Origin of the sequence: Ensifer sp. 2TAB8 (assembly GCF_052115125.1) — a bacterium.
Lineage (GTDB): Bacteria > Pseudomonadota > Alphaproteobacteria > Rhizobiales > Rhizobiaceae > Ensifer.
In genome coordinates, this window is record NZ_JBFRGB010000006.1 from 226570 (window position 1) to 282372 (window position 55803).

Genomic DNA, 55803 nt, shown 5'->3' on the forward strand with positions numbered 1-55803 from the left:
TTTCCGACCTTGGATTGTCGCTGGTCACCAAGATCTCATGGGCGCATTTTTCAAGTTGTTGTCGGAACACCTTGGTCCTCCAGAGAGCAAAGCAAAGCGCGCGTGGAGGAAAGCGGTAAGAACCGTTTCCGATACCACCGATCAACTCGTCGACGCCGCAGCTACGCTTGCGCTAACGGTCGATTTGAGCGGAGGCGCCGTTACGGGACTGGCTGGAGGCTTGGCGAAGAAATCACTCAACAGTTACTTGAGCAGTTATCTTGAGACGCCGTCACTTCAAAAGGCATATGAAAATTTGAAAAAACAGCTCGCCGGCAGCGGTCGGCGCTTCCTGGTAACCATCGACGATATTGATCGCCTAGACGACGAAGAGATCAAATCGATTATGCAGATGGTAAAGACGATCGGTCGACTGCCGAATGTTCTGTATCTGCTTGTCTATGACCGCGAAATCGTGTGGCAAGCCCTCGACCAGCGGAGAGATCGCATAGGGCCTAAGTTCGCTGAGAAGATTGTACAGCAGGAAGTTGAATTGCCGGTTCCGGGCAAAAATTCGCTTCTCGGCATTCTCGACCAGGAGATCAAGTTCCTGACGGGCAATAGTGAAGAATCAATGCGGTGGCACCACATCGTTCGTGATGGAGTGCATCGCTGGATAAATAACCCCCGCGACGTGCTACGCTTATCAAACGCACTTAAGTTCGCTTGGCCAGCACTTGAAGGAGAGTTCGACCCTCAAGATCTTGTCGCGATCGAAGGACTGCGGCTCTTTGATCCGGAGGCATTTGACTGGATCAGGAACAATAGAGATTTCCTATTCAGTGACGGCCGATACTTCATGGGCAGTGACGACGAGCGCAAGGCTAATGTCGAAGCGCTGAAAATCTCGCTGCCGGTCGATAAGGCGGGCATGGTGCTCAACCTCTTAGCTGTCCTGTTTCCGCAACAAAGCAAATGGATTGAAGGGGCGGGCTTCGGTTCGAGCGAGAGCCACGTGGCTGCTCAAAATCGGCGTGGCCTCGCCAGTGAAGCTGGTTACGACTCTTACTTCGCGCTGCACCCAACTGCAGATGCTATCCCCAAGACAACACTAGACTCAATCTTTGAGAACCTCGGTGACGAAGCGAAAATTGCGCCTATTTTGAAAGCGTATCTTGGCAAGCACAGCAGTCGAGGAAGATCGATGACAGGGCTCCTCCTCCAGGATCTTCGCTTACGGTTCGCTGCCAACTCCAGACCCGTGCCCACGAAGTCCTTTCTCCGTGCTCTGTTGGGAATAGGTGAAGATGTTTTTCAAATCCCTTGGCGGGGCGAGTTCTTCGCGCTTGAGGCAAGCGGAACATGGCGCTTTCTGGTGAAGGACCTTCTGGAAATCTGGGGAGAGGAGAAGGCGGGCAAAGAACTCCGCGACGCGTTCGAGAAATCCAGCTCGCCGTTCGTGATGGCCGAACTGTACGTTGACAGAGGACGGGAACTGAGCGTCTTTCCTAGCGATGGCTCATCGCGTCCGGTCATTACCAAGGACGAATTTGACCAACTGGGGCCGATCCTGCTGCCAAAAATCCTTTCGGCAGTTGATGATGGCTCACTACTGGGAGTGCCCTTCTATTGGGACATTCTGCGATCGTGGGCATACCTAGGTGACAGTACCGCGGCCCAAACTTGGCTCAGACAGGGTGTCCAGCAAAGCGGCCATTTCGCCGCCAAAATAGCCAAGGGACTGGTATCACAGAGTTCGTCTGGAAACGGCATAACCTATTCTTATCGAAGCGTTCCGGACGATACGCTCTATGAGATCGATTTCATTTACGATTGTGCGAAGCACCATCTCGCCAACGCACCTGATCTCAATGAAGATGAACGATCGCTGCTCACGGCCATAGTGCAAGGCGTTGACCGTCTGCAGGCAGGCGAAACGGACGACTTCTGAATACTTTGCCGGGCGGGCTCGCGTAGCGCGAATAAACATGCAAGACATCCTCTATATTCAGTCAGAGCTTGCAGGTTCATGACAGCCTGTCGTTGTCCGTAAGCCTCTGATTAGTAGAGGAAAAATTCTGAGTTTTGTTAACCTGCAATTCGCTTGGATGTTCAAATTGGAAGGCTGGCCGGTTTCAGTGGGCAAATCGCCCCGGCGCGCCGTGATCAATGGGGATTCAAAAGCGGATTTCCGGGGTTTCGAAGACTTCTCAAAGGCAGCGGGCGATTTTTGAAGCCCGCCCTGCGGGATTGCCCGATTTTGTCAGCCGAGGCGATTTTCGCCGGTTTTTGTCAGGCCAGGCTGTCAAAGCCGTTCCCCGCGAAGAACCGCTCCTCCCCACGTCCAACCCGTTGATTTTCAACCATTCCCCGCCCGGTTTTTGGTCTCCCCCGATCTCCCCGGATAATTCCGGATAACCGTGACAGACAACACTGGTATTCTTGAGTGCGGCCGGCGTGGAGACGATGCGCTTGGTACCTGCTCCAAGCGCAATAGCCTTCACCCTCAACGATGCGTCGGTTTCAGCGGCAAGGTCAGCGCCGGGCCGCTTTTGACCCCGAACTGCCGTCTGAACTGCCGCGACGCGCTGCCGTCAAACAGCGATTGTGGCAGCGGTGCGCCGATGGCCCATTTGTATTTGGCGTCCGGATCGTTGCTCAGCTCCTGGTGCGCGACGGCGCTCAAGGGCAGGACATATTCCGGCTTGCGCAGGCCGCGCTCGGAGTTGCCGAGCCAAGTGAGAACGACCAGAATTTCGCCGCCGAGTTCCAACGCGTCGAGTGCGAGTGGTTTGCCGCCGACGGATGTGCGGACTGCCTGTTCGTGGAACTTGAAGGCGCTGAGTTTCAGTTCGTCTTGCGGGTCCGTCATTTCTCGCCTTCCTGCGTGTGCTGCCAGTGCTGCCCTGAGCAGCGATTCGCTCAAACGGCGTTCCGTATGATAATCCCTCTGCCATACATGCAGCCGCTGAAGGATGCAAAAGGCGCCGCCAATCATCGATGGCAGCGCCTGCGGATGCTTTCGTTTGAGATCGTGTGCGTGCGAGCGGGCCAGCTCGGCCCACCGCCTGAACATTGCTGGCGGAGCAGGGGCCTTAACGATGGATCGACGAGGTGATCGTCGAGTAGTCGGGCAGGCTGATGTCGGCGATTTCGGCCGCCCGATATTGGGACAGGGCGAAGTGCATGATCGCGATCACGGTGATCGAGAAGACCAGTACTGTGACGTTGACGCCGAAAGCGGTTTTGATCATGTCCTTGTCCTCCGAGCCTGCGTTTGTTGGCGTGTGTCGGTAGAAACCGTGACATGCAGACTATCGTGTGGCGTCAATTGCGCTGTTCCCCGGGGAACATGAGATATGGTTACCGGAAACTTAATCGACGTTGCATGAAAAGCGCACCTGGCCAAACGGCTTGCGATCGGCGCGTTGCTCGCTAAGGTGCGCGCTTCTTACCGAACCGGATTCGGGACCGAACATCTTTACCATCTGGCGTCTTGCGCACTGCTTCGGCCCGAGCCGGAAGTGCCGCAATCCCATCGGCGCTCGTTTTTCAAAGTGATTGTGGCATGACCATTTCCATTCGCCCCTCCCTTCCTTCCGATTTTCCGCGCACCTTCGAGATCTGGCGCAGCGCCGTCATCGCTACGCACGACTTCCTGAGCGCGGAGGATTTTGCCGCGATCGAGGCGCTGGTGCGCGACCAGTATCTGCCCGCCGCCGAGTTCTGGATTGCGGTTGATGAGAACGATCAGGCGCTCGCCTTCATGGGCATGATCGATGCACAGATCGACTCCCTCTTTGTTCACGCGGAGGCGCGTGGCGCCGGTGTCGGCCGGCGGCTTGTCGAGCATGCGATGAGCCTGCATCCGGTGCTGACGGTCGACGTCAACGAGCAGAATGCATCGGGCGCGGGATTTTATGAGCGCATGGGCTTCGAGACAGTCGGCCGTTCACCGGTCGATGATGCAGGGCGGCCCTATCCGCTCCTGCATTTGCGGCGCGGATGATCGGCACAAGCCGGCGGCGATCAGGCGGCCGGCTTGTCGATTGTGATCAGGAACAGGACGGCAGAGGCCGCCGGCTCGATCGTGATGTCGGCAGCGCCTTTGAGGATTGCCGTGTCGCCCGTTGCGAGATCGGCGGTGGCTTCTACTGCGGACAAGCGCACCGCGCCGCCGTGGCAAAGGACGAGCGTCGTCCCCGCCGAGCCTTCCACTGTCTGCAGATGGTCGATCGCCAGACGCTGAACCGTGTGCGCCAGCCGGCCGCGCCTTGTCATGACGTTGAGATCGACGATCGGACCGTCCACCAGCGTCGCCGAGGTCGCGACGTCGGCGGGGAAGGGGAGCGGCGGCGCTTCTCCGGTCATGACGACAGGCTCGCGCCCGTCGATCATCAGCCGCATGCCCTTGCCCTGAAGGATCGAGAGCGTGCGGTCGATGCCGGGGAAGCTGGAGAAGGGGCCGTCGCTGGCAACGGTCGCCATGCTCACGCGCCAGTCGAAGTCGGCAAGCGACGCTTTGCTTGGGAAGACGGCGATCTCCACCGTCTCGCCGCCACCGTTCTTCCACGGCATGCGCTTGTAGTTTTTCGCGCGCAGGATCTTCATGGCGCGCTCTCTTCGATGATCGTGCGCATCTTGGCGAAGTCGCCGTTCAGTGGCCGGTTGTCGGCATAGGTCGGGATAGCAGCGCGGATGCGCTGATAAAGCTGGCCGGTGCGCACAGCACGGCCTCTTGGCTGGAGGTCGTAGGCTTGAGAGGCTGCCAGCAGTTCGATCGCCAGAATGGTTTCGAGATTGTCGGCAATCGACAGCGCCTTCCAGGCGGCCGGCGTCGCGTGGGTGAGGATATCCTCCTGCAGTGCCGAGGTGATGCCGCCGTCGAGGCTCGCGGGGGCTGCCAGACGCCGGTTTTCGGCGGCAAGCGAGGCTGCCGTATATTGCGCGATCATGAAGCCGGAGGAGACGCCGCTGTCACCGGCAAGGAAGGCCGGCAGACCGCTGACCAGCGGATTGACCAACCGGTCGATGCGGCGTTCGGAAATGGCAGCGACCTCGGCAACGGCGACCGCCAGGCTGTCCATGGCAAGGCCGAGGGCAGCACCCACCGCATGGGCCTGGGAGTGCACTTCCGGTGCTTCGGGCGTGCCTGAAACGGCGGGGTTGTCGGTAAGGCTCGCAAGTTCGCGGTCGACGACTTCGGCGACCTGGGCCAGTGCGTCGCGCGCAGCGCCATGCACATGCGGCACGGCGCGAAGGCTCAAGGGATCTTGCGTGCGCGTACCGGCGGTCTCGCCGAGCATCGGGCTGCCGGCGAGATAGGCGCGCAGCGAGGCTCCGACCTCTTCGAGCCCCATGGAGCGGCGGAGCGCCAGGGGGACGGCGGCAAAGGCGTTGGCCTGGCTGCCGAGGTTTTCGTAGGTCATGGCCGCCGCCGCATCCGCCCAGTCGAACAGATGATGGGCGCGTGAGAGCGCGAGTGCCGCGAGACCGGTGGCGCAGGGGGTGCCGTTGACGAGGCTCAGGCCCTCCTTGGCTTCGAGCGTGAGCGGCTTGAGCCCGACGCGGGCAAGCGCCTCGGCGCCGCTGATCTTGCCCTTGCCGTCGTCGACCGTTCCGTGACCAATCAGAACGAGGCCGATTGCGGCCGCATGGGTCAGATAGCCGACGGAGCCGCGCGAGGGGATGTCGGGGATGAGATTGGCATTGAGGAGCGAGAGAAGCGTCTCGACCGTCTCGATGCGCACGCCAGAGTAGCCGTGGGCGAAGTTGGCGATCTGGGCGGCCATCACCGCGCGGGCCTCGGGCCGGGCGAGCGGTTCGCCGACGCCGCAGGCGTGGCTGAGGAGGATGTTGCGCGACAGCGCCTGCTGGTTCTCGCGGTCGATGACGACGTCGCAAAGCGCGCCGACGCCGGTGTTGATGCCGTAGCCGCGGATGCCGCGCGCAACGAGCGCATCGACGATCTGGCGGGCATGGACGATGCGCTGCCTTGCTGCGTCGGAAAGCGCGAGCGGTGCGCCGTTGGCGACCGCCGCGATTTGCCTCCAGGTCAACGGTGCATCGAGGGTTACATTCTCATTCATGGGCTTCCGGTCGTCCCTGTCGGCGTTGCACGAAGCGGGCAACATAATCGTTGGCCGGCCGTTGCAGAATATCGTCCGGCGTGCCGACCTGCACCACCTGGCCGTCCTTGAGGATGGCGATTTCCGAACCGATGCGCAGCGCCTCGTCGAGATCGTGGGTGATGAAGACGATCGTCTTTGAAAGGTTCTGTTGCAATTGCAGCAACTGGTCCTGCATGTCGGCGCGGATCAAGGGGTCGAGGGCCGAGAAGGCCTCGTCCATCAGGATCACGTCGGTATCGGCGGCAAGCGCACGGGCAAGGCCGACGCGCTGCTTCATGCCGCCAGAGAGCTGGTGCGGGAACTTGGCGTCGTAGCCGGCAAGACCGACCGTCTCGATCCATTTCATGCCGATGTCGCGGGCCTCGGCCTTGGGCAGGCCGCGCACGCGCTGGCCGTAAACGACGTTCTGCAGCACGGTGCGATGCGGCATCAGCGCGAAACTCTGGAACACCATGCTGACGCGGTGCATGCGGAAGGTGCGCAGCGCCTTGGCATCCAGCGTCAGGATGTTGCTGCCGTCGAACATGACCTCGCCGCTGGTCGGCTCGATCAGCCGGTTGATGTGGCGCACCAGGGTCGACTTGCCGGAGCCGGAAAGGCCCATGATCACGAAGATCTTGCCGGCGCCGATGGTCAGACTGACTTTGTTCAGGCCAATGCTGCAGCCGGAGCGGGCGAGAATCTCGGACTTGTTCAGCCCTTCTTTTGCCATGGCGAGTGCGGCTTTCGCGTCCTGCCCGAAGATCTTGTAGACGTTGCGGATCTCGATATCAGCCATTGCGGGGATCCTCCGTCCGGCTCTTGCCGAAGCCTTGCGTGATGCGGTCGAGTACGATCGCGAGAATGACGATGCCGATGCCGGCTTCCAGCCCCTTGCCGACATCGAGCGTCTGGATGCCGTTCAGCACCTGCTCGCCGAGGCCGCGGGCGCCGATCATCGACGCGACGACCACCATCGAGAGTGCCATCATGATCGTCTGGTTGAGGCCGGCCATGATTGTCGGCGTGGCGAGTGGCAGCTCGACGCCGAAGAGGATCTGGTTGGGACTGCCGCCAAAGGCGGTCGCCGCTTCCACCACCTCATGGTCGACCTGGCGGATGCCGAGATCGGTGAGGCGGATGAGTGGCGGCACGGCGTAGATGATGGTGGCGAGGATCGCCGGCACCTTGCCGAGGCCGAAGAGCATCAGCGCCGGGATCAGGTAGACGAAGCTCGGCATCGTCTGCATGACGTCGAGCACCGGTAGCGTGATGCTGCGCGCGGTCCGGCTCTTGGCGACGAAGATGCCCATGGGCACGCCGATGACGACCGAGACGATCGTTGCCATCAGCATTAGCGCCAGCGTCTGCATCGTCAGGTCCCAGAGGCCGAGAACGCCGACGAAGAACAGCAGTACGCCGACGGCGACCGTCAGGCCCCAGCGCTTGGAGCTCTGCCAGGCGAGTGCCATGAAAATGAGGATGACGACCCACCAGGGCAGGCCGCGCAGGATCCATTCGATGAACAGAACGGCTTTCAGAATGACGGCGCTGATCGCCTTGAAGACCCAGCCATAGCCGCTGACCAGTGCCTGGATGAAATCGTTCACCGGCCCGCGAATGGAGAGATTGAGAGAATCCGGAAACATCGGACGCGTTCCTTGCTCGGGCTGCCAGCGGACATGGTGAGCCACCGACGGCGCTTGCCTCGGGTATTGTGGCCAACCGCCAGCTCAGGCTCACGCGTCGCTTGGACGCGATGACGAGGCCCGAGCCGGCGATGTGTCGCGATTATTTAAGGCTGGCTTCGATCTTGCCGCGGGCTTCGTCCGAAACCCACTTGCCCCAGACGTCGGCCTTGGTCTTCAGGAACTCGGCGGCGGCTGCCGGCGCATCGACCTTGTTGTCGGCCATGTAGGCGAGGCTGCCGTTGACGGCTTCGAGCGGGAAGGTCGCCTTTTCGAGGATGGCGATGATTTCAGGGGCTTCCTCAGCGAAGGTGCTGTTGACGCCGTAGGAAACGTCGACCGACGGGAAGGCGCAGCCCTGTTCGCGCTTGCCGTTGGCGCTCGAAAGCTCCTTCCAGCATTCTTCGCTATAGGCCGGCTCTTCGAGCTGCACGAGCTTGAACTTGCCCATGATCGCGGTCGGCGACCAATAGTAGAAGAGGATCGGCTCGCCCTGGAGATAGGCCGATGTGATGGCGGAATCGAGCGCCGTGCCGGTGCCCGGACGGAAGTTCACATAGGTTTCGCCGAGCTTGTAGGCTTCGAGCTTGGCGGAGCTCACGCCCTCGCAGGTCCAGCCCGATGGGCAGTTGAGGAAGCGGCCCTTGCTCGGCTCTTCCGGATCGGCGAAGAGCTCGACGATCTTCGGATCGGAAAGCTGTGAGACGTTCTTCAGGTCCGGCGCCTTGGCCTCGAGATTGCGGGCGGCGTCTCCCTTGATGACGTATTCCGGTACGAACCAGCCTTCGCTGGCGCCGACGAAGGTTTTGCCGACCGCGACCACCTTCTTTTCCTCGACCGCCTTGTTCCAGACGTCGGAGCGGCCAAGCCATTCCTCGGCGAAGATCTGCACGTCGTTGTTGGCGGTTGCCTGTTCCAGCGTCACCGAGTTGCCGGGGATCGAATCCACCTGGCAATCATAGCCCTTGGAAAGAATGGTCTTCATCACTTCGGTGATGAACGCACCGCTTTCCCAATCGATGCCGGCGAACATGACGGTTTTGCCGTCGCCGCAATAGGACGCGCTGGCGTTGCCGGTGGAGGCCGCGAGCACGAGGCCGGTTGCGGCTAGCGTGAGTTTCAGTTTGTTGATCGACATTAAGCTGTTCCCTGATTTGATTTTTGGCTTTGACGATTACTTCAGTTTCATCAGCACCCGCGCAAAGGCGCGGTCGATATCGTCCTCCCGGTCGTGGCGTCCGTTCCGGATCTTCCACGCGCCCGCGACCATGACGTCGCGGACAGTCTCGCCGCCGAGCGCAAAGAGCCAGCGGTCGAGGATCTGGTTGTCGGTGGCGGCGGCGATGTAGGGATTGCTGCCGTCAAGCACGACGAAATCGGCGCGCGCGCCGACGGTGATGCCGGCAGCCTTCTGACCGGCCGCCTGGGCGCCGCCCTTGAGCGCCGCGTCAAACACGGTTCGGCCGATAGAGGCGCCTGGCCCGGTGGCAAGCCGATTGCGGCGGCGGTCGCGCAGGCGCTGGCCGTATTCGAGCAGGCGCAACTCCTCGGCGACGCTGGTCGCCACATGGCTGTCGGTGCCGACGCCGATAACCCCGCCTTCGGCCATGAAATCGACCGCCGGGAAAATGCCGTCACCGAGATTGGCTTCGGTTGCGGGGCAGAGGCCGGCAACCGCGCCGGAACGGGCCAGGCGCTGCCGTTCGGTTTCCGTCAGATGCGTTGCGTGGATCGCGCACCAGCGTTCGTCGACGGGCATTTCATCAAGCAGCCACTCGACCGGGCGCCGGCCGCTCCAGGCGAGGCTGTCGTCGACTTCCTTGGTCTGTTCGGCCACATGGATATGGATCGGGCCGGCAACGGGTGCCGCATCGAGGATGATGCGCATTTCCTCGGGCGTCGCTGCGCGCAGCGAATGGATGGCGTAGCCGAGCGTGTTGTCGGCTTCGCGGCAGAGCGGATCGAGGCGCTCAAGCAGCGCCAGGAAGCGATCGGGATCATGCAGGAACGGCCGCTGGCCGGCATTTGGCGCCACGCCGCCGAAATTGGCGTGGGCGTAGAAAACCGGCAGGTGAGTGAGACCGATGCCGGTCGTGCGGGCGGCAGCGAGAATGCGCAGCGACATCTCGGCCGGGTCGGCATAGGGGGTGCCATCTGCCTGGTGGTGCAGGTAGTGGAATTCGGCAACGTGGCCGAAACCGCCCTTCAGCATTTCCATGTAGAGCTTGGCGGCGATCGCCTCGACGTCGTCAGGATTGACCAGCCCGACGGTGCGATACATTTCCTCACGCCAGGTCCAGAAGCTGTCGTCGCCGCTTCCCGCCACTTCGGCAAGGCCGGCCATCGCGCGCTGGAAGGCGTGGGAATGAAGGTTGGAGATTGCCGGGATCAGCGGCCCGGCCGCACGCTCGTCGCCATTGGCGGCGGTGCTGCCGGTCTCGACCGTCGCAATCCGGCCCGATGGGTCGAGCGAGATCGCGACATTTTGGGCCCAGCCGCCGGGCAGGAGCGCCCGTTCTGCAAAGATCCGGTTGACGGGAAAACTAGCCATGTGCATTTTCCTGTACGTAGTTGTATATGGAACTATAGATATTTTGCGCTGGCGCGCAAGCGTGAAATGAACGAAAAGATTCTTGGGCGAATGCGCATGATTTGTTCGGCATTCTGGAAAGGCGGGGCTTGAACCGATGGCGGCACTGGGAAAACGGAACGATATGGCCGCCTTCGAGGATGGTCCGGTGCCGCGCTACGAGGCGGTCAAACAGTTCATCCGCAGCCGTATCGAGAGCGGCGAGTGGCCCGCCCATCACCGCATCCCCTCGGAAAACGAGATCGTCGCCGACCTCGGCGTCAGCCGCATGACCGCCAATCGGGCGCTCAGGGAACTGGCAACCGAGGGCGCGATTACGCGGGTGCAGGGCGTTGGTTCCTTCGTCGCGGCCCACAAGGGCAGCACCGCGCTTCTGGAAGTTCGCAACATCGCCGACGAAATTCATGAGCGCGGCCATACCCACACGTCGCTGATGACGCTCCTTCAGGAAGAGGTAGTGACGCCGGAGATCGGTTATGCGCTCGGCCTTGCCACCGGCGCCCGCGTTTTCCATTCGATCATGGTGCATTCGGAAAACGGCCTGCCGATCCAGATCGAGGATCGTTTCGTCAATCCGGCGGCCTGCCCGCGTTATCTGGAGCAGGATTTCCGAACGATGACGCCGAACGCCTATCTCACCGCGGTCGCGCCGATCACGCGCACCGAACAGATCGTCGAAGCGGTGTCGCCGCAGCTGTGGGAATGCAAGCTGCTCGGCATCGACCGCAACGAACCCTGTCTGATGATCCGGCGCCGTACCTGGTCGGAAGCGGCCAATGTGACGACGGCACGTCTGCTCTATCCCGGCACCCGCTATCGCCTTGAGGGCATGTCGCAGTAGATCGGGATCGGGCTTCCGCAGAAAAACCGCACATCTTTTCCTCATCCCGCTCTAATCTCGACATTATTCCAGTCGATTCGGGGGATCGACCGCCGAATGGGAGGATGACGAGATCATGGTTGAGGATGCGCTGAAGCTTCGCACCGAGCTGCCCAGGCCCGATGTCAGTGCCGAAGAGGCGCGGGCGTTGCTGGCCGAGCACTACGGTCTGTCAGGCACGATCAGCGAACTCGGCAGCCAGCAGGACCGCAACTATCGCATCGATACCGGCGAGCAGCGCTATGTGCTGAAAATCTGCCGCGCGGAATATGGACCGCTCGAACTGGAAGCGCAGAATGCGGCCTTGCAGCATCTTTCCGATCGCTTGACGTCGGCGCGCGTTGCGGAAGTCGTGTCTTCGCTCAAGGGCGAGGCGATCGAGAGCGTGACCGTCCGCGAGCAGGACTACCGGATCCGCCTGTTAAGTTTTCTCGATGGCGAACCGCTGACCCGGCGCAAGCATCTTTCGCGTGAAGCCGTGTCCGCGCTCGGTGCGCTCGCCKGGCGGCTGGCCGCCGCGCTGCAGGACTTCGAGCATCCCGGGCTTGAACGCGAACTGCAATGGGACCTGCGCCGAGCCGGTCCCGTCGTCCTTCACCTCTTGGCCGACATGCCGGACCAGCAGCGCAAGAAGCGCATCGCCGAAATCATGGTCGGCGCGATGCGGCGTCTGCAGCCACTCACGGCGGAACTGCGCATACAGGCGATCCATCACGATGTGACCGACGACAATGTGGTGAGCCAGCCTGATGCATCCGGCCGGGCGATCCCGGACGGGGTGATCGATTTCGGCGATATCCTCAAGGGGTGGCTGGTTGCCGAACTTGCCGTGACCTGCGCCTCGCTGCTGCATCACGCCGACGGCGATCCGTGGTTCATCCTGCCGGCGGTCAAGGCGTTTCATGCCGCGTGTCCGCTGACCGAAGTGGAACTGAGGGCGCTCTGGCCGCTGATCGTCGCCCGCGCCGCCGTATTGGTCGCGAGCTCCGAACATCAGCTCTCCCGCGAGCCTGACAACGCTTATGTCGAGGGCAACGCCGCGCATGAGCGGGAGATCTTCGACGTTGCGACTTCGGTTCCGTCGGCACTGATGGAGCACGCGATCCTGGCCTCGGCGGGGCTTGCTCCGGCATCAGCGCCTGTCACGGGGGAGAGCCTGATCCCGGGGCTTGGGCCGACCGATGTGCGCCAGATCGACCTGTCGATCCTCAGCCCGCTATTGCCTGAGGAACGCTGGCAGCACCAGGGACTGCCGATCTCGCTGCTGCAGCACGCCGCCCATGCGATCGGTGTCGCGACCACCCGCTACGGCGAATATCGGATGACCGAAACGCAACTGAGGTCGCCGAAGCCCGACGCGACGCTGGCGCTGCATGTCGACATCTGCCTGGAGGCGGGCCGCGAGATCGTTGCCCCGTTTGCGGGGCGGGTCATCCGGCAGGATGGACTGTTGGTTCTGGAAGGGGCCGAGGCGAGCCTGTTCCTCGAAGGCGTCGAAGCCGGTGGCGACATTGAGGAAACCGCCGCAGCCGGTGCAGTGCTCGGCGTCGTATCGGGCGAGCAGCAGACTTATGGTCTGATCCGCGTCCAGCTTTGCCGCGAGCATGGTCTCGTTCCGCCGCTTTTTGTGATGCCGCGCCAGGCGGAGGCCTGGAAGGCCCTGTGCCCGTCGCCGGCCGGCGTCCTCGGGTTTGAATGCGATGCGCCGGAACTGCACAGCGAAGCGCTGCTGAGCCGTCGGCAGCAGCACTTCGCCAAGCCGCAGAAGAACTACTACCTGAAACCACCGCAGATCGAACGCGGCTGGAGGGAATATCTCTTCGACGTCGAGGGCCGCAGCTATCTCGACATGGTCAACAACGTGACGATCCTCGGCCACGGACATCCGCGCCTGGCCTCTGCCGTGGGTCGGCAATGGTCGCTGCTCAACACCAATTCGCGCTTCCACTACGCGTCCGTCGCCGAGTTCTCGACGCGGCTCGCGGCGCTCGCGCCCGAGGGGCTCGATACCGTGTTCCTGGTCAACAGCGGCTCGGAGGCAAACGACCTGGCACTCCGGCTTGCCTGGGCCTATTCCGGCGCCCGCAATGTCGTGAGCCTGCTCGAGGCCTATCACGGTTGGACGGTCGCCAGCGATGCGGTGTCGACCTCGATCGCAGACAATCCGCAGGCGCTGGAGACGCGTCCGGCCTGGGTGCATCCGGTGACCGCGCCCAACACCTATCGCGGCGAGTTCCGCGGTGCCGATACGACGGACAGCTATGTCCGCTCCGTCGTCACCAAGCTGACCGAACTGGACGCTGAGGATGAGAGGCTCGCCGGCTTCATCTGCGAGCCGGTCTACGGCAATGCCGGCGGCATCCCCCTGCCGAAAGGTTATCTCGATGCGGTCTATGCCATGGTGCGGGCACGTGGCGGCGTTTGCATCGCCGACGAGGTGCAGGTCGGCTACGGCCGTCTCGGCGATTATTTCTGGGGCTTCGAAGAGCAGGGCGTCGTGCCCGATATCATCACGGTCGCCAAGGGCATGGGCAACGGCCATCCGCTCGGCGCCGTCATCACTCGCCGCGAGATCGCCGACGCGCTGGAGAAGGAGGGGTACTTCTTCTCGTCCTCGGGCGGCAGCCCCGTCAGCTCCGTCGTCGGCCAGGCCGTGCTCGATATCCTGACGGAGGAGCGGCTTCCGGAGAATGCCCGTGTCGTCGGCGGTCACCTCAAGGCCCGGCTTGAAGCGCTGGGGCAGCGCTTCCCGCTGATTGGCGCCGTACACGGCATGGGGCTTTATCTCGGCGTCGAATTCGTGCGCGACCGGGAAACGCTGTTGCCGGCGACGGAGGAGACGGCGGCGATCTGCGATCGCCTGCTCGATCTCGGCGTCATCATGCAGCCGACCGGTGACCACCTGAATGTGCTGAAGATCAAGCCGCCGCTCTGCCTCAGCCTGGAGAGCGCCGACTTCTTCGCCGACATGCTGGCGCGGGTGCTGGAGGAGGGCTGGTAAAACATCGTCGGCCGCATTGCTGCCACCGACGAGGGCTTACCAGCCGGCGAAGTCCGCCAGCACCGTGTCCGCGACGCGACCGGCGGTGACGTCGTCGAAGGCTTGCTCCAGGATCTCCAGCGCCGCGTCGATGTCCCGATCGGTGATCGTCAGCGGCGGCGTCATCTCCAAGACATTGGAGCTCATTCCGACATAGTAGACAACGAGGCCGAGTTCATAGGCGCGGTAGACGAGCTTGGCCGTCTCGCGCGAAGCCGGTGTCCGGCCCTGCCGATCGGTGATCAACTCTACCCCGCAGGCAAGCCCGCGTCCGCGAACGTCGCCGATCAGAGGGTGGCGCTCGGCAAGACGCTGCAGGCCCTGACGCAGCCGTTGCCCCTTCCGCTCCGCTTCCTGCGCAAGTCCCTCGCGCTCGATGGTTTCGAGAACCGCGAGGCCGGCGGCGGCTGAGATCGGGTTGCCGTGCAGCGTCTGCATGGCGAAGGCGTTTGCGCAATCGAGCACCTTGGCCGGACCGATGGCGGCCGAGAGCGGCAGGCCGCCGCCGAGCCCCTTGCCGATGGTCAGGATGTCGGGAACGAAATCCTCATGCTCGAAGCAATGCAGCCGGCCGCTGCGGCCAAGCCCGACCTTCACTTCGTCGCAGACGACGAGCACGCCGTATTCACGACAGATCTCGGCAAAGGCTCTGAAGAATCCGGCTGGCGGCACGATCAGGCCGCCGTCGGACTGGATCGGCTCGATGAAGGCGGCCGCGAACTGTTCGGGCGCCAATTCCAGGTGTTGGCGCAGTTCGGTGAGGATTGCGCCACCCGTCGGGTCTTCGCGGTAGGGCCGGTACGGATCGGGGTAGGGGAGTAACAGCAGACCGTCGGCCTTGGCGGCACCTGCCTGGACACTATGGCCGGAAAAGGCCATCGAGCCGGTAGTGCAACCGTGATAGGCGCCGACGAATGCGATKACACCTGACCGACCCGTTGCCTTGGTGACAGCGCGGAAGACGGCCTCGTTGGCGTCAGATCCGGAATGACCGAACCAGATCTTGTTGTCGCCCGCCCCGGGAAAGGCCGCGAGCAGTTTTTCCGCGAGCGCCGTTGCCGGACCGTTGGCGGCAGAAAGAACGCTGGCGCCGGCGGGATTTGCAGCCGCACGGGAGATTGCCTCGACCAGCGCCGGGTGGCCATAGCCGAGGCTCGCCGCACCCCAGGCGCCGGAGAGGTCGATCAGCTCACGGCCGTTTTCCTGCATGAGCTTCGCGCCCCGGCCGCCGGTCACGGCAAGCGGGAAGAAGCGCAGCTTCTGCAGGTTGGCGATTGCCGCTTGGTCTCTGTCGTAGAGTGGGGTCACCGGGCTTCCCCTATGCTGGCTTTCAGACAGCGGGTCAGGCGCTCGCCCCAGGTTGCGACGCCTGCATCGGTGTCGATCAGATCGTGGCGCACCTCGACCAGAACGCCCGGCAGCCCGCGCGCGTCGGCATGAACCGGCACGGTATAATCCTCGTCGGGATGGATGTTGTAGGGCTCGTTGTCGCCGATCGTCAGCTGGCTTTCGCTGGCCAACTCGCCGATCAGTGAACCGGCAAAATCGACCGCGTCACGATAGAGGATGCCGGCCTGCCAGGGGCGCGGCTTGCCGAAATAGACCGGCGTGAAGCTGTGGATGCCGACGACGAAGGGCCGCTTGCCTTCGCCCTCGAGCCGGTCGAGACGGCGGCTGACCGCTTCAGCGAACGGCGTGAACAGCGTATCGATCCGCTGCTGCCGCTCTTCGTCGCTTAAGCTTCGGTTGGCGGGGATCTCCGTCGTCTCGCTGATCTCGGGGATCATCGAGGGGGCGGAAAGCGGCCGGTTGCAGTCGATCACCAGCCTTGAGTAGTTGGTGAAGAACAATGGTGCATCGAGGCTGAGGCTTAAGCGCTGAGCCAGCGCCATGGCGCCGATATCCCAGGCGATGTGGCGCTGGCGCTCGTGCAGCGGCAGCCCCATATCGCCGAGCGCGCGTGGCATCCGGTTTGTTGCGTGTTCGCACAGAAGCAGGATCGGCGAGGTGCCGTCCGGGTTGAAGACCGCATAAGGCGGCAGTTCGTCGATCGCCAGCAGCGGTGCGCTCGGGTCGTGTCGCGCGCCGGGCTCTAGGCTCTTGATGGCCGTTGTCGAGGTCATGGGCTGCCCATCCGTCAATCAGTAGACCGCCGCATAGCGGGCGCAGAGTTCGTCTGGCGAGAGCCCGTCGACGATCTCGATCTCCTTGCGCTTCATCGCCTCGTAGCAGGCAAGGAAATCTCGTGAGAACCAACCGGTGACGACCGGATCGGCGGCAAGCGTGTCCAGCGCTTCCGGCAGGCTTGCGGGCAGGCGACGGATGCCGAGTTTCTCCTGTTCTGCCGCCGAGAAATCGGACGGGTCGGAATTGATCAGGGGCGGCTGTTCGAGCTCGGCCCTGATGCCTTCGAGGCCGGCCTTCAAGAGAACAGCCAGCGACAGATGCGGGCTGGCGCAGGCGTCGGCGGCCCGATATTCCATGTTGAACTGCCTGGCCGGATTGCTGCCGGGCAGGTCCAGCGTCGGGCAAATGCGCAGCGTCGCTTCGCGGTTCTTTTCACCGAGGCAGGTGTAGGCGGCGCTCCAATGGTGTGGCACGAGCCGCATGTAGGAAAGCACCGACGGAGCGGTAAACGCGGTCAGCGCTGGCAGATGCTTGATGACGCCGGCGGCAAAGGAGCCGGAGACCTTGGAAAGCCTGCCGGGACGCGAGGCGTCGAATGTCACCGGATTGCCGTCGAGATCGGTGAAGCTCACATGCAGATGCACGCCGTTGCCGACGCCATTCGACGCCGTCTTCGGGGCGAAGCTCGCATTCCAGCCGAAGAGGGCGGCGACTTCCTTGGTGATCGCGCGGATGGTGGCGCCGCGGTCGGCGGCGGTCAGCGCGTCGGCAGGACGGCAGGTGATTTCGAACTGGTCCTTGCCGTATTCCGGCAGGAACATTTCCGGCTCGGCGCCGGCTTCCTGCAAGGCGGTCATCAGCAGCGAGCCGAAGGGTTCGGCGCGGCGCTGGGCGCGCAGGCCGAAGGAGGGGGCGTCCGGCCAGTCGACGCCGAGCAACTGGAATTCCTGCTCGACGGCCGATATGACCTTGAGGCCGATCTCTTCATATTCCTTCAGTGTCTGTTTCAGGAAGCTGCGCACGCAGCAATCCCAGGCATTGCCCTGTAGGTCGGTGATGTCGGAGTGGTAGAAATGCAGCGGCGTCTCGTCGGGCAGGCAAGTGACGCGCGCCTTGCTGCTTGGATCCGCCATCAGTCGCAGGTCGCCGGACGAGCCCCAGGGGTTGTTTTCGGCAATCTGGTCGAAGGGCGTCAGCGCCAGGTTGGCCGGCACCCAGCCGACGCCCTTGCGCAGGTAGCTGTCGATCTCGGTCGCGGCGAAGCTGCGGCCGCGGGTGATGCCGGCGATGTCTGTCGTGACGAAGGTGGCGAGTTCCGTCAGTGCGGCGGCCGCCTTGCCGTTGTTGGTATCGGTCATGGAATCCCCTCCAATCTGTTTTTTGCGGCGGTCTAGGCCTGGCGCAGGCCGTTCAGGCGGCTGACGACGGTGTCCGTGTCGGTCGTCCAGCAGTAGCCCGAGTAGGCACGAAGGGCCGCGTCATGGCGCTGCTCGCTGTAGGTGGCGCAGGCGTCGTTGACGACGGTGACGAGGTAGCCACGGTCGGCGGCGTCACGCACGGCCATGTCGACGCACTGGTCGGTGATGACGCCGGCGATGATCAGATAGCGCGTGTTGAGATTGCGCAGGATGTAGTCGATGTTGGTCGAGTTGAAGACGCCCGACGACGTCTTCGGCAGCACGATCTCGTTGTCGATGGGGGCAAGCTCCGGAATGACCTGGCCCTCGGGCGAGCCCTTCGGCACGTGCATGTCGGAAAGCTTGTGGTCGAGCGAGCGGTCGCGGCCGTCGAGCGTCAGGCTTTCGATGATCGTGTGCAGCACCTCGCAACCTGCCTTTCGCGCCGCTTCCAGAATGCGCACCTGGTTGGGGATGACGGTCTGGCGCAGACGCCTGTGGTAATAGCTGTCGGCGTCCTGCGGGTGGGTCGGGTCGAGGTTCGGCTCGCACCAGATGCGCTGCATGTCGACGAACAACAAAGAGGTGCGGCCAGCCTCATAGGCGCTGTCGCGCCTCAAGAGATCGTCCCCAACCTTTACAGTGACTGCACTCATTCGAATTCTCCTCGGGTTGTCTGGTTCGCCAGGGCGGCGGAAAGGGTCAGCGGTCGTCTTCAACGGCTGGGTTGAAGGCATCCTCGGTGATGGCATAGCCGCGGCGCAGTTCCTCCATGCGCTCGATGCGGCCACGTGACTGCGTGGCTAGGCGGGCGGTCAGTGCCGCGATCACCGCCTCCGTCTGGGCGATCGCCGGCACCATCGTGTCGTAGGGCGAGACCGTGTCGACGGGCGCCGTCAGCGTCACGGTCGCGAAATCGGCGATCGGCGACAGCCAGCGGTCGGTGAACAGCACGATGCGCGCGCCCTGCGTCGCCGCCTGGCGGGCAAAGCGGATCGTGTCGTTCTGGTAGCGGCGATAGTCGTAGACGAAGAGCACGTCGCGCTTGCCGAGATCGACGAGCTGGTCGACCTGGTCGGCCTGGCTGCCGTTGATCCAGCGCGTATCGCCGCGCAGTTGCTTCATGTGCGACCAGAGCAGGCCGGCGAGAAAGCCGCTGAAGCGGCCGCCAAGGCAGTGGATGCGGGCGCTCATGTCGGCGGCGGCGTCGACCGCGGCCTCGAAATCCTCCGAAGGCAGCATCTGCATCGAGGATTCCAGCGCATGGATGCTGGCGCGCAGGAAGTACTGGTAAAAATTCTCCTGCTCCAGCGACGGGCGCCGCTCGTCGAGCATGGAGAGCGGCGAACTCATGCGCTCCTGCACTTCGCTGAGAAGCGCCTTCTGGAACTCTGGATAGCCCTCGAAGCCCAGCGTGTTGGCGAAGCGCACGACGGTCGGATTGCTGACGCCGGCGGCGGCGGCGAGATGCGCGACCGTGTTCAGCCCGGCTGCCGGATAGTTCGACAACAGCTGCCGCACGATCTTCAGTTCCGAGCGCGTGAAGGTGATCGCGCCGTCTGTCAGTCGGTCCCGGATTGCCACGATTTCTGCCTCCCAAAAATGATGGCGTGAACCCCAATTTCTACTTTTTGTTACAGAATTGCTAGCAGAGAATGTTTTTTGAAACAAGATTGACATTTGATCGATCTGCGATAACGTTCATTTCGGGAACGGGCCCGAGCCAAAAACACGAGGCGGGCCGAAAATTTGGGGGAATGCGGATGGTGCGCGTCAGGCGAGAAACCGTCTTTGGTATCCTTGTAACGTCGCTGCCGCTTTTGGCCGCCGCCGTCATCGCCTCGCTGTTCTTTCCGGGCAGCGGCGAGCGCCTGGTGACGCTGTTCATGATCAACGTCATCGCCGTGCTCGGCATCGGCATCTACGCCGGCAATTCCGGCATCGTTTCCTTCGGTCACGTCGGCTTCATGGCGATCGGCGCCTATGCGTCTGGTCTGTTGACGCTCAACCCGATCATCCAGAAGACGGCGCTGCCGCATCTGCCGGGATGGCTGGCGGGCATCGGCATGCCTTTCCTGCCGGCGCTTGCCATCGCCCTCGTCGTCGTTGCTCTGGTCGCGGTGCTGATCGGCATTCCGGTTGCGCGCCTTGGCGGCTCGTCAGCCTCGATCGCGACGCTCGGCTTCCTCGTCATCGTGCATGTCGTGCTTGTCGCCTCGACGGATTTCACCCGCGGCAGCCAGACGTTTTTCGGGATCCCGCGCGCGGTCAATCTCTGGGTGGCGCTGCCCTTTGCCATTGCGGCCATCGCGGTCGCGCGCCTCTATCGGGATTCGAGCGCCGGCCTGAAGCTTCGGGCGTCGCGTGAAGACGAGATCGCCTCGACCGCCGTTGGCGTCAACGTCAAGATGCACCGCTTCTTCGCCTGGGTTCTGGGCGCAATACTCGCTGGTGCCGCCGGCGCCTTGCTGGCGCATTTCCTCGGCGCCTTTTCGCCCAAGGACTTCTACTTCAATCTGACCTTCATGCTCTTGGCGATGTTGATCCTCGGCGGCATCACCACGGTCTCGGGTGCCGTCGGCGGCGCCGCCGTGATCATGCTGATCGTCGAACTCCTGCGGAAGCTCGAAGGCGGCGTCGATCTCGGCTTCCTGAAACTGCCGACCGTCTTCGGCCTCACCGATATCGGCATCGGCGTCGCGATCCTCGTCGTCATGTACCGCCTGCAGGACGGCCTTTTCGGCGTGCGCGAACTCGACGAGCGCTTCGGCTGGTTCAAGCGCGCCGCTTCGAAAGGCGAAGCCGGAACCCCAGTGCCGGCAGATGCCAGTGCAGCAACCGGTCAAGGCACGCTCCGGGTCGAAAATCTCGGCAAGCGGTTTGCGGGTCTCGTCGCGCTCGAGAACGCTAACTTCGAGATCAAGCCCGGTCTCGTCACCGGTCTGATCGGACCGAACGGCGCCGGCAAGTCGACGCTGATCAACAGCGTTTCCGGCGTTGTTCCGCCGTCGAGCGGTCGCGTGCTGATCGACGGTCAGGATGTTGCGTCGCTTGCGGTTCATGCCGTTCCCGTCGCGGGTCTCGCTCGCACCTTCCAGAACATTCGTCTTTTCAAGAACCTGACCGTCCTTGAAAACGTCACGGTTGCGGCAAGCGCCTTGAAGGCCGATGGCGAAGACCCGGCCGCCCGCGCCCTGACGGTGCTCGCGGAAGTGGGCCTCGGGGAATTTGCCGACAGGCTGGCCGGCACGCTTTCCTATGGAGCGCAGCGACGGCTGGAGATCGCCCGCGCGCTGGCACTGAAGCCGCGTTATCTGCTGCTCGACGAGCCGGCCGCCGGCATGAACCCGGCCGAGACCGAGGAGCTGATGCATGTCCTCGATCGTATCCGCACGAAGTATCGCCTCGGCCTGCTCGTCGTCGAGCACGACCTGAAGCTGATCATGCGGCTCTGCGACGTCGTCGTCGTGCTCAACAAGGGCCAGCAGATCGCCATCGGTACGCCGGCGGAAATCCAGGCCAATCAGGCCGTCATCGAGGCCTATATCGGCCGCCGCCGCTCATCGGCGCAGGCGCGAAGCGGCGAGGGGGAAGTTCAAGGCCTGCCGTCCGGCGCGCCGGGCCTGCACAATCCTGCATAATCAAGAGAGGGAACTTTTCAGATGAAGAACAACGTAACGGCCCTGTGCCTCACCACCATGCTCGGTGGCCTCACGCTGTCGGCTCTGCCGGCGTTTGCGGAAGACCTGGTGATCGGTCTTGCGACCGCGCAGACCGGTGGCCTTGCCCCCTATGACCAGCCGTCGCTGAAGGGCCTGGAAATGGCTGTCGAGGAAATCAACGCGGCCGGCGGTGCTGCCGGCAAGTTCCCGATCAAGCTCGTTGCCAAGGATACCCGCTCGGATGCGGCGCAGACAGCGCTGGTGGCGCAGGAGTTGGTCGACCAGGGCGTCAAGATCGTCATCACGCCCTGCGACGCCGATCCGTCGATCGCCGCCGGCCAGGTGACCCAAGCCGCCCAGATCCCGGCCTTCTCCTTCTGCGCGACAACGCCCACCATGCCGCTCGCCGTCGGCGATTACATGTTCGGCAACTATCCGGCCGACAACGTCCAGGCCTCTGTGCTTGCCACCTACGCCACCGAGAAGGGCTACAAGAAGGCCTACATCCTGAAGTCGCCCGACAGCGCCTATACGCTGAAGCTGCCTGAGTATTTCGCTGCAGCCTTCACCGCCAAGGGCGGCGAGCTGCTCGGCGAGGGCACGTTCAGCATGGGCCAGCAGGACTTCGGCGCCGAGGTCACCAAGATCAAGGCGATGAACCCGGCGCCGGACGTCATCATGACGGCGGCTTACGAGCCGGACTTCCCGGCCTTCATCCGCCAGCTGCGCGGCGCCGGCGTGACGATCCCGATTCTGGGCAGCGACGGCATCGACTCGCCGACGACGTTCGGCCTCGGAGCGACCGTCGATGGCGTCGTCTTCACCACCGCCGGCTTTGCCAGCGAAGGCAGCCCGCTCGCCGACTTCAACGTGAAGTACAAGGAGAAATTCGGCCAGGTGCCGGACACGGTCTACATCGCCAATGGCTATGACCTCGGCAAGGTAATCGACGCGGCGGTGACGGAAGCCAACAGCATCGATCCGGTCGCGATCCGCAATGCCATCGCTTCGCTCGAAAACGTCCAGGGCGTGACCGGCCCGATCACCTATGCCGGCACGCAAGGGATGCCGCTTCGCTCCGTGTCACTGGTACGCATCGAAGGCGGCAACCGCGAACTGATCAGCCAGGGCGTTCCGGCGGCCGCCGATATTCCGGCACCGTGATCGAACGGAGAGGGCAATCCCCGGTCTTGCCGGGGCTTGCCTCTGCTGTCGCCGCCACAGGCGCTTCGCAATCCATGGCAAGGACTTTGCCCCGATGATGATGAGTGAAATTCCCGTTTCGAAGCCGCTGCTGGAAGTCAGCGGTCTCAAGGTCGCCTATGGCGCGGTCGAGGCACTGAAGGGTGTCGATCTCACCGTCGGCAAGGGGCAGATCGTCACGCTGCTCGGCGCCAACGGCGCCGGCAAGAGTTCGACGCTGAATTCGCTCGTCGGCCTGGCGGGCAAGAAGGCGGGACGCGTGTCGTTCAACGGCCAGAATATTTCGGGCCTTGCGCCGGAACAGATCGTCCGGCTCGGCATGACGCTGACGCCCGAGGGGCGGCGCATCTTTCCGAGCCTGACGGTCGACGAACACCTGCTCCTCGGTGGCGCCATGCACAAGGCGCGCGGGGCGATCGCTGAGGTGCGCGAAGACATGCTGTCGCGCTTTCCGATCCTGAAGGAGCGGCTCACCCAGAAGGCCGGATCGCTCTCTGGCGGCGAACAGCAGATGCTGGCGATCGCGCGTTCGATGATGTCGTCTCCGGACCTCCTGCTGCTCGACGAACCCTCGCTCGGCCTTGCGCCGCAGGTGGTGGACCTGATCTTCGACCTGATCGCCGGTCTCCGGCAGAAGGGCCTGACGATCCTGCTCGTCGAGCAGAACGTGTCGCTCTCGCTCGAGATCGCCGATACCGGCTACGTCATGGCCAACGGCCGGATCGTGCTTTCGGGCACGGCTGCCGAGCTTCGCAATTCAACCGAAATCCAGGGCGCCTATCTCGGCGCCTGAGCCGAGTGCGTGGAGGGTCAATTCATGGACATGTTCCTGCAGCAGCTCGTCAATGCGCTCAGCCTCGGTGGCACCTATGCGCTTCTGGCGCTCGGTCTTGCGGTCGTCTTCTCGATCATGGGGCTCATCAACTTCGCTCACGGCGAGTTGATGACGGCTGCCGGCTACGGCCTCTGCTTCGCGCTGTTGTTGGGGCTACCGTTTCCGCTTGCGGTCTGCGCCGCGCTGATGATCGCAATCATGCTTGCGATGCTGATGGAGCGGATCGCCTTCCGGCCGGTGCGCGGCGCCAGCGGCACGACGCTGCTCCTGACGAGCTTCGCCGTCAGCGCCATCCTGCGTGTTCTCTTCCAGAACTTCATCTCCGCTCGCCCGAAGCCGGTGCCGATGCCCGAGAGCTTTTCCGGCACGATCGAGATCGGCGGCCTGCATCTCGGCCTGATCCAGGGCACGTCGATCCTCGTCACGATCATCATGCTCGCCGGCCTCAACCTTTTCCTGCGCACGACTGTGCTCGGCCGCGCCATGCGCGCGGCTTCGGAAGATTTCGCCATCGTGCGGCTGATGGGCATCCGCGCCAATGCGGTGGTCGCCACCGCCTTTGCGATCTCCGGCCTGCTCGCTGGCGTTGCCGGCATCCTCTGGGTGGCGCAGCGCGGCAGCGTCGATCCGCTGATGGGTTTCCTGCCGGTGCTCAAAGCCTTCATCGCCGCGATCATCGGGGGACTCGGCAGCCTGTCGGGTGCCGTTGCCGGCGGCTTCCTGCTCGGATTCATCGAGGTGTTCCTGCAGGCCTATCTGCCGGAAGGGCTGCTCAGCTACCGCGATGCCTTCACCATCCTGCTTGTCATCGGCGTGTTGCTCTTTGCACCCCAGGGCCTGCTTGCCCGCAAGACGATCGTCAAGCTCTAAGCACACAGCGGCCAGGAGATCGACCGCCTTCATGCCGACAGAAACGCCGCGATGGAAGCCCGCCGCGGCGTTTGTCATTGTGACGCGGATAGAGGAGCCGATCGTGTGAGTATTTCAGTCACCAAAAATCGCGCGATGCACCTGCCTGCTTCCAAGGTGACCCAAAAACGAAAAGACGCCGCGGGGAGGGCCGCGGCGTCTCGTTGGCGCTTATCTCTCGCGCAATTCCTGACGGAAATTGCTCGGGATCAGCGTGCCGGTGGGGCGTACATCAGGCCGCCCTGGCTCCAGAGTTTGTTGAGGCCGCGCTCGATTTTGAGCGGGCTATCCTTGCCGAGGTGGCGCTCGAAGATCTCGCCATAGTTGCCGACGGCGGAAACCGCCTGGTAGGCCCATTTCGGATCGAGACCGAGCGACTTACCCGCTTCGTTTTCGATGCCGAGGAAACGCTTCTGGGCGGTCGTCCCGTTCTCGAGAAGCTTTGCGGCGTTGTCCTTGGTGATGCCGAGCTCTTCGGCCTCGGTCAGCGCAAACAGCGTCCAGCGCACGACCTTGAACCACGGGTCGTCGCCCTGGCGGACGGCCGGACCGAGCGGCTCCTTGGAGATCACTTCAGGCAGCACGACGAAACGATCGGGATCGTTCAGCGTCAGGCGCTGGGCATAGAGCGCCGAAGCGTCGGTCGAATAGACGTCGCAGCGTGCCGTGTTGAAGGCCTGGATCGTCTGGTCGGCCTTTTCGAAAGCCACCACCTGATACTGGATGTTGTTGGCGCCGAAATAGTCGGCCATGTTCTGCTCGGTCGTCGTGCCGGTCTCGGTGCAAACGGAGGCGCCCGAGAGTTCCTTGACGCTCTTCACGCCAAGGTCGTTGCGCACCATGAAGGCCTGGCCGTCATAATAGTTGACGCCGACGAAGCTCATGCCGAGATCGGTGTCACGTGACAGCGTCCAGGTGGTCTGGCGCGAAAGCAGGTCGGCCTCGCCCGACTGCAACGCGGTGAAGCGCTCCTTGGTCGAGAGCGGTACGTATTTCACCTTGTCGGGATTGCCGAGCGCTGCAGCGGCCACGGCGCGGCAGAAATCGATGTCGAAGCCGCTCCATTCACCCTTGTCGTTGGGCGCGGAAAAGCCGAGCACGCCCTGGCTGACGCCGCAGCGAAGTTCGCCGCGTTCCTTGATCACGTCGAGCATGCCGGCGTTGGCGGCGGTGCCGGCGAGGAACGCCGCGCTCGCCAGTGCCAGAACTCCAAGTTTCACTCCAAGTTTCATTGTCCTGTTCTCCTCATTGATGTTTTTAGGGCATGCGTCTTCGCCGCCGGGATGCGTCCACATCCCGGCCAATCGGCTGTCGTTTTGCTGTATTCGCTCCGGCCTTAGCCGAGTCTGCTTGCCACGTCGGCGAAGGTCTCTTCGAGGACGGCGATGAGATGGTCCGCATCGCGTTTCGAGAAGATCATCGGCGGACGCATTTTCAGAATGTTGTCATGCGGACCTTCGGTGCCCATCAGCACGCCGCGGCGGCGGGCTCCGTTGGAGACGGCGCGGGCGAATTCGGTCGCGGGCGCCTTGGTCTTGCGGTCGGTCACGAGTTCGATGCCGAGGAACAGGCCCATGCCGCGTACGTCGCCGATCACTTCGTAGCGGGCCTGCATGGCGCGGAAGGCATCCATCAGATAGTTGCCGACCGAAAGCGCATTGCCGCGCAGATCCTGGCCCTCGATCACGTCGAGCACGGCGAGGCCGACGGCGCAGGAGACCGGGTTGCCGCCGAAGGTGTTGAAGTATTCCATGCCGTTGTTGAAGTTGTCGGTGACTTCGCGGGTCGTGACGACGGCGGCGAGCGGATGGCCGTCGCCGATCGGCTTGCCCATGGTGACGATGTCAGGCACGACGCCTTGTGTCTCGAAGGCCCACCAATGGCTGCCGACGCGGCCGAAACCAACCTGCACTTCGTCGGCGATGCAGACGCCGCCGGCCTCGCGTACGAGCCGATAGACTTCCTTCAGGTAGCCCTCCGGCAGGAACACCTGGCCTGCGACGCTCGGGATCGATTCCGCGATGAAGAAGCCCGGACCTTCGCCCTTGGCCTTCATCCCCTGGATCAGCTCGGCGACGCTTTCGGCGAAGCGCTTACCGTGTTCCTCGGCCGGCCAGTCCGCCGGTGCATGATAGCTGTCGGGAATGGTCGCCACGTGCACATGCGGCTTCGGACCCTTGCCGCCCTTGCGGCGGAACTTGTAGGGGCTGATGTCGATCAGCTCCTGTGTCGTGCCGTGATAGGACCAGTCGAGCGTGATCGCGTTCTCGCGGCCGGTATGGGCACGCATCAGCCGTAGCGCCAGGCTATTGGCTTCCGAGCCGCTGTTGACGAAACCGGCGACCGTCAATTCCTTCGGCAGCGTTGCCGTCAGCCGCTCGGCATAGGCGACGATGTTGTCGTGAAGGTAGCGGGTGTTGGTGTTGAGGATCGCCGCCTGTCTGGCCATTGCCTCGACGACAGCCGGATGGGCGTGGCCGATGTGGCAGACATTGTTGAAGCAATCGAGATAGGCGCGGCCGCTGTCGTCGATCAGCCACACGCCTTCGCCGCGCACGAACTTGATCGGCTTGTCGTAGGAGATCGAAAGGTTCGGCAAGAGCAATTCCTTGCGCCTTCTGACGATCTCCTCGTGCGAGCGGCCTTTCTTCTCGAAGAACTCCTCGGCAATGCCGGCAAAGGTGCGCGCATCCGGGAAGAGTTCGGCCCAGACGTCGAGAAACTGCGGTTCGCCGACGCCGAGGATTTCGGTCGCAGAGAGGCTGGTGTCGGCCGAAAGCTGCAGATGCAGATGCGGCGCCCAACCGCCGTTCTCCTTCGGAGCCCCCATTTCGCCCACGAGCGCGCCGGCCACAAGCCTGTCACCGGCCTTGATGCGTCCCATGGCTTCGTGCGCCATATGGCCCCAGAGCGTGACGAAGGGTGGGCAGCCCTCCGGCTGGTGGCGAAGTGCTATCAGGCAGCCATAGCCGAGCGGGTCTTTCTCGATCTCGACGCTGACCACGGTCGCCGCAAGCGGGGTGTAGAGCTTGGTGCCGGCGGCCATGAACAGATCGAGGCCGAGATGGCGGGTGCGGCGGGTGTGGTCGATGAAGCGCGAGACGAACATTTCGCCGGCATAGACGGTACGTTCTTCGCCAAAGGGGCCGATGCCAAGCTCGACGCCATGCGCGCGGCAATAGTCTTCCCAGATCGCCTGGGCCTCATCCGGCTGTTCGCCTGCGGATTTCACCGTCATCGGATGCTGCGGGTCRCCATAAGGAACGAGCGCTGCCGGGTAGGTGGCGGCCGGGCGTGCGAGCAGCGGTTTCAGCGTCTTGCGGTTCTCTCGGATCCAGGCGGCAATCGCGTGTGCGCCGGGGGTTGCCTCGAAGCCGCAGGCCTTGCGCAGGATGGCGGTGGCAAAACGCGGGTTCATCCGGTCGAGCTTGCGCAGCAGCGTCCAGGCCGGGCGTTCGCTGATCGCCAGATAGGGATTGTCGTCGGTATGGGCGCGGCGGGACGCCGAGATCGTCACCGACGTGACGAGGCGCATGGCGATGAGATCGAATAGGAGGTCGACCTCTTCTTCCGCCAGCGGATACTCCGCATGGAAGCCGCGGGCGATCGCGGCGGCGGCGCCGATCGGATCGGGATGGTCGAGCCCGGCATAGGCAGAAGCGATAGCCACCTCGGCAATCACGGGTGCATGCAGCGCGTCGCCGAAATCGATCAGGCCGGAGATGTGGTCATGATCGGCCTTGGCAACCAGCACGTTCCAGTCGTTGGCATCGTTGTGGATGACGGCGGCGCGAAGCGTGGCAAGCCGCGGCGCTACGGTTTCTTCGAAGCGGGTGAGGAAGCGTTCGAGCAGCGCGCGATCGTCGGCGGAGGCGACATGATGCAGCCGATCGGCCGAGCGGCCGGCATGGCGGATATCCCAGTCGAGGTCGCGCAGCGCGCCCGGATGCATGAATCCCTTGAGCGAAGCATCGAAGCGGCCGAGCATCTGCCCAAGCGACTGTAGCGCTGCGTCGCTACGCCCGGTTTCGGCAAGCGGCAGGCCCTCGACCCAGCTCACGAGCCGCAGACGATGGGTGACGCCGCGGGCACTGGTCGTCGAAGCGAGGCTCGCTCCGGTCAATGTCGGACGAATATGTGGCACAGGCAGATCGGCGGCATGGGTGCCGACATGCTTCAGCAGCGCCGTCTGGAAATCGCTTTCGACTTCAGGCTCGGCGGCATTGATGATCTTCAGGATAGAGGTGCTGCCGTCGTCAGCCTCGACCTTGAAGTTCTGGTCGCGTTCGCTGGCAAGCAGTGAGAGCGCGCCCGAGAGGCCGTAGTGCTCCTTCAGCAGCGCGGCTGCCGCTTCGGTCGAAAAGTCAGGCGTGGTCGTCAGCATATCGTTCATGGGGATCCTCATCTCGACCAGGAGATTTACACGGGCTGTGCCACGATGCATCCGGCAATATGCCGGTTGCACCGGCACTTTGTTTATAATAACCGTCATCTTGTCGGCGCGGCCGGAGGACGAAACTTGAACGACATAGACGCGATCGACCGCACCATCCTCAGCATCCTGACGCGCGAGGCGCGCATCCCGATGAAGTCGCTGGCGGGCAGGATCGGACTTTCCCGAAGCGCAACGACGGAGCGGGTGAGCCGGCTGGAGAAGGCGGGTATCATCAGGGGCTATCGCGCGGATATCGGTCAGCTGGACGAAGGCACCATCCACGCTTTCCTGCTGGTGACCCTGAAGCGCACGCCATCGATCGGCGTGCTCGACCGGCTCGCCGGTGTTTCCGCCGTCCGCAAGGTGTCATCCGTCAGTGGCCAGTTGGATCTCGTCGTCGAGGTCGAAGTCGGATCGATCAATGCACTCAACGAGCTTCGCAACGAAGTGGCGACGATGGAGAATGTCGAGGACCTGACGACCTCGATCGTGCTCCGACGGGATATCGAGCGGAGCTGATAGCCTCGGGATACTGGTTGCCCGATACCAAGGTGATATTGAACGGAATCGCTTCAGCCTTCGCTGAGCATTTCCGTTTCACCAGCGAAGCGTTCGAGCAGCGAGCGGCGCACGCGGCCGATGTCGCGCATCGGCGGCTCTCCAAAATGCCGGGAATATTCGCGGCTGAACTGCGACTGGCTTTCGTAGCCGACCTGATGGCCGGCGTCGCCGGCGTCGAGGCTCTCCTCCAGCATCAGCCGGCGCGCCTCCTGCAGCCGAAGCTGCTTCTGGTATTGCAGCGGACTCATGGCGGTGATCGCCTTGAAGTGATGGTGCAGCGACGAGACGCTCATCGACACGCGGTTGGCAAGGTCGTCGATCCGGAGCGGCCGCGAGTAGTGTTCCTTCAGCCAGGCGACGGCGCGCCCCACCTGATGCGGCTGGCTGTCGGTGGTCGCCATCTGCCTGAGGCGGTGACCGTGCGGTCCGGTCAGCAGGCGGTAGAGGATTTCCTGCTCGATCAGCGGCAGCAGCGCCGGGACGTCATCCGGCCGCTCAACCAGGCGCAGGAGCCGAAGGGTCGCGTCTTCGAGATCGGTGGTGATCTTGCTGACCGTCATGCCGCGGGGTGAGGCCGTGGGCGCCGGCCACTGGCTGAGCGAGGCCAGCAGTGCCTGGATCTTGCCGGGGTCGAGCGTGAAGGCCATGCTGAGATAGGGCTCTTCCGCCGAGGACTGGCAGACCTGCGAGAGAACCGGCAGGTCGATCGAGGTCAGGAGATAGTCGGAAGCGCCGTAAATCAGCGTCTCCTCCCCGAGAACCACGCGCTTTGCGCCCTGCACGATAATCGCCAGGCTCGGCCGGTAAGCAGAGCAATTGACCGGCGCCTCGCCGCCATGGCGATGGACGCTCAGGCCGGAAATACCGGTCATGTGGTCGCCGTCCTTTTCGGCGAACCGGGCAATGATATCGATCATCTCGTGGCGGGCGGTTTGTCGCGTGATTGTCATAATCTACGGTCTTTCCAGCGGCTTAGCAGTGTCTGAGGTGATGATCAGATAAGGCGCACATGTTCCATCTCCAGTGGCCTTATCTCATTCTCGCAGGATCGTGCAAAAACTTTGCAGGATCGCTCTAACGCTTGCGGCGTCCGTACCGCCATAGTCCGGGTGCGTCAGGCCGGGCTCCCTCCGGACCTGCACCCTTTCCCAAAATGAGGACAGACTGATGGCCATTGCAAGAGGATATGCGGCGACCGATGCATCGAAGCCGCTTACGCCTTTCACCTTCGAGCGTCGCGAACCGCGCGACGACGATGTGGTGATCGAGATCAAGTATTGCGGCGTCTGCCATTCGGATATTCACCAGGCCCGCAATGAATGGGGCAATTCGGCCTTCCCGATGGTCCCCGGCCACGAGATCGTCGGCATCGTGACGGCGGTCGGCCCCAAGGTCACCACGTTCAAGGTCGGCGATCGTGCCGGCGTCGGCTGCTTCGTCGATTCCTGTACCACCTGCGCCACGCGCGACCTGGACCTGGAACACTACATGCCCGGGCTGATCGCGACCTATAACGGCGTCGAAGCCGACGGCAAGACGCCGACCCAGGGCGGCTATTCCGACAGCATCGTCGTCAAGGAAGGCTACGTTCTGTCGATCCCGGAAAACTTGCCGCTCGACGCTGCCGCGCCGCTGCTGTGCGCCGGCATCACGCTCTATTCGCCGCTGCGCCACTGGAAGGCAGGTCCCGGCAAGAAGGTCGCGATCGTCGGCATGGGCGGTCTTGGCCATATGGGCGTCAAGCTGGCGCATGCCATGGGCGCCGACGTAACGGTTCTCAGCCAGACGCTTTCCAAGAAGGAAGACGGGCTGAAGCTCGGCGCCGATCACTACTACGCGACCAACGACCCCGAGACCTTCAAGGCGCTGGCAGGCACGTTCGACCTGATCATCTGCACGGTTGCGGCCGAGATCGACTGGAACGCCTATGTCAGCCTGTTGAAGGTCGATGGCGATTTCGTGTTGGTCGGCATTCCGGAAAACGCAGTGCCGGTGCATGCGTTTGCGCTGGTGCCGGCCCGCCGCAGCATTTCCGGCTCGATGATCGGTTCGATCAAGGAAACCCAGGAGATGCTCGACTTCTGCGGCGAGCACAACATCGTCTCGGAAATCGAAACGATCCGCATCCAGGAGATCAACGAAGCCTATGAACGCGTCGTCAAGAGCGACGTGCGCTACCGCTTCGTGATCGACATGGCGTCGTTGCAGGACGCCGCCTAAGTTGAATGCAGGCGGCCCGGGATCTGAGCGGATCCCGGGCCGTTCTTATTTTTCTGCGGCAGAGGCTCACACGAGCGGCAACGGTCCGTCGTTCTTGATCTCCTCCATGACAGCATAGGTGCGGGTCTCCTTGACGCCCGGAAGCGTCCAGAGCACCTGGCCGAGGAAGTTGCGGTAGGCCGCCATGTCCTCGAAGCGGGTCTTGACCAGATAGTCGAAGCCGCCCGCCACCATGTGGCATTCGAGCACGGCCGGCGCCTGTTTGACGGCGGCGGCAAACTGATCGAAGACATCGGGCGTCGTCTTGTCGAGCATGACCTCGATGAACACCAGCAGGCCGAAGCCGAGCTTCTGCGGATCGAGCCGCGCGCCGAAACCCGAGACGTATCCCTCCTTCAACAGTCGGCGCAACCGCTCGCTGGTCGCCGTCGGCGACAGGCCGATACGATCGGCAAGCTCCAGGTTGGTGATGCGTCCATCCGCCTGGAGGATGTTGAGAATTCTACGGTCAATCTTGTCGATCTGATGCATGGTTCCTCCCACCGATGCCTCAGGCGGCAAGTCGCGTTTCCGCGAGCTTCACCCAGTAGGAGATGCCGTGCGGGATCGCCTCGTCATTGAAGTCGTAGGCGGGGTGGTGCAGCCCGGCGGTGTCGCCGTTGCCCATGAAGACGAAGGCGCCGGGACGCGCGAGCAGCATGTAGGAGAAGTCCTCGCCGCCCATCATCGGATCGAGCGACGGCTTGACGTTGCTTGTCCCGGCAATCTCGGCTGCGGCCTTGAGCGCATAACCGGTTTCTTCGGCATGGTTCACGGTCACCGGATAGTTGCGGTTGTACTGGACGGTAACGGTCGCGCCGTAGATCTGGGCAACCCCCTCGGCGATCGTGCGGATGCGGCTCTCGCCGATGTCGCGCACTTCGGGCACGAGGGTGCGCACGGTGCCGCCGAGAACGGCGTCCTCCGGAATGACGTTATGGGCGAAGCCGGCGTTGAACTTGGTGACGGAGACGACGACCGAGGCGAGCGGATCGACAGTGCGGGACGCGATCGTCTGCAGCGCCGTCACGATCTGGGTGCCGACGATGATCGGGTCGATCGTCCTGTGCGGCTGCGCCGCATGGCCGCCGCGGCCCTTGATGGTGATGGTGAATTCATCGGTCGAGGCCATGATCGGGCCGACGCGGCTGCCGAACTGGCCGATGGCCATGCCCGGCATGTTGTGCATGCCGTAGACTTCCGCGATGGCGAAGCGCTCCATCATGCCGTCCTTGACCATCTCGTTGCCGCCGCCGCCGCCTTCTTCGGCGGGCTGGAAGATGACCGCGACGCTGCCGGCGAAATTGCGGGTCTCGGCGAGATACTTCGCAGCACCGAGCAGCATGGCGGTATGTCCGTCATGGCCGCAGGCATGCATCTTGCCGGATGTCTCAGACGCCCAGGGCTTGCCGCTGGTCTCGGTGATCGGCAGCGCATCCATGTCGGCGCGAAGACCGATGGTGCGGCCCGCGCCGAGATTGCCGCGGATCAGGCCGACGACGCCGGTGCGGCCGAGGCCCGTCACGACTTCGTCAACGCCGAATTCCTTCAGTTTCTTTTCGACGAAGGCTGCCGTATTCTCCACCGCGAACAGGAGCTCGGGGTTCTTGTGCAGGTGGCGCCGCCATTCGGTGACTTCGTTCTGGAGCTCGGCGGCACGGTTGAGTATCGGCATCGGTTCGTCCTGTCGGTCTGTTCGATTACTAATTGTATCTGCGTCTCTGCGGTGGATTGGCACCGGGCCCTGTGAATGGGCTTTGCCATCTCCTCGCCATATAGGCTAAATAGCCGGACGAGACGAGGCAACAGCGGATTTTTGAGGTCCTATCGTGGTGACAGCAGGATTTTTCACGCGTGGCAAGGTAAAGGCGCTGGGAGTGACGGCGGCGACTTGCGCGACGCTCCTTGCGGCGCTGCCGGCTGCGGCCAATCCGAGGCTCGTCGTCGACGTCAATTCGCTGAAGGTCTACGAGCATCAGGATATCTTCCAGAAATGGTATCCGGCATCGCTGACCAAGCTGATGACGGCCTATACGACTTTCCGCGCGATCAAGTCGGGGCAGCTGACGCTCGAGAGCCCCGTCATCATGACCAAGAATGCGGCGGCCGAGCCGCCGAGCAAGATGTTCTACAAGCCCGGCCAGGCAATGACGCTCGACAGTGCGTTGAAGATGATGCTGGTCAAATCGGCGAACGACATCGCCGTCGCGATTGCCGAGACGGTCGGTGGTTCCGAGCCCGCCTTCATCGAGCGCATGAACGCTGAGGCGCGCCGCATCGGCATGACCTCGTCCAACTTCATCAATCCCAACGGATTGCCCGGTGCCGGCCAGTACACGACGGCCCGCGATCTCGCGGTGCTGGCAATCACGCTGAAACGTGAATTCCCACAATACGCCTCCTATTTCTCGCTGGAGGGCATTACCACCGGCAAGAAGGACTATCCGAACTACAACAAGCTGATCGGCCGCTTCGAAGGCGCTGACGGCATGAAGACCGGCTTCATCTGCGCCTCCGGCTTCAACCAGGTATCGTCAGCCACCCGTGACGGCCGCAGCGTCGTATCGGTCGTGCTCGGCGAAGATAGCCTCGGCGCGCGTACCGACGAATCCGCGCGTCTGTTGCAGATGGCGCTGACGACGAGCGGCAACGGCAAGCCATCGCTGGTACAGATTCCGGCCTATGGCGAAACGCGCGACATGGTGGCCGATGTCAGCAAGCAGATCTGCTCGAAGGCGGCCGCCAAGGTGCGCAGCGAAGGCCGCGACGAGGCTGGACGGCAGAAACTGCTGTCGCCCTATATCCACGAAATCAACYGGCCGCTGAAGCTCGCCTTTGCCGGCCTCATTGCCGGCAGCGGGGAGAAGGCGCCGAAGGTCGTCGCCGAAGAGACCGCGCAAGGTGACGCCGTCAATGTGCCGATCCCCGTGCCGCGGCCGACATTCTGATCGGAGTTCATGATGGTTAGCCCCTTGCCGGCGGTGCCGGTCTCGATCCTCACCGGCTTTCTCGGTGCGGGCAAGACGACATTGCTCAACCGGCTGCTGAAGGACCCCGATCTCTCGGACACGGCCGTCATCATCAACGAGTTCGGCGATGTCTCGATCGATCATCTGCTGGTGGAAGCCTCCAGCGACGGTGTCATCGAGCTCTCCGACGGCTGCCTCTGCTGCACGGTGCGTGGCGAACTGGTCGATACGCTCGCCGATCTCATGGATCGCATGCAGACCGGCAAGATCAAGCCGCTGAAGCGCGTCGTCATCGAAACGACCGGCCTTGCCGATCCGGCGCCGGTGCTGCAGTCGGTGATCGGCAATCCTATCATCGCGCAGAATTTTCGGCTGGACGGAGTCGTCACCGTTGTCGACGCCGTGAACGGCCTGCAGACGATTGCAAACCACGAAGAAGCCTTGAAGCAGGTTGCCGTCGCCGACCGCATCGTCATCAGCAAGACCGGTCTCGCCGACGCTGCCCAACACGACGAGTTGACGGCGCGAATCCGCGCGCTCAATCCGCGTGCGCCGCTGATCGATGGCGACAGCGCCGAGGCGGGACGCGCCGAGCTGTTCGACTGCGGGCTCTACGATCCGTCGTCAAAGATCGCCGATGTGGGGCGCTGGCTGCAGGACGAGGCGCACCACGACCATCATCATCACGACCACGGTGACCACGATCACGGGGACCATCACCACGGCCACGATCATCACCATGGTCACGATCGTCATCAGCACCATGATGTGACGCGACATGGCGGCGACATCCGTTCCTTCAGCATCGTGCACGACCGTCCGATCGAGCCGATGGCGCTCGACATGTTTATCGATCTCCTGCGCTCGGCGCATGGCGAGAAGCTGCTTCGGATGAAGGCGATCGTCGCGGTTGCCGACAGGCCGGACCGGCCGCTGGTGCTGCATGGGGTGCAGAACGTCTTCCATACGCCGGAGCGGCTCGCCGCCTGGCCGGACCCGAATGATCGGCGCACGCGCATGGTGCTGATCACCAAAGGGTTGGAAGAGGCCTTCGTCCGCGACCTCTTCGACGCCTTCACCGGCAAGCCACGCATCGACCGGCCGGACGCCCAGGCGCTTTCGGACAACCCACTCGCCGTGCCCGGCATGCGGTTTTAAAGCAAGCTCCAGGAAAAGCGCGAAGCGGTTTTCCGTCCGGAGTTGCGATTTAGGTTTGAAGCAAGCTCCAGGAAAAGTGCGAAGCGTTTTCCGCCCGGAGTCGCGCTCACATAACACAAGCCAAGCCGCGTTGCGGGCTTGGTGCGTCTCAGGCACCCTTGCGGATGAGAAACCGATGGCCGCCGTCGGCGGGAGCCGCTTCCACGAGCTTGTGGCCGTCCTCGTTGCAGAAATGCGGGATGTCGATCACCGCCAGAGGATCTGTCGTCTCGATCTCCAGCAACGCGCCCGGCGCCAGCGTGCTCATGCGCTTGCGCGTCTTCAAAACGGGAAGGGGGCATTTAAGCCCCCTCAGGTCGTAGACGATCTTTTGTTCGTCCGGCATCAATTGCCCCAGATCTTCCAGAACGGGCGCTTCTTCGGCGGCTCTTCGGTGAGCACAGGCGTTTCCGCAGCCGCATCGGGCGCGGGTGCCGTTGCAACGGCCGCGGTCTGCTGCGGAGCGGCGGTCGCTGCGGCTCGCGCCTGCTTCTCGGCCTTTGCCGGCTCCTGAGCCTGTGGCGGCACGGCGGCCTGCTGTGCATTTGCTGCCTGATCCGGTGTGATGATGACCGGAGCAGGCATCTGAAGCTCAGGCTCGCTCTTGGAGAACAGGCTCCAGAAGGACTTCTTGGGCTGCTCGATGGCTGCCTGCATCACTGGCTGCGGAACGGGATTGGCAGCCGGGACGGGCACGTGCTTGCCGCCGTCGGTTGCCTTTTCGAGTTCCTTCTTCTGGATCTCGACGGCCTGCTTGGTCTCTTCCGCTTCCTTTTGATCGGCGAGCTTCTTCTCGAGATCGCTCGCCTTCATCATCTTGCCAGCGTCAAGCGAGTTGCCGGTCGGCGCATACGCGAGTTCGCGGCCGACGCGCTGCTTGGCGACGATCGCCTTGCGCTCGGCCTCGCTCGGCTCGTACCAGACCATGCCATCATACTTCTTCATCGCCTTGTCGTAGTCGGTCTGGTAGCTCTTTTCGAAGGTCGACATGGCGACCTGCAACGCCGGCGGCGTCGACATGGCCGGGCACTGGCCGCTCGGGTTGAACGGGCCGGAGGCCTGCTGGTTGAAGACGTACTTCTTCTCGCAGACGTTGACTTCAGGCGGGCGCTTGGTGACCTCGAACTGGTCGTAGCCGACCTTCAGCATCTTCCAGAAATCGATGTTCGGATTGTTGCGATGGCGCGCCATGTTTTCCGCGGTCATGCGGAAGGGGAAGGCCTGCAGCTGAACGCTTTCCTGACCACCCTTGAAGCTATCCCTCGCGAGCGCGAAAATCTCGATCATCTGCTCGTCGGTCATCGAGTAGCAGCCCGACGACGAGCAGGCGCCGTGGATCATCAGGTGCGTGCCCTGTCGGCCGTTCGCCTTGTCGAAGGCGTTGGGGTAGCCGGTGTTGATCGCCAGGTAATAGTTCGAATTGGGGTTCATCTGGTGCGGGAAGAGCGGGTAGAAGCCTTCCGGCGCCTGGCGGTCGCCTTCCTTTACCTTTGGCCCGAGCTTGCCGGACCAGGCGCAGATCTTATAGGTCTTCAGGAGTTGGAAGCGGTTGGCGGTGTTGGCCTTCCAGACTTCGAGCGTGCCTTCCTCCTTGAAGATGCGCAGCGCGATCGGGGCCTGCTTCTGCATCCCGAGTTCGCTCATCTTTCTGATCATCGGGGCAGAAAGCTGGTAGTCGGTCTTGTTCTTGACGGACTTGATGTCGACTGACGTCGTCGTATCCAGCGTTTCATTGGTGCAACCGGCAAGTGCGGCGACAATGGCGGCGGAGGCTACAAGGTTCCTGAAACGCATCAGCAGAGGCCCGTTCAAACCCAACTCGACTAGGAAAGCCCAAGTCCGCGAGGGGTGGGCTCTTCAGAGAATCACTAAGCGATTATACTTCACGAATTCTTAACCCTGCAGGGGACGCCTGCCGATGCGCTGTTCATGACCTCATGAATATGGCCAAGATTTGGCCACACTCCGCTTTGCAGTTGCGAAATTTGCTCCCGCAATCGCGCCCGATCCGGGCGGATAGAGATAGAGGGCGCGGGATTTCCGCCCGCATCCCGCTCCGACTTAGAGGTTGCGGCCGATATTGAGGTACTTTTGTCGGCGATCCGTGCGCAACTGGTCGCCATTGCGTCCGGAAAGTTCCTTCAGCGCGTCGGCGATCACGGTTCCGGTACGGCCGATGACTGCTTCCGGGTCGCGGTGCGCGCCGCCGACCGGCTCCTGAATGATGCCGTCGATGACGCCGAGCGCCTTCAGGTCTTCCGACGTGATCTTCATGTTGCTGGCGGCCTCCTTGGCGCGGGTCGAATCGCGCCAGAGGATCGAGGCTGCACCTTCCGGCGAGATGACGCTGTAGATCGCATGTTCCAGCATGTAGACGCGGTTGCCGGTGGCAATCGCAATCGCGCCGCCGGAGCCGCCTTCGCCGATGACGACGGTGACGATCGGCACGCGGACGTTCAGGCACATCTCGGTCGAGCGGGCGATGGCTTCCGCCTGGCCGCGTTCCTCGGCGTTAACACCCGGATAGGCGCCTGCAGTATCAACCAGCGTGATCAGCGGCAGGCCGAAGCGATCGGCCATTTCCATGACGCGGATTGCCTTGCGGTAGCCTTCGGGGCGAGGGCTGCCGAAATTGTGCTTGATGCGCGACTTCGTGTCGTTGCCCTTCTCCTGGCCAAGAACGGCGACCGGCATGCCGCGGAACCGCGCAAGGCCGGCCTGAATGGCGTCGTCGTTGGCGAAGTTGCGATCGCCGGCAAGCGGCGTGAACTCGGTGAAGAGCTCGGCGGCATAATCCAGGAAGTGCGGGCGCTGAGGGTGACGGGCGACCTGGGTCTTCTGCCAGGGCGTCAGCTTGGCGTAGATCTCGACCATCGCGTCGCGGACGCGCGTCTCCAGGCGTTCGATCTCATCCGAAGTGTTCACGCTCTCGTCTTCGCCGGCGAGCTTCTTCAATTCGAGAATCTTGCCTTCGAGGTCGGAGATGGGCTTTTCGAAATCGAGATAGTTGTGCATGAGATGCGTTTCCGATCATTTTGCGACAAGGGTCTGCGGGCCGAAACCAGCCTGCCCGGCGGTCCTAATCCTGTTTTTTCGCCTGTTTGGCAAGAGGGTGATGGTTTTGCACGAGGTTGTGCAGCCGTTCTTCCAGCACATGCGTATAGATTTGTGTCGTTGAAATGTCCGAATGTCCCAGCAGTTCCTGCACCGCGCGAAGGTCGGCGCCATTGGCGAGCAGGTGGCTGGCGAAGGCATGCCGCAGCACGTGCGGAGAGATCGTGGCGACCCTTACGCCGGCCCGAGCTGCGAGTGATTTCAGATCCCGCGCAAAGACCTGGCGCGGCAGGAAGCCCTGCTTGCCGGAGGAGGGGAAGAGCCACGGGCTTTCGCGGTTGCCCACGTCCTCCTTGGCCACTTCCTCGGCGAGCGTTTCGCCATAGGCCCGCATCGCGCGGATCGCGGCGTGGGAGAGTGGAACGAGCCGCTCCTTGTTGCCTTTGCCGCGAATGACCAGGAAGCGGCCGTTCTGCGCCAGCACACTTGCCGGCAGGGACACGAGTTCGCTGACGCGCATGCCGGTTGCATAGAGCAGTTCGATCAGCGCATGCATGCGCAGCCTGGCGAGCCGGTCAGGCCCGCCGGCTGAAGCTTCGGTTTCCGCTTGGCCGATCAGCCGCGAGACATCGTCGACGCTTAACGTCTTCGGCAGGCTGCGTCCTTTTTTGGGCGCGTCGAGAATGCCGGTAGGATCGTCGCTGCGCATACCTTCGGCGTAGAGGAACTTGTAGAATTGCCGGAGCGCCGACAGCCGTCGCGCCTGCGACGAAGGCTTGAAGCCCTGGCTGGCGAGATGAGCGAGGTAGCTGCGAAGATCGTCTGGCGTCGCCCCCGTCAGACCGGCTCCGAGCGTGCGCAGGTGCGAAGAAGCATCCTCCAGGTCGCGCTCATAGGATTGCAACGTGTTGACCGCAGCGCCGCGTTCGGCACTCATCATTTCGAGAAAGGCCTCGACATGGGCTGCGGAAAGATCGCTCATTGGGTCTTGTTCACCCGCTCGGACGGGATTTTCACGGTCACGTCGCGCTCTACCGGATCGACGAAGGTGACGAGAGAGACCATCGTGCCATACACTATTCCGGCGATAACGGCGCAGAAGAACAGGAACCGGAATAGGGTCGGCATCTCAATCTCCTCTGCATGTGCCCTTCGTGCGACGCGGACGCAAGATACGCATGCAGGTGTTCAAACGGCCAGTGCGTTTCACGGGTTCGAGTGAACGCGCGGCGCACGGCGGGTGCCAGACCTATATGAACGCCACTTCGGCCGAGTTCAAGAACCGTGAGCGGACGCGCGCGACGACTTGACGCTACACCCCGATTTGTCGATACCGAAAGGGAATGGGGAATAAGAAGTCCAATGAACGACGTGATCGAACCGGTTTCCGCAACGCTTGCCGAGCGGGCGAAGCTTGTACTCGGTAAACGCAATCTCGTGTTCATCGGCCTCATGGGTGCCGGAAAGTCGGCGATCGGAAGATTGACGGCCCAGGCGCTCGGCATTCCCTTCGTCGATTCCGACCATGAGATCGAGCGTGTCTCTCGCATGACGATCACGGATCTCTTCGCCCGCTACGGCGAGGAGGAGTTCCGGGCACTCGAAACGCGGGTCTTGAAGCGCCTGCTGCGCAGCGGGCCGCGCGTGGTCTCGACCGGCGGCGGTGCCTATATCAACGAGCGTTCGCGCCGACAGATCAAGAAGGGCGGTCTGACGGTCTGGCTCAACGCCGAGCTCGACGTGCTTTGGGAGCGGGTCAACAAGCGCGATACCCGGCCGCTCCTGAAGACGGAAAATCCCAAGCAGACGCTCGAAAACCTGATGAATGCGCGCTACCCGATCTATTCGGAAGCGGATCTGACCGTGCTGTCGCGTGATGTGAAGAAAGAGACGATGGTGGAAGAAGTTCTCGCCGCCGTCATCGAATACCAGGACAAGAAGAACCATGAATAGCCATGCGCTGCCCGCTGCCGAACGCAAGGTCCGCGTCGATCTCGGCGATCGTTCCTATGACATCCTGATCGGCCCCGGGCTGATTGCCGCCGCCGGCCAGGAGATCGCCGCCCGCCTCAAGGGGCGCAAGATGGCCGTGATCACCGACGAGAACGTGGCGCCGCGCTACCTCGAGGCGCTGATGGCGAGCCTGAAGGAGCGTGACATCGATGCGGTGTCGCTCGTACTGCCCGCCGGTGAGAAGACCAAGAGCTTCGAGCACCTGATCCCGGTTTGCGAGACCGTGCTCGGCGCCCGGATCGAGCGCAACGATGCGGTGATCGCCCTTGGCGGCGGCGTCATCGGCGATCTCACCGGTTTCGCGGCCGGCATCGTGCGGCGCGGTTCACGCTTCATCCAGATCCCGACCTCACTCCTTGCGCAAGTCGATTCCTCCGTCGGCGGCAAGACCGGCATCAATTCCCCGCACGGCAAGAACCTGATCGGCGTCTTCCACCAGCCGGATCTCGTCCTCGCCGACACGGACGTGCTCGACACGCTGAGCCAGCGCGAGTTCCGCGCCGGTTATGCGGAAGTCGCTAAATACGGTCTGATCGACAAGCCGGAGTTCTTCTCCTGGCTCGAGAAGAACTGGCAGGCGGTCTTTGCCGGCGGGGCTGCCCGCATCGAGGCGATCGCGGTCAGCTGCCAGGCAAAGGCAGACGTAGTGGCGGCGGACGAGCGCGAGAACGGTTTGCGGGCGCTGCTCAATCTCGGCCACACCTTCGGCCACGCGCTGGAGGCGGCGACCGAATACGACAGCACTCGCCTGGTGCATGGCGAGGGCGTTTCAATCGGCATGGTGCTGGCGCACCAGTTCTCGGCGCGCATGAACCTTGCAAGCCCCGACGACGCTGCGCGCGTCGAGGCGCATCTGAAGACCGTGGGTCTGCCGACACGGATGTCGGAAATCCCGGGCGCATTGCCGCCGGCCGAAAGGCTGATGGATGCGATCGCCCAGGACAAGAAGGTCAAGGGCGGCAAGCTCACCTTCATTCTGACCAAGGGCATCGGACAGTCCTTCGTTGCCGATGACGTTCCGGCGTCCGAGGTTCTAAGCTTCCTGAGGGAAAAACATCCGCAATGACCGGCGAAGCCTTCATTGCCTTTCTGGCTGAGCACTGGCTGTCGATCCTTTCGGTCTTCTGCCTGCTTCTGCTTTCTGCCTTCTTTTCCGGGTCGGAAACGGCGCTGACGGCCGCGTCGCGCTCGCGCATGCACACGCTGGAGAATAACGGCGAGGCGCGCGCCGGCATCGTCAACCGGCTGATCGAACGGCGCGACCGGCTCATCGGCGCGCTGTTGATCGGCAACAATCTCGTCAACATCCTCGCCTCGTCGCTGACGACCAGCCTGTTGATCGGCCTTTTCGGCAACTCCGGCGTGACGATAGCGACGCTTGTCATGACCGTGCTGCTCGTCATCTTCTCGGAAGTGCTGCCGAAGAGCTGGGCGATCGCCTCGCCTGACCGCTTCGCGATTGCGGTGGCGCCGCTCGTTCGCCTTTTCGTCGTGATCGTTGGGCCGGTTTCAAGCCTCGTCAACGGGATCGTTCGGCGCCTGCTCAACACCTTCGGTATCAACCACGCGGCCAATATGTCGATGCTCTCGGCGCATGAGGAGCTGCGTGGCGCTGTGGACCTGCTGCACCGCGAGGGTTCGGTGATCAAGGCCGACCGCGACCGGTTGGGTGGCGTGCTCGATCTCGGCGAACTCGAGATTTCCGACATCATGATCCACCGTACCAGCATGCGGGCGATTAACGCCGATGAGCCGCCGGAGATCTGCGTTCGCGACATTCTCGAAAGCCCTTTTACGCGACTGCCGCTCTGGCGCGGCTCGACCGACAACATCATCGGCGTCGTGCATTCCAAGGATTTGCTGCGAGCACTCGCGGAGCCGAACGTCGAGCCTGAGAACCTTGATATCGTCAAGATCGCCCAGAAGCCCTGGTTCGTGCCCGACACGACCAACCTCAAGGATCAGCTCAACGCGTTCCTGCGTCGCAAGCTGCATCTGGCGATCGTCGTCGACGAGTATGGTCAGGTTCAGGGGCTGGTGACGCTGGAAGACATTCTGGAGGAGATCGTCGGCGATATCGCCGACGAGCACGACCTCGATATCCAGGGTGTGCGGCAGGAGGCCGACGGTTCGATCGTCGTCGACGGCTCGGTGCCGATCCGCGACCTCAACCGGGCGCTCGACTGGTCATTGCCGGATGAAGAGGCGACGACGGTCGCCGGTCTGGTGATCCACGAGTCGAAGAGCATTCCGGAGGAGCGCCAGGCCTTCACCTTCCACGGCAAGCGCTTCATCGTGATGAAGCGGGTGAAGAACCGGATCACCAAGCTGCGCATCCGTCCGGCGGAAGACGGTGCCGCTCCTTCTGGCTGATCGGCGGCCTGACGCTACCAGCGGGTCGCTTCGCCAGGGGCGGCCGGCTCGACGGCAAGGGCGTGCAGGCCGGCATCGAGTTCCGACTTCAGCAGGTCGTTGATAGCGCGGTGACGGGCGACGCGGCTCATGCCGGTGAAGGCACTCGAAACGATGCGGACCCGCATGTGCGTTTCGCCACCGCCATCGAAACCCGGCTGGTGACCGGCATGCATGTGGCTCTCATTGATGACCGCCAGTCTCTCCGGATGAAAGGCTTCGATCAGCTTCTTTTCGATCGTTTCCGTGAGCGACATTCTTCCGTCCCAATTTGCTGTTTGCTTGACGCCCCCTCGCAGATCGCAGTACCCGGCAATCGCTGGTCTGGCGGCGCAAAATGCCCGCACAAAGCCAGCAACATTCCGCTTTGTCAATTCTTGTTGTGGCCTCGGCCAAACCCCATAATGAGCGCCATGAGACTCGATTCAAAATACTTCGATCGCATTCGAACCCGGCGCAAGGTCGAGCCGCAGGCGGAGCCGGCGGCTCCCGTCTGCCAGTGGGACGGCTGCGATCAGAAGGGTGTGCACCGGGCGCCGGTCGGTCGCAACGCCGAGGGGCAGTACTTCATGTTCTGCTTCGAGCACGTGAAGGAATACAACAAGGGCTATAACTTCTTCTCCGGCCTCTCCGACAGCGAGGTCGCCCGCTACCAGAAGGAAGCGATCACCGGGCACCGTCCGACCTGGACCGTCGGCGTCAACAAGAACGCCAAGAACGACCCGACCCAATCGCAGACCCGATCCGGTACTGCGGGAGCCCAGGCGCGCATGCGTGATCCCTTTGGCTTTGTCAGCGAGGCGCGCTCGCGCGCCGGCCGGCCGGAGCCACGCCAGCGCAAGTTGAAGACGCTCGAGGCGAAGGCCTTCGATACGCTCGGCCTTACCGCCTCGGCGACGACCGCCGACATCAAGGCTGCCTACAAGGATCTCGTCAAAAAGCATCACCCGGATGCCAATGGCGGAGACAGAGGATCGGAAGAGCGTTTTCGCGCCGTTATTCAAGCCTACCAATTGTTAAAACAGGCTGGCTTCTGCTAACAACGCGGATTATTACAGAAGCACTTTTGCAGGCGAATGCGCGGGTGCCGTCCGGCGGCCGCTCTGGAGACATGATGAGCAAGATTGACCTCGACATTTCCAACCTCCCCGATACGACTGTTTCTGTCCGGGAGGTTTTCGGCATTGATACGGATTTGCGCGTTCCTGCCTATTCGAAGGGCGACGCCTATGTACCGGACCTCGATCCGGACTACCTCTTCGACCGCGAAACGACGCTCGCCATTCTCGCAGGCTTTGCCCACAACCGACGCGTGATGGTGTCGGGCTATCACGGCACCGGCAAATCCACCCATATCGAGCAGGTCGCAGCCCGCCTCAACTGGCCGTGCGTGCGCGTCAACCTCGATAGCCACGTCAGCCGTATCGACCTCGTCGGCAAGGACGCGATCGTCGTCAAGGACGGCCTGCAGATCACCGAATTCAAGGACGGCATCCTGCCCTGGGCCTACCAGCACAATGTTGCGCTCGTCTTCGACGAATACGACGCCGGCCGTCCGGACGTGATGTTCGTCATTCAGCGCGTTCTGGAGTCCTCCGGCCGCCTGACGCTGCTCGACCAGAGCCGCGTCATCCGTCCGCACCCGGCCTTCCGCTTGTTTGCGACCGCCAACACCGTCGGCCTCGGCGACACGACCGGCCTCTATCACGGCACGCAGCAGATCAACCAGGCACAGATGGACCGCTGGTCGATCGTCACGACGCTCAACTACCTGCCGCATGACAAGGAAGTCGACATCGTCGCCGCCAAGGTCAAGGGCTTCACCGCCGACAAGGGCCGCGAAACGGTTTCCAAGATGGTGCGTGTCGCTGATCTCACGCGCGCCGCCTTCATCAATGGCGATCTGTCGACCGTCATGAGCCCACGTACGGTCATCACCTGGGCCGAGAACGCCCATATCTTCGGCGATATCGCCTTCGCCTTCCGCGTGACCTTCCTCAACAAGTGCGACGAGCTGGAACGGGCGCTGGTCGCCGAGCATTACCAGCGCGCCTTCGGCATCGAGCTGAAGGAAAGCGCTGCCAACATCGTGCTCGAAGCTACCGCCTGATCCCATTGTCCGTCTTCCTCTTAAGGGGAGGGCGGGCCATGACGCTGTGGCAAACTCGATGACGCTCTGCCTGGGCGTCATCGCCTCTGGCTGAAGAAGGAACTGTCGTGAGCTCGAACTCGAAGGCAAAGCCAACCACGCGCGAGAATGCTGCGGAACCGTTCAAGCGGGCGCTTTCCGGCTGCATCCGATCGATCGCGGGCGATGCCGAAGTGGAAGTCGCCTTCGCCAATGAGCGGCCGGGCATGACCGGCGAGCGCATCCGCCTGCCGGAGATTTCGAAGCGGCCGACGCTGCAGGAACTTGCCGTCACGCGCGGCCTCGGCGACAGCATGGCGCTGCGCAAGGCCTGCCACGACGCGCGCATCCACGCGACGATGTCGCCGCAAGGGGCGGATGCCCGCGCGATCTTCGACGCGGTGGAACAGGCGCGTGTCGAAGCGATCGGTTCGCTGCGCATGGCGGGTGTCGCCAAGAACCTGAACGTCATGCTCGAGGAGAAATACGCCAAGGCGAATTTCGCAACGATCGAGCGCCAGGCGGACGCACCGCTCGGCGAAGCCGTGGCGCTTCTGGTGCGTGAGAAGCTCACCGGCGAGAAGCCGCCCGCTTCGGCCGGCAAGGTGCTCGACCTCTGGCGCGAGTTCATCGAGGACAAGGCCGCCGGCGACATCAAGAACCTGTCGTCGACGATCAACGACCAGCAGGCCTTTGCCCGCGTCGTGCGCGACATACTGACGTCGATGGACGTCGCCGAGAAGTATGGCGACGACGACATCGAGCCGGACGAGCAGGAAAGCGAGACTGACGAAGACCAGCCGCGCAGCCAGGAGCAGGACGAGAACGCCAGCGACGAGGAAGCCGGCGACGATGCCGCCCCCGCCGATGAAAACCAGGCTGCCGAAGAGCAGATGGAAGAAGGCGAGATGGACGGCGCGGAGATCTCCGACGACGATCTCCAGGACGAAGGCGACGAGGACAGCGAGACGCCGGGCGAGGTCAAGCGCCCGAACCAGCCCTTTGCCGACTTCAACGAGAAGGTCGACTACGCCGTCTTCACCCGTGAGTTCGATGAAACGACTGCTTCGGAAGAGCTTTGCGACGAAGCCGAGCTCGACCGGCTGCGCGCCTTCCTCGACAAGCAGCTTGCCCATCTCCAGGGCGCGGTGGGGCGCCTCGCCAACCGCCTGCAGCGCCGGCTGATGGCGCAGCAGAACCGTTCGTGGGAGTTCGATCTCGAAGAGGGCTATCTCGATACGGCGCGCCTGCAGCGCATCATCATCGACCCGATGCAACCGCTTTCCTTCAAGCGCGAGAAAGACACCAACTTCCGCGACACGGTGGTGACGCTGCTGATCGACAATTCCGGCTCGATGCGCGGTCGTCCGATTACGGTTGCCGCCACCTGTGCCGACATCCTGGCGCGCACGCTCGAGCGTTGCGGCGTCAAGGTGGAGATTCTAGGCTTTACCACCAAGGCGTGGAAGGGCGGACAGTCGCGCGAGAAGTGGCTCGCCGGCGGCAAGCCGCAGGCGCCGGGCCGCCTCAACGATCTGCGTCATATCATCTACAAGTCCGCCGACGCGCCGTGGCGCCGGGCGCGCCGGAACCTCGGCCTGATGATGCGCGAGGGCCTGCTCAAGGAAAACATCGACGGCGAGGCGCTGATGTGGGCGCATGAGCGGCTGATGGCCCGCCGCGAGCAGCGCCGCATCCTGATGATGATCTCAGACGGTGCGCCGGTCGACGACTCGACGCTTTCGGTGAACCCCGGAAACTATCTGGAGCGGCATCTGCGTGCGGTGATCGAACAGATCGAAACCCGCTCGCCGGTGGAGCTCCTGGCGATCGGTATCGGCCACGACGTGACGCGCTACTATCGCCGTGCCGTGACCATCGTCGATGCCGACGAACTTGCCGGTGCCATGACCGAACAGCTGGCCGCACTCTTCGAGGATGAAAGCCAGCGCCGCGGTTCTTCGCGTCTGCGTCGCGCCGGATAATCCATTCCGTTCGGAGGTGGCATTTGCCGCTTTCGAACGCCGGTCGGCGTCAGCACGTTCCTGCCTTGGGCCGAAGTCAATTTACGGACAAAGTTTTACAGTCTACCAAGCGGCAAGCGATGATCTCGGTGCGCCGTGGCGGGTGCCTTTCGCGGTCGTGTTCCGTTTCATTCCCATGCTTTTCCTTGAAGGTACCTCTCCCCATGCTTGGCCGCGGACTTCTAGCCCTCCTGCTCCTGGCGTCGACCGGCTCGGCATGGGCCGCCTCGAACAGCGAGACCCTGCCGATCCGCAGCCGCCAGATCAGCAGTTTCGCAGTCGGATCGAGCGCCACCCGGTTCGGTGCGCTGGAGTTTGTCGGCGGACTGGAAATGACCTCGCCAAACGCGCTGTTCGGCGCCATGTCGGCGATCCGTTTTCGGCCGGATGGAGCATCGTTCATCGCGATCATGGACACCGGCCATTGGCTTGAGGGCGCTGTGATCCGCGATGCGGACGGCCGGCTGTCCGGTCTGACGGATCTTGTTGCCACGCCGATGGCCGACCGCAGCGGCGACGTCGGTCTGGCGAAGTGGAAGGTGGATTCGGAAGGACTGGCGCTGCGGGCAGGCCAGGTGGTCGTCAGCTACGAGCAGGCGCACCGCATCGATATTTACCCGGACCCGGGCTTTGCGACATCGACGCCGATCGGGAGCCTGCCGTTGCCGTTTCCGATCAAGGAACTGCGCAACAACGGCGGCATCGAAACCATCGCGGTCGCGCCAAAGGAAAGCCCCTTGGCCGGTGCTACGATCGCGGTCGCGGAGCGCAGCGTCGACAAGGCTGGCAATCTGCTGGCAGGCATTCTCGACGGGCCGCAGCGTGGCGCCTTTGCCGTCGTGCGCAGGGATCCCTATGCGGTGACCGACGGCGCATTCCTGCCGAACGGCGACCTGCTGCTCCTGGAGCGGCGCTTCTCGTTCGGTTCTGGCCTCGGCATGCAGATCCGGCGCATCGCCGGCGACACGATCAAGCCCGGCGCCGTGGTCGATGGCGAAGTCATCGTCGAGGCCGACATGCGCCACCAGATCGACAATATGGAAGGGCTCGACGTCGTCGTGCAGCCGGACGGCGAAGTTCGGATCATCGTCGTTTCGGACGACAACCATTCGATCCTGGAGCGCAACCTGATGCTGGAGTTCCGGCTCACGACCGCGCTGACGCAGTAAGCAATCCCTGTTTCGCCTAAGGGCCGAGCGACCCAACTCCTGAAACGAAAAGAGCCGATGATCGCCGTCGTTCGACCGCGATCATCGGCTCGATTTTTTCAGGCCTTGCTTAGGCGGATGCCTTGGCCTCTGCTGCCGGCATCGGCTTGACCACGCTCATCAGCGCGCCATAGGGCAGGAGCATGACGAGGCCGCAGAGAATCTTGACGCTCAAGTCGCCGATCGCCCAGGAAATCCAGCGCGGCGCTTCGGCCGAGAGTACGCCGAGGAGCGGTGCGGTTTCCAGCGCGAAGCTGTCGTTCGGCCCGAAGAACACGAAGAACGGCGCAAAGGCGAAGGAGAAGAACATCGCAGTATCGAGCGCCGAGCCGATCAGTGAGCCGGCCAGGGGCGCATGCCACCAGCTCTGGCGGCGCAGGCGGTTGAACACGGAGATGTCCAGGAGCTGGCCGAACAGGAAGGCGGAGCCCGAAGCAATCGCGATGCGCGGCGTGGCGGCGACGAAGGAGAGCAGGATGGCGACGATGAAGCCTGCGACCACCACACGGCGCGCGATGCGCGGTCCGAACTGGCGGTTGGTGAGGTCGGTCACCAGGAAGGCGAAGGGATAGCTGAAGGCGCCCCAGGTGAGAAGATCGCCAAGTTGCATGCCGGCAAGCGATCCCGGCAGCGGAAACTGAACGAGGATATTCGAGGCGACGACCACAAGGGTCATCAGCGCGACATAGACGAAGAACGTACGGTTGATCAGCATTTTTTTATCCTGGGGTATGCCACCAGCTAGAGGGATGAAAGCAGGGTAGTGCACCCGGCCGATGAAGGCAAAAGCGCGCGTCGGTTAAGAAACGCGCGCACGAGAAAAAGGCTTGCCGGATGAACCCGCAAGCCTTTTAAACGCGTGTCAAAGACGATGCGCTGGCGCCGATCAGGCGGCTTCAGCAACCTTCTTGACGATCTGGCGACGCAGCAGGCGAGCGCGCATGCTGAGCTCGTTCTCGTCCGACTTCAGAAGGAAGGCGTCGAGGCCGCCACGGTGTTCAACCGAGCGGAGAGCAGCTGCGGAAACGCGCAGGCGGTAGCGCTGGCCGAGAGCATCGGAAATCAGCGTGACGTTGCACAGGTTCGGCAGGAACCGGCGCTTGGTCTTGTTGTTGGCGTGGCTTACATTGTTGCCCGACTGGACGCCCTTGCCGGTCAATTCGCAACTACGGGACATGGTACACCTATTCTCTTTATCGCCGCCGGACAATGCGGTAGCGGGCCCAGAGCCCAGGCCGCGTTCCTAGGCCATTATTGGAAAGTCGCGGTTCTATAGTCAGAGACGGCCCGCCCGTCAAGCCAAACCTCTTGCATTCTCGGAAAACCGCGGTTTTTCCCGGCCGTTCTTCAGATGTGAGGCGGAGTTGGCGCAAGAATAATGCCTCGCCGGACCCATTCCAAGCGCTTTTGCTATGCGCTATTTCTTGCGCGAGGACGTGCGGCGGCGGAGAGGCCAGCCCGGCGACCGGCGGCAGCGAACCGGGCGTAGAAAAGCCGCAAAGAGCCTGCATTTCAGGGTATTGCGGCGAAATTCAAGCGATGGATTTTTGAAGGCATGAAGTTGCGAAATGGCTTTCGCGTGGCAGCCCTGCTGTCAGCGGTCTCGTTTTCCACAGCATCGTCGGCCGCGGATGTAGAACATCAGACGGATTACAGTATCTCGCTCGCCGGTCTACCGGTTGCGCGCGCCTCCTTCCATACCGAGCTTCAGAAGAATCGCTACACGATCTCGGGAACGCTGAAGTCCGCAGGGCTGCTCGATATCCTCAGCCGCACCTCGGGCCAGACTCGGGTCTCGGGCGTTGTCGACAAGGATCACCTGCGGGCGTCGCAGTATTCGATGTCCTATCGCAGCGGCTCCAAGGGGCGGACGATCAGCGTCACCTATCGCAACGGCAACGTTGTGCATGCAAGCATGACGCCAAAGCGTACGCCCTTGCCGAAGAACTGGGTGCCCGTCACGTCGCGCGACATGCGCAATGTGCTCGATCCGCTCTCCGGTCTCATCATTCCCGCCGACGCGCGTGTCTGCCCCAACACCTTGCCAATCTTCGACGGCGAGTCGCGGCTCGATATCAAGCTTTCGCCGAAGGGGACCAAGCCTTTCAAGACCAAGGGCTTTGAGGGGGAGGTGATTGTCTGCGGCATCCGCTTCGTTCCGAAGGCCGGCTACAAGAAGGGCCGCGAGGATGTCGAGTATCTGCGTCGTCTGCAGACGATGGAGATCTGGTTTGCCAAGGCGCAAGCCGTAAACGTCTATGCCCCCGTCTATGTCCGCATCCCCACCAAGCTTGGGCCGGTCACGGTCTCGGCGACACGATTTGGTGGTTGACGCGTGGCTGCGCTCAACTAAAAGGTTAAATACCGCGAAGCACGGTGATTTTTATCGGCGCAGGTTTCCGTTCAGAGGAATCGCGCCAGGGGACGACTATGAATTTCAAGGCAACTCTGATCGGTTTTTCCGCTATCCTGATGTGGTCGCTGCTGGCTCTGTTCACGGCGGCCTCCGGCAAGATGCCGCCATTCCAGCTTTCGGCGATCTGCTTCCTGATCGGCAGTCTGCCTGGCCTGATCGTGCTGGCGATGCGGCCAGAGCGCCTGGCGCTGCTCAAGCAGCCCGCCAGGGTCTGGATCACGGGTATTGCCGGTTTGTTCGGCTATCACTTTCTCTACTTCACGGCGCTTCGTAACGCGCCGGCGGTGGAGGCCGGGCTGATCGCCTATCTCTGGCCACTGCTGATCGTCGTCGGCTCGGCGCTGCTGCCGGGCGAGCGACTACGCTGGTATCATCTCGCCGGCGCACTCGCTGGCCTCCTGGGCACGATCCTGATCGTGGCGCGCAATGGCGTTGCCTTCGACGATGCCTATCTGCTTGGCTACGGCGCCGCCTTCCTCTGCGCTTTCACCTGGTCCGGCTATTCGCTCATCACCCGCCGCTTCGACGCGGTCTCGACGGATGTCGTGACAGGATTTTGCCTCGCCACCTCGATCCTGTCCTTCGTCTGCCACCTGGCGCTCGAAACGACGGTCTGGCCGGGGACGACCTTCGAATGGCTGGCGGTCGTCGGCCTCGGCCTGCTTCCGGTCGGTGCGGCCTTCTATGCCTGGGATTTCGGGGTGAAAAACGGCAACATCCAGCTTCTGGGCGTCGCCAGCTATGCGGCGCCCGTGCTCTCGACGCTGATCCTGATCCTGTTCGGTTTTGCCGAGCCGTCCTGGCGCATCGGGCTCGCCTGTCTGTTCGTCACCGGCGGCGCCCTACTGGCGGCCAAGGATATGATCTTCCGCAAGCGTGCGGCGGCGGCGCAGCCGGCGGAGTAGAGCTGGAGCGCACCGCGCACTTTGAGCGGCCAGTTCCAGGGGCTGCTATCGCTTGGGCGGCTGCCAGTCGGGGGCCGCCATTTCGAAAGCGGCGAAATCGAATGCCGGCGCGACGGTGCAGCCGACGAGAGTCCAATCGCCGAGCGAAGCCGCAGACTGCCACCAGTTGGCCGGGACGACGCCTTGCGGGCGTTCGCCCGATCGGATGTCGGTGCCAAGCCGCAGTGTTTCGGCCGGCTTCCCATCCTCGGCGATGCTAAGCTCGAGCGGCGCGCCGGCGTGGTAGTGCCAGATTTCGACGGCGTCGCGAACACGATGCCAGTGCGAGCGTTCGCCATGTTCCAGCAGATAGTAGATCGCGGTCGAGTGTCCGCGCGGGCCGCCGTCCGTGTCGCGGAAGGTCTCGATGTACCAGCCCCCCTCCGGATGGCGCGCCAGGGCGAGCGCCGAGATGATCTCTGCCACTGTGTGCGCTTCAGCCACTAGAAGTTATCCTTGCGCTTGCGGATTTCGGCAAAGACCGCGGCATCGTCGGCGTTCTGCATGCCGAGATGGGCGCGGATGCCGGGGTCGGCGGCGCGCAGGAACGGGTTCGTGCGCTTTTCGAGACCGATCGTCGTTGGCGCGGTGAAGCCGCCATCGCAACGCGTCTCCTCGATTTCGGCGGCGCGCGCCTTGAGTTCGGCATTCTCAGGGTCGACCGTGACGGCGAAGCGGGCATTGGAGAGCGTGTACTCGTGGCCGAAATAGACCGTCGTGTCGTCTGGCAGCGCCATCAGTCGGCTGAGGGACTGCCACATGGTCGCCGGTGTTCCCTCGAACAGGCGGCCGCAACCGAGTGCAAACAAGGTATCGGCGGCAAAGAGCAGCTTATCCTCCGGGAAGTGGAAGCAGATATGGCCGGCCGTGTGGCCCGGCGTCTCGACCACTTCGACGGAACGGCCGGCAAAGTCGAAGCGCTCGCCATGGCGTACGGTCTTGTCGAGGCCAGGAATCTTTGCGGCTTCACCGAAGGGACCGACGATCGTGACGCCGAAGCGTTCCTTCAGGGCGTCGTTGGCCGCGACGTGGTCGCCATGGTGATGGGTCGTCAGGATATGGGTGAGCTTCCAGCCACGCCGCTCCAGCGCTTCCAGGATGGGCGCTTCCTCCGGCGCGTCGATCGAGGCGGTCAGGCCGCTTTCGGGGTCGTGGATCAGCACGCCGAAATTGTCGGTGCGGCAGAGGAAAAGGTCGAGTTCGAGCGCGGCCATGGCTGGTCCTCCGGTCAGAAGAGGGGAATGCTGCCGAATGTAGCGAGCCTTGCCTTGAAGTCTACCGCTTCGAAGCTAACATGTTGCGAATGCATACCGATATTGTCGACCTTCGCGAATTCTATCACTCCGAGCTTGGCCGGATGGCGGAGCAATCCGTCACCATGGCGCTTTCGTCCGTCTGGGCGCGCCTGCCGGACGAGCGGTTGGTCGGGCTCGGCTATGCCGTTCCCTATCTCGAACGGTTCCGCAAGGACACGGAGCGCACCTTCGCCTTCATGCCGGCGGGGCAGGGGGCCGTGAACTGGCCGGTCGCCGAGTTGTCCTCGACGGCGCTGGTGTTCGATGAGGAATTGCCGCTGCCTGACGCCTCGATCGACCGGGTGCTGATGGTGCATTCGCTGGAATTCGCCGAAAGCCCGCGAGAAACCATGAAGGAGATCTGGCGGGTGCTGGCGCCGGGCGGGCGCCTTATCATCGTCGTGCCCAATCGCCGCGGCGTCTGGGCGCGCATGGAGCATACGCCCTTCGGCTCCGGTCGCCCCTATTCGCGCGGGCAGCTGACGGCGCTCTTGCGCGAGACCAACTTTACCCCTGGCGCCACGGCGGATGCGCTGTTCTTCCCGCCGTCGAAGCTCAGGGCGATCCTGCGGCTGCGTCGGGGCTTCGAGCGGCTTGGCCGCTGGCTCTGGCCGGTCTTTTCCGGTGTCATCGTCGTCGAGGCGCAGAAGCGGCTTTACCAGGGGCTGCCGGTTGCAGCGCGCGCATCGCGCCGCGTCTTCGTGCCGGTGCTGGCGCCGCACGGTGTGCCGAGCACGCGCGAGCGGCCACACCCCACGCGCTAAGCTGCGCGGGAACCGCCGCGGACCCTCGACAAAAGCCGCTTGCGCCGCTAATGGCTTGACCTCTTTTCCTGCCTGCAGCGCCGCGCGCCTCCCAAGGCACGCACCGGTCGCTGTGGCGCTTTGATGGCCATAGAAAGCTGACCCGATGAGCCTTGCTTCGAAGAGCCCTGAGCCGCGTTCCGGCATCCTGGATATTGCCGCTTATGTGCCGGGCAAGGAGCACGCGCCCGGTGTCGCGAAGGTGCATAAACTCTCATCGAACGAGACGCCGCTCGGCGCCAGCCCGAAAGCGATAGAGGCATTCCAGTCGGTGGCCTTCAACCTGGAACGCTACCCGGATGGCCAGGCGCGGGCGCTTCGCGAGGCGATCGGTGCCGTGCACGGGCTCAACCCGGCAAACATCATGTGCGGCAACGGCTCGGACGAACTTCTCGGGCTGCTTTGCCACACCTATCTCGGCCCCGGCGACGAAGGCATCATCACCGAGCACGGTTTCCTCGTCTACAAGATCCAGATCCTGGCGGCGGGCGCGGTGCCCGTAACCGTCAAGGAAAAGGATGCGCGCGTCGACGTAGACGCGATCCTTTCCGCGGTCACCGAGCGGACGAAGGTCGTCTTCCTCGCCAATCCCGCCAACCCGACCGGCACCTACATCCCCGTCGACGAGGTTCGCCGGCTGCATGCGGCGCTGCCCGAAGGCGTGCTGCTGGTGCTCGATGCGGCCTATGCCGAATATGTGCGCCGCAACGACTATGCCGCCGGTCTTGAGCTCGTCTCGGCCAGCCGCAACGTGGTGATGACCCGCACCTTCTCGAAGATCTACGGCCTTGCGGGCCTGCGCATCGGCTGGATGTATGCGCCCCCGGAGGTGATCGACGCGGTCGACCGTGTCCGCGGCCCCTTCAACCTCAGTGCGCCTTCCATTGCGGCGGGTGCTGCGGCGATCCGTGACCAGGCTTTCGTGGCAACGGCCGTCGATCATAACCTCACCTGGCTTGCGCGCGTTACCGAAGCGCTCGAGGCGATCGGGCTCCGCATCACGCCCTCGGTCACGAATTTCGTGCTGATCCACTTTCCGGAAGAAACCGGCAAGCGGGCCGAGGAGGCCGATGATTTCCTGACCAGCCGCGGTTATATCCTCAGGGCGGTCCGCAGCTACGGCTTCCCCAATGCGTTGCGCATGACCATCGGCTCCGAAGGGGCCAACGAAGGCGTCATCGCGGCGCTGACCGAATTCATGGGACGGAAATAATGGCTCAGCAGTTTGAAACGATCGCCCTCATCGGGATTGGCCTCATCGGCTCGTCGCTCGCGCGCGAAATCCGCGAGAAGCAGCTTGCCGGTACTCTTGTCGTTTCCACGCGCAGCGAGGCGACGTTGACGCGCACGCGGGAACTCGGGCTCGGCGATCGCTATACGCTTTCGGCCGCCGAGGCCGTTCGCGATGCGGACCTCGTCATCGTCTCGGTCCCGGTCGGCGCGTCCGGCGCTGTCGCCGCCGAGATTGCCGCGCATCTGAAGCCCGGTGCCATCGTCACCGACGTCGGCTCGACCAAAGGTTCGGTGATCGCGCAAATGGCGCCGCATCTGCCGGAGACCGTTCATTTCGTGCCGGGGCATCCGATCGCCGGTACCGAGCATTCCGGTCCGGATGCAGGCTTCGTCGGCCTCTTCCGCGGCCGCTGGTGCATCCTCACGCCGCCG

Annotated in this window: 52 protein-coding genes (2 of these 52 cut by a window edge); 24 read left to right on the forward strand and 28 right to left on the reverse strand. The window is 63.1% G+C overall.

Annotation, left to right across the window (positions count from 1 at the left end; genetic code table 11):
* Positions 1 to 1930, forward strand: the 3' portion of a protein-coding gene (locus AB4Z53_RS13410) for a KAP family P-loop NTPase fold protein (RefSeq protein WP_441596285.1). 257 nt of this gene lie to the left of the window's left edge; the window shows 1930 of its 2187 coding nt (coding positions 258–2187); its start codon lies off the left edge, out of view; its stop codon occupies positions 1928 to 1930.
* Positions 1931 to 2485: 555 nt separating this feature from the next.
* On the opposite strand, the gene AB4Z53_RS13415 is transcribed toward AB4Z53_RS13410, so the two are convergent.
* Positions 2486 to 2851, reverse strand: a complete 366-nt coding sequence (locus AB4Z53_RS13415) for a hypothetical protein (RefSeq protein WP_441596286.1) — start codon at positions 2849 to 2851, stop codon at positions 2486 to 2488.
* A gap of 223 nt (positions 2852 to 3074) precedes the next feature.
* Positions 3075 to 3233, reverse strand: coding sequence for a hypothetical protein (locus tag AB4Z53_RS13420; RefSeq protein ID WP_441596287.1), 159 nt, complete (start codon positions 3231 to 3233; stop codon positions 3075 to 3077).
* Between the two features lie 314 nt (positions 3234 to 3547).
* On the opposite strand from AB4Z53_RS13420, the gene AB4Z53_RS13425 reads away from it, so the two are divergent.
* Positions 3548 to 3988, forward strand: a complete 441-nt coding sequence (locus AB4Z53_RS13425; RefSeq protein ID WP_441596288.1) for an acetyltransferase — start codon at positions 3548 to 3550, stop codon at positions 3986 to 3988.
* Positions 3989 to 4008: 20 nt separating this feature from the next.
* Here the strand turns inward: AB4Z53_RS13425 and AB4Z53_RS13430 are convergent, their stop codons facing one another.
* From AB4Z53_RS13430 to hutF, 6 genes are all read right to left on the reverse strand, one after another.
* Positions 4009 to 4590 (reverse strand): HutD/Ves family protein, encoded by a 582-nt coding sequence (locus tag AB4Z53_RS13430; RefSeq protein WP_441596289.1) that lies wholly within the window; start codon positions 4588 to 4590, stop codon positions 4009 to 4011.
* Positions 4587 to 6068, reverse strand: coding sequence for an HAL/PAL/TAL family ammonia-lyase (locus AB4Z53_RS13435; RefSeq protein WP_441596290.1), 1482 nt, complete (start codon positions 6066 to 6068; stop codon positions 4587 to 4589). Before AB4Z53_RS13435 ends, AB4Z53_RS13430 begins: the two co-directional genes overlap by 4 nt.
* Positions 6061 to 6888 carry a quaternary amine ABC transporter ATP-binding protein gene (locus AB4Z53_RS13440; protein WP_441596291.1) on the reverse strand — a complete coding sequence of 276 codons (828 nt, stop codon included), beginning with the start codon at positions 6886 to 6888 and terminating at the stop codon, positions 6061 to 6063. The genes AB4Z53_RS13435 and AB4Z53_RS13440 overlap by 8 nt, the downstream gene beginning before the upstream one ends.
* Positions 6881 to 7738: an ABC transporter permease gene (locus AB4Z53_RS13445; RefSeq protein ID WP_291159234.1), complete on the reverse strand. Its 858-nt coding sequence runs from the start codon at positions 7736 to 7738 to the stop codon at positions 6881 to 6883. The genes AB4Z53_RS13440 and AB4Z53_RS13445 overlap by 8 nt, the downstream gene beginning before the upstream one ends.
* A gap of 142 nt (positions 7739 to 7880) precedes the next feature.
* Positions 7881 to 8915 carry an ABC transporter substrate-binding protein gene (locus AB4Z53_RS13450; RefSeq protein WP_441596292.1) on the reverse strand — a complete coding sequence of 345 codons (1035 nt, stop codon included), beginning with the start codon at positions 8913 to 8915 and terminating at the stop codon, positions 7881 to 7883.
* Between the two features lie 36 nt (positions 8916 to 8951).
* Positions 8952 to 10328, reverse strand: coding sequence for a formimidoylglutamate deiminase (hutF, locus tag AB4Z53_RS13455; protein WP_441596293.1), 1377 nt, complete (start codon positions 10326 to 10328; stop codon positions 8952 to 8954).
* Between the two features lie 136 nt (positions 10329 to 10464).
* Here hutF and hutC point away from each other — a divergent pair, with 136 nt between their 5' ends.
* Together hutC and AB4Z53_RS13465 are read left to right on the forward strand one after the other, a co-directional pair.
* Positions 10465 to 11208, forward strand: a complete 744-nt coding sequence (hutC, locus tag AB4Z53_RS13460; protein ID WP_223725426.1) for a histidine utilization repressor — start codon at positions 10465 to 10467, stop codon at positions 11206 to 11208.
* 115 nt (positions 11209 to 11323) lie between these two features.
* A complete protein-coding gene (locus AB4Z53_RS13465) occupies positions 11324 to 14248 on the forward strand; it encodes an aminotransferase (RefSeq protein ID WP_441596294.1) in 2925 nt (974 codons plus the stop codon).
* A 36-nt stretch (positions 14249 to 14284) separates the two neighbouring features.
* Here the strand turns inward: AB4Z53_RS13465 and AB4Z53_RS13470 are convergent, their stop codons facing one another.
* The 5 genes from AB4Z53_RS13470 to AB4Z53_RS13490 are packed head-to-tail and all read right to left on the reverse strand — an operon-like array spanning position 14285 to position 19395.
* Positions 14285 to 15595: an aspartate aminotransferase family protein gene (locus AB4Z53_RS13470; RefSeq protein WP_441596295.1), complete on the reverse strand. Its 1311-nt coding sequence runs from the start codon at positions 15593 to 15595 to the stop codon at positions 14285 to 14287.
* Positions 15592 to 16410, reverse strand: a complete 819-nt coding sequence (locus tag AB4Z53_RS13475; protein WP_441596296.1) for an N-formylglutamate amidohydrolase — start codon at positions 16408 to 16410, stop codon at positions 15592 to 15594. Before AB4Z53_RS13475 ends, AB4Z53_RS13470 begins: the two co-directional genes overlap by 4 nt.
* Before the next feature lie 18 nt (positions 16411 to 16428).
* A complete protein-coding gene (locus tag AB4Z53_RS13480) occupies positions 16429 to 17772 on the reverse strand; it encodes a glutamine synthetase family protein (protein ID WP_441596297.1) in 1344 nt (447 codons plus the stop codon).
* A gap of 32 nt (positions 17773 to 17804) precedes the next feature.
* Positions 17805 to 18467 carry an isochorismatase family cysteine hydrolase gene (locus AB4Z53_RS13485; RefSeq protein ID WP_291165201.1) on the reverse strand — a complete coding sequence of 221 codons (663 nt, stop codon included), beginning with the start codon at positions 18465 to 18467 and terminating at the stop codon, positions 17805 to 17807.
* A 46-nt stretch (positions 18468 to 18513) separates the two neighbouring features.
* Entirely contained in the window at positions 18514 to 19395 is an 882-nt protein-coding gene (locus tag AB4Z53_RS13490) for a MurR/RpiR family transcriptional regulator (RefSeq protein ID WP_291165204.1), read from the reverse strand.
* Between the two features lie 179 nt (positions 19396 to 19574).
* Here AB4Z53_RS13490 and AB4Z53_RS13495 point away from each other — a divergent pair, with 179 nt between their 5' ends.
* The 4 genes from AB4Z53_RS13495 (at position 19575) to AB4Z53_RS13510 (ending at position 24381) form a co-directional block, all read left to right on the forward strand.
* Entirely contained in the window at positions 19575 to 21452 is a 1878-nt protein-coding gene (locus tag AB4Z53_RS13495; RefSeq protein WP_441596298.1) for a branched-chain amino acid ABC transporter ATP-binding protein/permease, read from the forward strand.
* A 21-nt stretch (positions 21453 to 21473) separates the two neighbouring features.
* Entirely contained in the window at positions 21474 to 22637 is a 1164-nt protein-coding gene (locus AB4Z53_RS13500) for an ABC transporter substrate-binding protein (protein ID WP_441596299.1), read from the forward strand.
* Positions 22638 to 22731: 94 nt separating this feature from the next.
* Positions 22732 to 23469 (forward strand): ABC transporter ATP-binding protein, encoded by a 738-nt coding sequence (locus tag AB4Z53_RS13505; protein WP_441596300.1) that lies wholly within the window; start codon positions 22732 to 22734, stop codon positions 23467 to 23469.
* A gap of 24 nt (positions 23470 to 23493) precedes the next feature.
* Entirely contained in the window at positions 23494 to 24381 is an 888-nt protein-coding gene (locus AB4Z53_RS13510; RefSeq protein ID WP_441596301.1) for a branched-chain amino acid ABC transporter permease, read from the forward strand.
* 248 nt (positions 24382 to 24629) lie between these two features.
* Here AB4Z53_RS13510 and AB4Z53_RS13515 read toward each other — a convergent pair whose 3' ends face one another.
* Both AB4Z53_RS13515 and AB4Z53_RS13520 read right to left on the reverse strand, forming a co-directional pair.
* Entirely contained in the window at positions 24630 to 25652 is a 1023-nt protein-coding gene (locus tag AB4Z53_RS13515; protein ID WP_441596302.1) for an amino acid ABC transporter substrate-binding protein, read from the reverse strand.
* A 104-nt stretch (positions 25653 to 25756) separates the two neighbouring features.
* Complete coding sequence (locus AB4Z53_RS13520; RefSeq protein ID WP_441596303.1) at positions 25757 to 28813, reverse strand: aminotransferase class III-fold pyridoxal phosphate-dependent enzyme; 3057 nt, start codon at positions 28811 to 28813, stop codon at positions 25757 to 25759.
* 126 nt (positions 28814 to 28939) lie between these two features.
* Between AB4Z53_RS13520 and AB4Z53_RS13525 the strand changes: the two genes are divergently transcribed.
* Entirely contained in the window at positions 28940 to 29374 is a 435-nt protein-coding gene (locus tag AB4Z53_RS13525; protein WP_223725414.1) for an Lrp/AsnC family transcriptional regulator, read from the forward strand.
* 53 nt (positions 29375 to 29427) lie between these two features.
* On the opposite strand, the gene AB4Z53_RS13530 is transcribed toward AB4Z53_RS13525, so the two are convergent.
* Positions 29428 to 30366 carry an AraC family transcriptional regulator gene (locus tag AB4Z53_RS13530; RefSeq protein WP_113538688.1) on the reverse strand — a complete coding sequence of 313 codons (939 nt, stop codon included), beginning with the start codon at positions 30364 to 30366 and terminating at the stop codon, positions 29428 to 29430.
* Positions 30367 to 30583: 217 nt separating this feature from the next.
* Here AB4Z53_RS13530 and AB4Z53_RS13535 point away from each other — a divergent pair, with 217 nt between their 5' ends.
* The gene (locus AB4Z53_RS13535) at positions 30584 to 31636 is read left to right on the forward strand and encodes an NAD(P)-dependent alcohol dehydrogenase (protein ID WP_441596304.1); all 1053 of its coding nucleotides are present in this window, start codon (positions 30584 to 30586) and stop codon (positions 31634 to 31636) included.
* Positions 31637 to 31702: 66 nt separating this feature from the next.
* Here the strand turns inward: AB4Z53_RS13535 and AB4Z53_RS13540 are convergent, their stop codons facing one another.
* On the reverse strand, positions 31703 to 32167 hold the full coding sequence (locus AB4Z53_RS13540) for an Lrp/AsnC ligand binding domain-containing protein (RefSeq protein ID WP_034806518.1): 465 nt from the start codon (positions 32165 to 32167) through the stop codon (positions 31703 to 31705).
* 19 nt (positions 32168 to 32186) lie between these two features.
* On the reverse strand, positions 32187 to 33350 hold the full coding sequence (locus AB4Z53_RS13545) for a M20 aminoacylase family protein (RefSeq protein ID WP_441596305.1): 1164 nt from the start codon (positions 33348 to 33350) through the stop codon (positions 32187 to 32189).
* A gap of 202 nt (positions 33351 to 33552) precedes the next feature.
* On the opposite strand from AB4Z53_RS13545, the gene AB4Z53_RS13550 reads away from it, so the two are divergent.
* Together AB4Z53_RS13550 and AB4Z53_RS13555 are read left to right on the forward strand one after the other, a co-directional pair.
* Positions 33553 to 34623: a D-alanyl-D-alanine carboxypeptidase family protein gene (locus tag AB4Z53_RS13550; RefSeq protein WP_441596329.1), complete on the forward strand. Its 1071-nt coding sequence runs from the start codon at positions 33553 to 33555 to the stop codon at positions 34621 to 34623.
* A 12-nt stretch (positions 34624 to 34635) separates the two neighbouring features.
* Positions 34636 to 35802 carry a CobW family GTP-binding protein gene (locus tag AB4Z53_RS13555; RefSeq protein ID WP_441596306.1) on the forward strand — a complete coding sequence of 389 codons (1167 nt, stop codon included), beginning with the start codon at positions 34636 to 34638 and terminating at the stop codon, positions 35800 to 35802.
* Positions 35803 to 35950: 148 nt separating this feature from the next.
* Here AB4Z53_RS13555 and AB4Z53_RS13560 read toward each other — a convergent pair whose 3' ends face one another.
* The 5 genes from AB4Z53_RS13560 to AB4Z53_RS13580 form a co-directional block, all read right to left on the reverse strand.
* A complete protein-coding gene (locus AB4Z53_RS13560; protein WP_223725409.1) occupies positions 35951 to 36187 on the reverse strand; it encodes a sulfurtransferase TusA family protein in 237 nt (78 codons plus the stop codon).
* On the reverse strand, positions 36187 to 37635 hold the full coding sequence (locus AB4Z53_RS13565; RefSeq protein WP_441596307.1) for a L,D-transpeptidase family protein: 1449 nt from the start codon (positions 37633 to 37635) through the stop codon (positions 36187 to 36189). Before AB4Z53_RS13565 ends, AB4Z53_RS13560 begins: the two co-directional genes overlap by 1 nt.
* 267 nt (positions 37636 to 37902) lie before the next feature.
* Entirely contained in the window at positions 37903 to 38856 is a 954-nt protein-coding gene (locus AB4Z53_RS13570) for an acetyl-CoA carboxylase carboxyltransferase subunit alpha (RefSeq protein ID WP_223725407.1), read from the reverse strand.
* Positions 38857 to 38920: 64 nt separating this feature from the next.
* The gene (xerD, locus tag AB4Z53_RS13575) at positions 38921 to 39877 is read right to left on the reverse strand and encodes a site-specific tyrosine recombinase XerD (RefSeq protein ID WP_441596308.1); all 957 of its coding nucleotides are present in this window, start codon (positions 39875 to 39877) and stop codon (positions 38921 to 38923) included.
* Positions 39874 to 40023, reverse strand: coding sequence for a hypothetical protein (locus AB4Z53_RS13580; RefSeq protein WP_113538697.1), 150 nt, complete (start codon positions 40021 to 40023; stop codon positions 39874 to 39876). The genes xerD and AB4Z53_RS13580 overlap by 4 nt, the downstream gene beginning before the upstream one ends.
* Before the next feature lie 234 nt (positions 40024 to 40257).
* Between AB4Z53_RS13580 and AB4Z53_RS13585 the strand changes: the two genes are divergently transcribed.
* Genes AB4Z53_RS13585 through AB4Z53_RS13595 form a run of 3 tightly spaced genes read left to right on the forward strand, consistent with a single transcriptional unit; the run spans position 40258 to position 43281 of the window.
* Positions 40258 to 40848, forward strand: a complete 591-nt coding sequence (locus AB4Z53_RS13585; protein WP_113538698.1) for a shikimate kinase — start codon at positions 40258 to 40260, stop codon at positions 40846 to 40848.
* Positions 40841 to 41974 carry a 3-dehydroquinate synthase gene (gene aroB / locus AB4Z53_RS13590; protein WP_441596309.1) on the forward strand — a complete coding sequence of 378 codons (1134 nt, stop codon included), beginning with the start codon at positions 40841 to 40843 and terminating at the stop codon, positions 41972 to 41974. The genes AB4Z53_RS13585 and aroB overlap by 8 nt, the downstream gene beginning before the upstream one ends.
* Positions 41971 to 43281 carry an HlyC/CorC family transporter gene (locus AB4Z53_RS13595; RefSeq protein WP_441596310.1) on the forward strand — a complete coding sequence of 437 codons (1311 nt, stop codon included), beginning with the start codon at positions 41971 to 41973 and terminating at the stop codon, positions 43279 to 43281. The genes aroB and AB4Z53_RS13595 overlap by 4 nt, the downstream gene beginning before the upstream one ends.
* A 14-nt stretch (positions 43282 to 43295) precedes the next feature.
* Here AB4Z53_RS13595 and AB4Z53_RS13600 read toward each other — a convergent pair whose 3' ends face one another.
* Complete coding sequence (locus AB4Z53_RS13600; RefSeq protein WP_113538701.1) at positions 43296 to 43577, reverse strand: BolA family protein; 282 nt, start codon at positions 43575 to 43577, stop codon at positions 43296 to 43298.
* A gap of 147 nt (positions 43578 to 43724) precedes the next feature.
* Here AB4Z53_RS13600 and AB4Z53_RS13605 point away from each other — a divergent pair, with 147 nt between their 5' ends.
* From AB4Z53_RS13605 to AB4Z53_RS13620, 4 genes are all read left to right on the forward strand, one after another.
* The gene (locus AB4Z53_RS13605) at positions 43725 to 44360 is read left to right on the forward strand and encodes a DnaJ domain-containing protein (RefSeq protein ID WP_441596311.1); all 636 of its coding nucleotides are present in this window, start codon (positions 43725 to 43727) and stop codon (positions 44358 to 44360) included.
* 74 nt (positions 44361 to 44434) lie between these two features.
* Positions 44435 to 45430: a cobaltochelatase subunit CobS gene (gene cobS / locus AB4Z53_RS13610; RefSeq protein ID WP_113538703.1), complete on the forward strand. Its 996-nt coding sequence runs from the start codon at positions 44435 to 44437 to the stop codon at positions 45428 to 45430.
* Positions 45431 to 45537: 107 nt separating this feature from the next.
* On the forward strand, positions 45538 to 47433 hold the full coding sequence (cobT, locus tag AB4Z53_RS13615; RefSeq protein ID WP_291152813.1) for a cobaltochelatase subunit CobT: 1896 nt from the start codon (positions 45538 to 45540) through the stop codon (positions 47431 to 47433).
* Positions 47434 to 47636: 203 nt separating this feature from the next.
* Positions 47637 to 48641 carry an esterase-like activity of phytase family protein gene (locus AB4Z53_RS13620; protein WP_441596312.1) on the forward strand — a complete coding sequence of 335 codons (1005 nt, stop codon included), beginning with the start codon at positions 47637 to 47639 and terminating at the stop codon, positions 48639 to 48641.
* 109 nt (positions 48642 to 48750) lie between these two features.
* Here the strand turns inward: AB4Z53_RS13620 and AB4Z53_RS13625 are convergent, their stop codons facing one another.
* Positions 48751 to 49395 (reverse strand): queuosine precursor transporter, encoded by a 645-nt coding sequence (locus AB4Z53_RS13625; RefSeq protein ID WP_113538706.1) that lies wholly within the window; start codon positions 49393 to 49395, stop codon positions 48751 to 48753.
* A gap of 171 nt (positions 49396 to 49566) precedes the next feature.
* Entirely contained in the window at positions 49567 to 49857 is a 291-nt protein-coding gene (gene rpmB, locus AB4Z53_RS13630; RefSeq protein WP_034806568.1) for a 50S ribosomal protein L28, read from the reverse strand.
* Between the two features lie 378 nt (positions 49858 to 50235).
* On the opposite strand from rpmB, the gene AB4Z53_RS13635 reads away from it, so the two are divergent.
* Positions 50236 to 51012, forward strand: a complete 777-nt coding sequence (locus tag AB4Z53_RS13635) for a DUF3108 domain-containing protein (RefSeq protein ID WP_113538707.1) — start codon at positions 50236 to 50238, stop codon at positions 51010 to 51012.
* 98 nt (positions 51013 to 51110) lie between these two features.
* Entirely contained in the window at positions 51111 to 52001 is an 891-nt protein-coding gene (gene yddG, locus AB4Z53_RS13640; RefSeq protein WP_113538708.1) for an aromatic amino acid exporter YddG, read from the forward strand.
* Positions 52002 to 52046: 45 nt separating this feature from the next.
* Here the strand turns inward: yddG and AB4Z53_RS13645 are convergent, their stop codons facing one another.
* Together AB4Z53_RS13645 and gloB are read right to left on the reverse strand one after the other, a co-directional pair.
* Positions 52047 to 52484, reverse strand: a complete 438-nt coding sequence (locus AB4Z53_RS13645) for a cupin domain-containing protein (protein ID WP_441596313.1) — start codon at positions 52482 to 52484, stop codon at positions 52047 to 52049.
* Entirely contained in the window at positions 52484 to 53254 is a 771-nt protein-coding gene (gloB, locus tag AB4Z53_RS13650) for a hydroxyacylglutathione hydrolase (protein WP_441596314.1), read from the reverse strand. The genes AB4Z53_RS13645 and gloB overlap by 1 nt, the downstream gene beginning before the upstream one ends.
* Before the next feature lie 80 nt (positions 53255 to 53334).
* Here gloB and AB4Z53_RS13655 point away from each other — a divergent pair, with 80 nt between their 5' ends.
* The 3 genes from AB4Z53_RS13655 to AB4Z53_RS13665 form a co-directional block, all read left to right on the forward strand.
* A complete protein-coding gene (locus AB4Z53_RS13655; RefSeq protein WP_223725394.1) occupies positions 53335 to 54099 on the forward strand; it encodes a class I SAM-dependent methyltransferase in 765 nt (254 codons plus the stop codon).
* 145 nt (positions 54100 to 54244) lie between these two features.
* Entirely contained in the window at positions 54245 to 55351 is a 1107-nt protein-coding gene (hisC, locus tag AB4Z53_RS13660; protein ID WP_441596315.1) for a histidinol-phosphate transaminase, read from the forward strand.
* On the forward strand, positions 55351 to 55803 hold the 5' portion of the coding sequence (locus AB4Z53_RS13665; protein ID WP_441596316.1) for a prephenate/arogenate dehydrogenase family protein. 471 nt of this gene lie beyond the right edge of the window; only the first 453 of its 924 coding nucleotides appear in the window; the start codon lies at positions 55351 to 55353; the stop codon falls past the right edge of the window. Before hisC ends, AB4Z53_RS13665 begins: the two co-directional genes overlap by 1 nt.

What these genes read in the sequence shown, in the direction of transcription:
- AB4Z53_RS13415 (WP_441596286.1), bottom strand. Translation starts at nt 2,851, where the DNA reads ATGACGGACCCGCAAGACGAACTGAAACTCAGCGCCTTCAAGTTCCAC.
- AB4Z53_RS13420 (WP_441596287.1), bottom strand. Translation starts at nt 3,233, where the DNA reads ATGATCAAAACCGCTTTCGGCGTCAACGTCACAGTACTGGTCTTCTCG.
- AB4Z53_RS13425 (WP_441596288.1), top strand. Translation starts at nt 3,548, where the DNA reads ATGACCATTTCCATTCGCCCCTCCCTTCCTTCCGATTTTCCGCGCACC.
- AB4Z53_RS13430 (WP_441596289.1), bottom strand. Translation starts at nt 4,590, where the DNA reads ATGAAGATCCTGCGCGCGAAAAACTACAAGCGCATGCCGTGGAAGAAC.
- AB4Z53_RS13435 (WP_441596290.1), bottom strand. Translation starts at nt 6,068, where the DNA reads ATGAATGAGAATGTAACCCTCGATGCACCGTTGACCTGGAGGCAAATC.
- AB4Z53_RS13440 (WP_441596291.1), bottom strand. Translation starts at nt 6,888, where the DNA reads ATGGCTGATATCGAGATCCGCAACGTCTACAAGATCTTCGGGCAGGAC.
- AB4Z53_RS13445 (WP_291159234.1), bottom strand. Translation starts at nt 7,738, where the DNA reads ATGTTTCCGGATTCTCTCAATCTCTCCATTCGCGGGCCGGTGAACGAT.
- AB4Z53_RS13450 (WP_441596292.1), bottom strand. Translation starts at nt 8,915, where the DNA reads ATGTCGATCAACAAACTGAAACTCACGCTAGCCGCAACCGGCCTCGTG.
- hutF (WP_441596293.1), bottom strand. Translation starts at nt 10,328, where the DNA reads ATGGCTAGTTTTCCCGTCAACCGGATCTTTGCAGAACGGGCGCTCCTG.
- hutC (WP_223725426.1), top strand. Translation starts at nt 10,465, where the DNA reads ATGGCGGCACTGGGAAAACGGAACGATATGGCCGCCTTCGAGGATGGT.
- AB4Z53_RS13475 (WP_441596296.1), bottom strand. Translation starts at nt 16,410, where the DNA reads ATGACCTCGACAACGGCCATCAAGAGCCTAGAGCCCGGCGCGCGACAC.
- AB4Z53_RS13480 (WP_441596297.1), bottom strand. Translation starts at nt 17,772, where the DNA reads ATGACCGATACCAACAACGGCAAGGCGGCCGCCGCACTGACGGAACTC.
- AB4Z53_RS13485 (WP_291165201.1), bottom strand. Translation starts at nt 18,467, where the DNA reads ATGAGTGCAGTCACTGTAAAGGTTGGGGACGATCTCTTGAGGCGCGAC.
- AB4Z53_RS13495 (WP_441596298.1), top strand. Translation starts at nt 19,575, where the DNA reads ATGGTGCGCGTCAGGCGAGAAACCGTCTTTGGTATCCTTGTAACGTCG.
- AB4Z53_RS13500 (WP_441596299.1), top strand. Translation starts at nt 21,474, where the DNA reads ATGAAGAACAACGTAACGGCCCTGTGCCTCACCACCATGCTCGGTGGC.
- AB4Z53_RS13505 (WP_441596300.1), top strand. Translation starts at nt 22,732, where the DNA reads ATGATGATGAGTGAAATTCCCGTTTCGAAGCCGCTGCTGGAAGTCAGC.
- AB4Z53_RS13510 (WP_441596301.1), top strand. Translation starts at nt 23,494, where the DNA reads ATGGACATGTTCCTGCAGCAGCTCGTCAATGCGCTCAGCCTCGGTGGC.
- AB4Z53_RS13515 (WP_441596302.1), bottom strand. Translation starts at nt 25,652, where the DNA reads ATGAAACTTGGAGTGAAACTTGGAGTTCTGGCACTGGCGAGCGCGGCG.
- AB4Z53_RS13530 (WP_113538688.1), bottom strand. Translation starts at nt 30,366, where the DNA reads ATGACAATCACGCGACAAACCGCCCGCCACGAGATGATCGATATCATT.
- AB4Z53_RS13535 (WP_441596304.1), top strand. Translation starts at nt 30,584, where the DNA reads ATGGCCATTGCAAGAGGATATGCGGCGACCGATGCATCGAAGCCGCTT.
- AB4Z53_RS13540 (WP_034806518.1), bottom strand. Translation starts at nt 32,167, where the DNA reads ATGCATCAGATCGACAAGATTGACCGTAGAATTCTCAACATCCTCCAG.
- AB4Z53_RS13545 (WP_441596305.1), bottom strand. Translation starts at nt 33,350, where the DNA reads ATGCCGATACTCAACCGTGCCGCCGAGCTCCAGAACGAAGTCACCGAA.
- AB4Z53_RS13555 (WP_441596306.1), top strand. Translation starts at nt 34,636, where the DNA reads ATGGTTAGCCCCTTGCCGGCGGTGCCGGTCTCGATCCTCACCGGCTTT.
- AB4Z53_RS13560 (WP_223725409.1), bottom strand. Translation starts at nt 36,187, where the DNA reads ATGCCGGACGAACAAAAGATCGTCTACGACCTGAGGGGGCTTAAATGC.
- AB4Z53_RS13565 (WP_441596307.1), bottom strand. Translation starts at nt 37,635, where the DNA reads ATGCGTTTCAGGAACCTTGTAGCCTCCGCCGCCATTGTCGCCGCACTT.
- AB4Z53_RS13570 (WP_223725407.1), bottom strand. Translation starts at nt 38,856, where the DNA reads ATGCACAACTATCTCGATTTCGAAAAGCCCATCTCCGACCTCGAAGGC.
- xerD (WP_441596308.1), bottom strand. Translation starts at nt 39,877, where the DNA reads ATGAGCGATCTTTCCGCAGCCCATGTCGAGGCCTTTCTCGAAATGATG.
- AB4Z53_RS13580 (WP_113538697.1), bottom strand. Translation starts at nt 40,023, where the DNA reads ATGCCGACCCTATTCCGGTTCCTGTTCTTCTGCGCCGTTATCGCCGGA.
- AB4Z53_RS13585 (WP_113538698.1), top strand. Translation starts at nt 40,258, where the DNA reads ATGAACGACGTGATCGAACCGGTTTCCGCAACGCTTGCCGAGCGGGCG.
- aroB (WP_441596309.1), top strand. Translation starts at nt 40,841, where the DNA reads ATGAATAGCCATGCGCTGCCCGCTGCCGAACGCAAGGTCCGCGTCGAT.
- AB4Z53_RS13595 (WP_441596310.1), top strand. Translation starts at nt 41,971, where the DNA reads ATGACCGGCGAAGCCTTCATTGCCTTTCTGGCTGAGCACTGGCTGTCG.
- AB4Z53_RS13600 (WP_113538701.1), bottom strand. Translation starts at nt 43,577, where the DNA reads ATGTCGCTCACGGAAACGATCGAAAAGAAGCTGATCGAAGCCTTTCAT.
- AB4Z53_RS13605 (WP_441596311.1), top strand. Translation starts at nt 43,725, where the DNA reads ATGAGCGCCATGAGACTCGATTCAAAATACTTCGATCGCATTCGAACC.
- cobS (WP_113538703.1), top strand. Translation starts at nt 44,435, where the DNA reads ATGAGCAAGATTGACCTCGACATTTCCAACCTCCCCGATACGACTGTT.
- AB4Z53_RS13620 (WP_441596312.1), top strand. Translation starts at nt 47,637, where the DNA reads ATGCTTGGCCGCGGACTTCTAGCCCTCCTGCTCCTGGCGTCGACCGGC.
- AB4Z53_RS13625 (WP_113538706.1), bottom strand. Translation starts at nt 49,395, where the DNA reads ATGCTGATCAACCGTACGTTCTTCGTCTATGTCGCGCTGATGACCCTT.
- rpmB (WP_034806568.1), bottom strand. Translation starts at nt 49,857, where the DNA reads ATGTCCCGTAGTTGCGAATTGACCGGCAAGGGCGTCCAGTCGGGCAAC.
- AB4Z53_RS13635 (WP_113538707.1), top strand. Translation starts at nt 50,236, where the DNA reads ATGAAGTTGCGAAATGGCTTTCGCGTGGCAGCCCTGCTGTCAGCGGTC.
- yddG (WP_113538708.1), top strand. Translation starts at nt 51,111, where the DNA reads ATGAATTTCAAGGCAACTCTGATCGGTTTTTCCGCTATCCTGATGTGG.
- gloB (WP_441596314.1), bottom strand. Translation starts at nt 53,254, where the DNA reads ATGGCCGCGCTCGAACTCGACCTTTTCCTCTGCCGCACCGACAATTTC.
- AB4Z53_RS13655 (WP_223725394.1), top strand. Translation starts at nt 53,335, where the DNA reads ATGTTGCGAATGCATACCGATATTGTCGACCTTCGCGAATTCTATCAC.
- hisC (WP_441596315.1), top strand. Translation starts at nt 54,245, where the DNA reads ATGAGCCTTGCTTCGAAGAGCCCTGAGCCGCGTTCCGGCATCCTGGAT.